The organism is Lactococcus sp. EKM203L, assembly GCF_011800585.1.
GTDB classification, from domain to species: Bacteria; Bacillota; Bacilli; order Lactobacillales; family Streptococcaceae; genus Lactococcus; species Lactococcus lactis.
Genome location: NZ_JAALEQ010000003.1, coordinates 316,553 through 374,223 on the forward strand (window position 1 = coordinate 316,553; position 57,671 = coordinate 374,223).

Annotated in this window: 58 protein-coding genes and 1 riboswitch (2 of these 59 running past the window's edge); of the genes, 5 read left to right on the forward strand and 53 right to left on the reverse strand. The window is 36.2% G+C overall.

Translation table 11 applies throughout. From position 1 onward, the window contains the following. The 13 genes from smc to metG all read right to left on the reverse strand — a co-directional run. Window positions 1-3,395, reverse strand: the 5' portion of a protein-coding gene (smc, locus tag HFD15_RS07315; protein WP_167593350.1) for a chromosome segregation protein SMC. It extends 130 nt beyond the left edge of the window; the window shows 3,395 of its 3,525 coding nt (coding positions 1-3,395); its start codon is at window positions 3,393-3,395; its stop codon lies beyond the left edge, outside the window. After that, entirely contained in the window at window positions 3,385-4,080 is a 696-nt protein-coding gene (gene rnc / locus HFD15_RS07320; protein ID WP_010905569.1) for a ribonuclease III, read from the reverse strand. Before rnc ends, smc begins: the two co-directional genes overlap by 11 nt. A gap of 172 nt (window positions 4,081-4,252) precedes the next feature. Then, entirely contained in the window at window positions 4,253-5,254 is a 1,002-nt protein-coding gene (gene argF, locus HFD15_RS07325; protein WP_058208773.1) for an ornithine carbamoyltransferase, read from the reverse strand. A 27-nt stretch (window positions 5,255-5,281) separates the two neighbouring features. Continuing rightward, the gene (argB, locus tag HFD15_RS07330; RefSeq protein ID WP_011835542.1) at window positions 5,282-6,133 is read right to left on the reverse strand and encodes an acetylglutamate kinase; all 852 of its coding nucleotides are present in this window, start codon (window positions 6,131-6,133) and stop codon (window positions 5,282-5,284) included. After that, entirely contained in the window at window positions 6,130-7,263 is a 1,134-nt protein-coding gene (locus HFD15_RS07335) for an acetylornithine transaminase (protein WP_017864331.1), read from the reverse strand. The genes argB and HFD15_RS07335 overlap by 4 nt, the downstream gene beginning before the upstream one ends. 12 nt (window positions 7,264-7,275) lie before the next feature. After that, the gene (gene argJ, locus HFD15_RS07340) at window positions 7,276-8,466 is read right to left on the reverse strand and encodes a bifunctional glutamate N-acetyltransferase/amino-acid acetyltransferase ArgJ (RefSeq protein ID WP_058208772.1); all 1,191 of its coding nucleotides are present in this window, start codon (window positions 8,464-8,466) and stop codon (window positions 7,276-7,278) included. A gap of 11 nt (window positions 8,467-8,477) precedes the next feature. Continuing rightward, window positions 8,478-9,500, reverse strand: coding sequence for an N-acetyl-gamma-glutamyl-phosphate reductase (argC, locus tag HFD15_RS07345; RefSeq protein WP_167593351.1), 1,023 nt, complete (start codon window positions 9,498-9,500; stop codon window positions 8,478-8,480). 138 nt (window positions 9,501-9,638) lie between these two features. Continuing rightward, on the reverse strand, window positions 9,639-10,271 hold the full coding sequence (locus tag HFD15_RS07350) for an NAD(P)-dependent oxidoreductase (RefSeq protein WP_167593352.1): 633 nt from the start codon (window positions 10,269-10,271) through the stop codon (window positions 9,639-9,641). A 104-nt stretch (window positions 10,272-10,375) separates the two neighbouring features. Next, the gene (locus HFD15_RS07355) at window positions 10,376-10,885 is read right to left on the reverse strand and encodes a QueT transporter family protein (RefSeq protein WP_167593353.1); all 510 of its coding nucleotides are present in this window, start codon (window positions 10,883-10,885) and stop codon (window positions 10,376-10,378) included. After that, window positions 10,883-10,988, reverse strand: a riboswitch (PreQ1 riboswitch). Its footprint overlaps the gene before it by 3 nt. A 301-nt stretch (window positions 10,989-11,289) precedes the next feature. Further along, window positions 11,290-12,021, reverse strand: coding sequence for a 3-oxoacyl-ACP reductase (locus HFD15_RS07360; protein WP_023188849.1), 732 nt, complete (start codon window positions 12,019-12,021; stop codon window positions 11,290-11,292). A gap of 16 nt (window positions 12,022-12,037) precedes the next feature. Further along, window positions 12,038-12,277: a DUF2829 domain-containing protein gene (locus HFD15_RS07365; protein WP_058208770.1), complete on the reverse strand. Its 240-nt coding sequence runs from the start codon at window positions 12,275-12,277 to the stop codon at window positions 12,038-12,040. A gap of 244 nt (window positions 12,278-12,521) precedes the next feature. Then, window positions 12,522-12,656, reverse strand: a complete 135-nt coding sequence (locus tag HFD15_RS14520; protein ID WP_255457164.1) for a hypothetical protein — start codon at window positions 12,654-12,656, stop codon at window positions 12,522-12,524. Between the two features lie 136 nt (window positions 12,657-12,792). Then, window positions 12,793-14,781 carry a methionine--tRNA ligase gene (gene metG / locus HFD15_RS07370; RefSeq protein ID WP_058208769.1) on the reverse strand — a complete coding sequence of 663 codons (1,989 nt, stop codon included), beginning with the start codon at window positions 14,779-14,781 and terminating at the stop codon, window positions 12,793-12,795. 181 nt (window positions 14,782-14,962) lie between these two features. On the opposite strand from metG, the gene HFD15_RS07375 reads away from it, so the two are divergent. The 3 genes from HFD15_RS07375 to HFD15_RS07385 all read left to right on the forward strand — a co-directional run bounded on the left by HFD15_RS07375 (window position 14,963) and on the right by HFD15_RS07385 (window position 17,304). Continuing rightward, window positions 14,963-15,820 (forward strand): exodeoxyribonuclease III, encoded by an 858-nt coding sequence (locus HFD15_RS07375; RefSeq protein WP_167593354.1) that lies wholly within the window; start codon window positions 14,963-14,965, stop codon window positions 15,818-15,820. Between the two features lie 82 nt (window positions 15,821-15,902). After that, on the forward strand, window positions 15,903-16,466 hold the full coding sequence (locus HFD15_RS07380) for a GNAT family N-acetyltransferase (RefSeq protein ID WP_050428183.1): 564 nt from the start codon (window positions 15,903-15,905) through the stop codon (window positions 16,464-16,466). A gap of 94 nt (window positions 16,467-16,560) precedes the next feature. Then, window positions 16,561-17,304 carry a DeoR/GlpR family DNA-binding transcription regulator gene (locus tag HFD15_RS07385; protein WP_017864323.1) on the forward strand — a complete coding sequence of 248 codons (744 nt, stop codon included), beginning with the start codon at window positions 16,561-16,563 and terminating at the stop codon, window positions 17,302-17,304. Window positions 17,305-17,470: 166 nt separating this feature from the next. Here HFD15_RS07385 and HFD15_RS07390 read toward each other — a convergent pair whose 3' ends face one another. The 26 genes from HFD15_RS07390 to rimP form a co-directional block, all read right to left on the reverse strand. Continuing rightward, window positions 17,471-17,821, reverse strand: coding sequence for an arsenate reductase family protein (locus tag HFD15_RS07390; RefSeq protein ID WP_003132532.1), 351 nt, complete (start codon window positions 17,819-17,821; stop codon window positions 17,471-17,473). Between the two features lie 75 nt (window positions 17,822-17,896). After that, window positions 17,897-18,151, reverse strand: a complete 255-nt coding sequence (locus HFD15_RS07395) for a metal-sensitive transcriptional regulator (RefSeq protein ID WP_011835555.1) — start codon at window positions 18,149-18,151, stop codon at window positions 17,897-17,899. A gap of 26 nt (window positions 18,152-18,177) precedes the next feature. Beyond that, window positions 18,178-19,821 (reverse strand): FAD-dependent oxidoreductase, encoded by a 1,644-nt coding sequence (locus tag HFD15_RS07400; protein WP_058208768.1) that lies wholly within the window; start codon window positions 19,819-19,821, stop codon window positions 18,178-18,180. Next, complete coding sequence (locus HFD15_RS07405; RefSeq protein WP_058208767.1) at window positions 19,818-20,126, reverse strand: rhodanese-like domain-containing protein; 309 nt, start codon at window positions 20,124-20,126, stop codon at window positions 19,818-19,820. Before HFD15_RS07405 ends, HFD15_RS07400 begins: the two co-directional genes overlap by 4 nt. 10 nt (window positions 20,127-20,136) lie before the next feature. Then, a complete protein-coding gene (locus HFD15_RS07410; RefSeq protein ID WP_058208766.1) occupies window positions 20,137-20,439 on the reverse strand; it encodes a rhodanese-like domain-containing protein in 303 nt (100 codons plus the stop codon). A 132-nt stretch (window positions 20,440-20,571) separates the two neighbouring features. After that, on the reverse strand, window positions 20,572-20,811 hold the full coding sequence (locus HFD15_RS07415) for a CsbD family protein (protein ID WP_003132523.1): 240 nt from the start codon (window positions 20,809-20,811) through the stop codon (window positions 20,572-20,574). A gap of 228 nt (window positions 20,812-21,039) precedes the next feature. Continuing rightward, the gene (gene cysK / locus HFD15_RS07420) at window positions 21,040-21,960 is read right to left on the reverse strand and encodes a cysteine synthase A (RefSeq protein ID WP_060416539.1); all 921 of its coding nucleotides are present in this window, start codon (window positions 21,958-21,960) and stop codon (window positions 21,040-21,042) included. A 214-nt stretch (window positions 21,961-22,174) separates the two neighbouring features. Beyond that, entirely contained in the window at window positions 22,175-23,317 is a 1,143-nt protein-coding gene (locus HFD15_RS07425; RefSeq protein ID WP_167593355.1) for a cystathionine gamma-synthase, read from the reverse strand. 128 nt (window positions 23,318-23,445) lie between these two features. Further along, on the reverse strand, window positions 23,446-24,240 hold the full coding sequence (accA, locus tag HFD15_RS07430) for an acetyl-CoA carboxylase carboxyl transferase subunit alpha (protein ID WP_052062153.1): 795 nt from the start codon (window positions 24,238-24,240) through the stop codon (window positions 23,446-23,448). Then, on the reverse strand, window positions 24,233-25,099 hold the full coding sequence (accD, locus tag HFD15_RS07435; protein ID WP_167593356.1) for an acetyl-CoA carboxylase, carboxyltransferase subunit beta: 867 nt from the start codon (window positions 25,097-25,099) through the stop codon (window positions 24,233-24,235). The genes accA and accD overlap by 8 nt, the downstream gene beginning before the upstream one ends. A gap of 85 nt (window positions 25,100-25,184) precedes the next feature. Beyond that, window positions 25,185-26,552, reverse strand: a complete 1,368-nt coding sequence (gene accC / locus HFD15_RS07440) for an acetyl-CoA carboxylase biotin carboxylase subunit (RefSeq protein ID WP_003132515.1) — start codon at window positions 26,550-26,552, stop codon at window positions 25,185-25,187. Window positions 26,553-26,945: 393 nt separating this feature from the next. After that, window positions 26,946-27,380, reverse strand: coding sequence for a 3-hydroxyacyl-ACP dehydratase FabZ (gene fabZ, locus HFD15_RS07445; RefSeq protein WP_003132511.1), 435 nt, complete (start codon window positions 27,378-27,380; stop codon window positions 26,946-26,948). 126 nt (window positions 27,381-27,506) lie between these two features. Beyond that, window positions 27,507-27,974, reverse strand: a complete 468-nt coding sequence (gene accB / locus HFD15_RS07450) for an acetyl-CoA carboxylase biotin carboxyl carrier protein (RefSeq protein ID WP_058203335.1) — start codon at window positions 27,972-27,974, stop codon at window positions 27,507-27,509. Between the two features lie 6 nt (window positions 27,975-27,980). After that, window positions 27,981-29,210 carry a beta-ketoacyl-ACP synthase II gene (gene fabF, locus HFD15_RS07455; protein WP_011835565.1) on the reverse strand — a complete coding sequence of 410 codons (1,230 nt, stop codon included), beginning with the start codon at window positions 29,208-29,210 and terminating at the stop codon, window positions 27,981-27,983. 40 nt (window positions 29,211-29,250) lie between these two features. After that, on the reverse strand, window positions 29,251-29,982 hold the full coding sequence (fabG, locus tag HFD15_RS07460; protein ID WP_015426088.1) for a 3-oxoacyl-[acyl-carrier-protein] reductase: 732 nt from the start codon (window positions 29,980-29,982) through the stop codon (window positions 29,251-29,253). A gap of 85 nt (window positions 29,983-30,067) precedes the next feature. Next, a complete protein-coding gene (gene fabD / locus HFD15_RS07465; protein ID WP_058208764.1) occupies window positions 30,068-30,994 on the reverse strand; it encodes an ACP S-malonyltransferase in 927 nt (308 codons plus the stop codon). Between the two features lie 279 nt (window positions 30,995-31,273). Further along, window positions 31,274-31,495 (reverse strand): acyl carrier protein, encoded by a 222-nt coding sequence (locus HFD15_RS07470; protein WP_003132501.1) that lies wholly within the window; start codon window positions 31,493-31,495, stop codon window positions 31,274-31,276. A 166-nt stretch (window positions 31,496-31,661) separates the two neighbouring features. After that, window positions 31,662-32,639: a beta-ketoacyl-ACP synthase III gene (locus HFD15_RS07475; protein WP_021722947.1), complete on the reverse strand. Its 978-nt coding sequence runs from the start codon at window positions 32,637-32,639 to the stop codon at window positions 31,662-31,664. Then, on the reverse strand, window positions 32,639-33,079 hold the full coding sequence (locus HFD15_RS07480; protein ID WP_003132498.1) for a MarR family winged helix-turn-helix transcriptional regulator: 441 nt from the start codon (window positions 33,077-33,079) through the stop codon (window positions 32,639-32,641). The genes HFD15_RS07475 and HFD15_RS07480 overlap by 1 nt, the downstream gene beginning before the upstream one ends. Before the next feature lie 417 nt (window positions 33,080-33,496). After that, window positions 33,497-34,444 carry a mannose-6-phosphate isomerase, class I gene (gene manA / locus HFD15_RS07485; protein ID WP_023188865.1) on the reverse strand — a complete coding sequence of 316 codons (948 nt, stop codon included), beginning with the start codon at window positions 34,442-34,444 and terminating at the stop codon, window positions 33,497-33,499. A 178-nt stretch (window positions 34,445-34,622) separates the two neighbouring features. Then, window positions 34,623-34,982 carry a 30S ribosome-binding factor RbfA gene (gene rbfA, locus HFD15_RS07490; RefSeq protein ID WP_003132494.1) on the reverse strand — a complete coding sequence of 120 codons (360 nt, stop codon included), beginning with the start codon at window positions 34,980-34,982 and terminating at the stop codon, window positions 34,623-34,625. A gap of 269 nt (window positions 34,983-35,251) precedes the next feature. Next, window positions 35,252-38,086 carry a translation initiation factor IF-2 gene (infB, locus tag HFD15_RS07495; protein ID WP_017864317.1) on the reverse strand — a complete coding sequence of 945 codons (2,835 nt, stop codon included), beginning with the start codon at window positions 38,084-38,086 and terminating at the stop codon, window positions 35,252-35,254. Between the two features lie 20 nt (window positions 38,087-38,106). After that, the gene (locus HFD15_RS07500; RefSeq protein WP_003132491.1) at window positions 38,107-38,412 is read right to left on the reverse strand and encodes a YlxQ-related RNA-binding protein; all 306 of its coding nucleotides are present in this window, start codon (window positions 38,410-38,412) and stop codon (window positions 38,107-38,109) included. A gap of 2 nt (window positions 38,413-38,414) precedes the next feature. Then, a complete protein-coding gene (rnpM, locus tag HFD15_RS07505) occupies window positions 38,415-38,741 on the reverse strand; it encodes an RNase P modulator RnpM (RefSeq protein ID WP_003132489.1) in 327 nt (108 codons plus the stop codon). Window positions 38,742-38,904: 163 nt separating this feature from the next. Then, window positions 38,905-40,053, reverse strand: a complete 1,149-nt coding sequence (nusA, locus tag HFD15_RS07510; protein WP_023188867.1) for a transcription termination factor NusA — start codon at window positions 40,051-40,053, stop codon at window positions 38,905-38,907. A 164-nt stretch (window positions 40,054-40,217) separates the two neighbouring features. After that, a complete protein-coding gene (rimP, locus tag HFD15_RS07515; RefSeq protein ID WP_010905551.1) occupies window positions 40,218-40,691 on the reverse strand; it encodes a ribosome maturation factor RimP in 474 nt (157 codons plus the stop codon). A 272-nt stretch (window positions 40,692-40,963) separates the two neighbouring features. On the opposite strand from rimP, the gene HFD15_RS07520 reads away from it, so the two are divergent. Continuing rightward, window positions 40,964-41,368, forward strand: a complete 405-nt coding sequence (locus HFD15_RS07520) for a CidA/LrgA family protein (RefSeq protein ID WP_012897449.1) — start codon at window positions 40,964-40,966, stop codon at window positions 41,366-41,368. A gap of 18 nt (window positions 41,369-41,386) precedes the next feature. Further along, window positions 41,387-42,085 carry an LrgB family protein gene (locus tag HFD15_RS07525; protein WP_003132485.1) on the forward strand — a complete coding sequence of 233 codons (699 nt, stop codon included), beginning with the start codon at window positions 41,387-41,389 and terminating at the stop codon, window positions 42,083-42,085. 73 nt (window positions 42,086-42,158) lie between these two features. On the opposite strand, the gene HFD15_RS07530 is transcribed toward HFD15_RS07525, so the two are convergent. The 14 genes from HFD15_RS07530 to HFD15_RS07590 form a co-directional block, all read right to left on the reverse strand. After that, window positions 42,159-42,881 (reverse strand): pilin N-terminal domain-containing protein, encoded by a 723-nt coding sequence (locus HFD15_RS07530; protein WP_167593357.1) that lies wholly within the window; start codon window positions 42,879-42,881, stop codon window positions 42,159-42,161. Then, window positions 42,868-44,163 (reverse strand): class C sortase, encoded by a 1,296-nt coding sequence (locus tag HFD15_RS07535; RefSeq protein ID WP_238785320.1) that lies wholly within the window; start codon window positions 44,161-44,163, stop codon window positions 42,868-42,870. The genes HFD15_RS07530 and HFD15_RS07535 overlap by 14 nt, the downstream gene beginning before the upstream one ends. Window positions 44,164-44,227: 64 nt before the next feature. After that, window positions 44,228-46,072, reverse strand: coding sequence for a SpaH/EbpB family LPXTG-anchored major pilin (locus tag HFD15_RS07540; RefSeq protein ID WP_058212124.1), 1,845 nt, complete (start codon window positions 46,070-46,072; stop codon window positions 44,228-44,230). A 131-nt stretch (window positions 46,073-46,203) separates the two neighbouring features. Beyond that, window positions 46,204-49,746 (reverse strand): KxYKxGKxW signal peptide domain-containing protein, encoded by a 3,543-nt coding sequence (locus tag HFD15_RS07545; RefSeq protein ID WP_058208760.1) that lies wholly within the window; start codon window positions 49,744-49,746, stop codon window positions 46,204-46,206. A 445-nt stretch (window positions 49,747-50,191) separates the two neighbouring features. Beyond that, window positions 50,192-50,416, reverse strand: coding sequence for a hypothetical protein (locus tag HFD15_RS14320; RefSeq protein ID WP_023188872.1), 225 nt, complete (start codon window positions 50,414-50,416; stop codon window positions 50,192-50,194). A 50-nt stretch (window positions 50,417-50,466) separates the two neighbouring features. Next, complete coding sequence (locus HFD15_RS07550; protein WP_235586276.1) at window positions 50,467-51,039, reverse strand: Rgg/GadR/MutR family transcriptional regulator; 573 nt, start codon at window positions 51,037-51,039, stop codon at window positions 50,467-50,469. Between the two features lie 105 nt (window positions 51,040-51,144). Beyond that, complete coding sequence (der, locus tag HFD15_RS07555) at window positions 51,145-52,455, reverse strand: ribosome biogenesis GTPase Der (RefSeq protein ID WP_003132476.1); 1,311 nt, start codon at window positions 52,453-52,455, stop codon at window positions 51,145-51,147. Between the two features lie 106 nt (window positions 52,456-52,561). Continuing rightward, entirely contained in the window at window positions 52,562-53,188 is a 627-nt protein-coding gene (locus HFD15_RS07560; RefSeq protein ID WP_033900370.1) for a pentapeptide repeat-containing protein, read from the reverse strand. Next, window positions 53,185-53,907, reverse strand: coding sequence for an NADPH-dependent oxidoreductase (locus HFD15_RS07565; protein ID WP_058208759.1), 723 nt, complete (start codon window positions 53,905-53,907; stop codon window positions 53,185-53,187). Before HFD15_RS07565 ends, HFD15_RS07560 begins: the two co-directional genes overlap by 4 nt. Continuing rightward, window positions 53,900-54,781 carry a primosomal protein DnaI gene (dnaI, locus tag HFD15_RS07570; protein ID WP_015426075.1) on the reverse strand — a complete coding sequence of 294 codons (882 nt, stop codon included), beginning with the start codon at window positions 54,779-54,781 and terminating at the stop codon, window positions 53,900-53,902. Before dnaI ends, HFD15_RS07565 begins: the two co-directional genes overlap by 8 nt. Beyond that, a complete protein-coding gene (locus HFD15_RS07575) occupies window positions 54,781-55,956 on the reverse strand; it encodes a replication initiation and membrane attachment family protein (RefSeq protein ID WP_058208758.1) in 1,176 nt (391 codons plus the stop codon). Before HFD15_RS07575 ends, dnaI begins: the two co-directional genes overlap by 1 nt. Window positions 55,957-56,008: 52 nt before the next feature. After that, window positions 56,009-56,455 carry a transcriptional regulator NrdR gene (gene nrdR, locus HFD15_RS07580; RefSeq protein WP_003132469.1) on the reverse strand — a complete coding sequence of 149 codons (447 nt, stop codon included), beginning with the start codon at window positions 56,453-56,455 and terminating at the stop codon, window positions 56,009-56,011. Between the two features lie 118 nt (window positions 56,456-56,573). Further along, window positions 56,574-57,227, reverse strand: a complete 654-nt coding sequence (gene trmB / locus HFD15_RS07585) for a tRNA (guanosine(46)-N7)-methyltransferase TrmB (RefSeq protein ID WP_003132468.1) — start codon at window positions 57,225-57,227, stop codon at window positions 56,574-56,576. A gap of 120 nt (window positions 57,228-57,347) precedes the next feature. Next, a protein-coding gene (locus HFD15_RS07590) for a phosphotransferase family protein (protein ID WP_003132467.1) crosses the window boundary here: on the reverse strand, window positions 57,348-57,671 show its end. 450 nt of this gene lie beyond the right edge of the window; 324 of the gene's 774 nt are visible here — the last part of the coding sequence; its start codon lies off the right edge, out of view — the gene reads right to left on this strand; its stop codon occupies window positions 57,348-57,350.

Below are 57,671 nucleotides of genomic sequence, written 5' to 3' on the forward strand. Positions count from 1 at the left end.
CTATTATCAAAGTGATTCATGTAATCACCAAAACGTTTAACATTGGCTTCATCAAGTGCCGCTTCAACCTCATCAAGAACCACGAAAGGTACTGTTCGTACTCTTAAGATTGCAAAAATTAAAGCTAAAGCTGTCAGCGCTTTTTCTCCACCACTCATCAAATTTAAACTTGATAATTTTTTACCTGGCGGTTGTACTTTAATTTCAACCCCAGCTTCTAAAAGGTTGTCGCTTGTTAATTCTAAATCAGCAAGCCCACCAACAAACATTTGAGCAAAGGTCGTTTTGAAACTTTCACGAATCGCATCAAAACTTGTTTTAAACCGAATTTTAACTTCATCATTCATGTCATCGATTGTACTCAATAAAAGATTTTTAGCTTCTAATAAATCATCTTTTTGACTTGAAAGGAAAGTAAAACGTTCATTGACTTCATCAAATTGAGCAATGGCATCCAAGTTAATTGGTCCTAATGCCTTGATTTGACGTTCTAGATTTTTGAGTTTTTGCTCAGCCTCCGCTAAATCATCCACTATTTTTGCAGTGGCTTGCGCCTCTTCAAAACTGATTTGATGTTCACTATTCAACGTTTCTTGAAGTGTCATCAATTGTCCTTCAATTTGTTCCAATTGCATTTCATAACGCGTTTTTTTCGTGTTAAGTTCTTGTGTTTGCTGGATAAAATCTTGATTGTGATGTTCTAAATCTTCCATTTGAGCTGCTAAATCTTCACGTTCAAATTTTAAACTAACCATTCGGACATTAATTTGACTCAAGCGTTCTTCTACTTCTGTCAGTTGTTTTGAGAAATTATTTCTTTCTGTTTCATCAAATTGGACAGGGTTTAAAAGTGCTGTCAGTTGATTTTTTTCTTCTGTCAAGGCTGACAAGTCTGTCAGTAAACGTTTTTCATCTGCTTTGGTGAATTTCAATTCACTGGCCACTTCTGATTGACGAAGTTGAGCCTGATTTAAAGCACTTGTTTTCTCTGATTGCAAGGCTTTATGCGCTTGACTATTCGTTTTAACTTCTTCAAGTTGCTTTTCAATTTCAGCTTTTCGCTCTGTAATTTTTGCAAGAACTTCTACTTTATGTTCATTTTCTTTAGTTAATTCAAGCAAATTACCTGTTGCTTCTTGATTTGTTGACAGATTAGTTAATTGTTCTAGCGCAACTTTTTGTTCTGTTAATTGTTCAATTTTCAAATTCAAAGATTGTTCAACAAAACGTTTTTCTTCCCCTTGAGTTTTCAAAAGTTCAAGTTCTTTTAGCAATTCTTGACGAGCACTTTGGGCTTTTTGAACTTCTTTTTCTGAAATTTTTAACTGCTCTTCTGATAACTTAATTTGTTTTTCTAAATTACTTATTTCAACAGAAGTAAAAGTTGTTGAATTACGTTTCCCAGCTCCCCCTGCATAAGAACCCCCAGGGTTAATCTGTGTTCCGTCAAGCGTAACAATCCGAACATTATAATTCATTGCTCGAGCGATAGCAGTTGCATTTTCTCCAGAATCAACAATCACCGTTGTTCCTAAAAGTGAGCTCATCGCCTTATGCAAACGACTTTCAAAGCTTACAAGATTGATTGCTAAATCAACAAATCCTGTCATATTTTGAATACGATTTAAACCATTAAAGTCTCGTCCTTTAATCGTTGTCAACGGTAGAAAAGTCGCCCGTCCTAATCTTTTTTCACGTAGAAAAGCAATTGCTCTTTTAGCAGCATTTTCGTCTTCTGTGACTACATTTTGGCTCCCGCCACCTAGAGCAATATCAATGGCTGTTGTATATTTAGGGTCGAAGGTCAATAAATCAGAAACAACCCCAATCACGCCACCAATTTGCGAAGCATTTTGCATCACGGCACGGACACCAGCAAATAAATTACTATGACTCTCACGGATATTTTGCAAGGAAGTCAAACAGGCCTTATGTTGGTTAAGTTCTTGCAGATAATCATACATTTTATTTTGGGCTAAACGTTCTAATTCTGCCTGTTTTTTCTCTGCTTGACTTCCTTCTTCAAATTTCGCTAAAAGGGTCTCGATTTCTTTTTTAACAGTATTTAAATTTTCCTGTGCTTCAGATAAATCTTGACTGATTTTTTCAAATTTAGTCAAATTTTCTCTGACAGACTCATCCTGTTCAGATTGCCTACGGCTCAAATCTGTAATTTCAGCTTTATTTCTAACGATTTCATTTGAGATTTGGGCTTCTTCTTCAACTAATTGAACAAATTCATCACGTAACCGTTCCATGACCACTTCTGGTGATTCAGATAAGGTCGCTAAATCTGCTGACAGCTCTGTCAGTAATTTATCTAAGTCATTTTTTTCTGTCAGTAAAAGTTCTGATTTTTTTTGAACTTCTGCCAAATTTTGTTGAGTGATTTCTAAACGACTTTTTAAGTTTTCTAAACGTTCTTCGCGTTCCGCAGCTGATTTTTCTGATGAATCTTTTTGAACATCAAATAATTCAATTTTTCTTGTTAAATCTGATTTTAGATTAGAAAAATTAAGTTGGTCAGCTTGCAATTTTTCTTGCTCGGCTTCTACTTTTTGGCGTTCTGTACGTAATTGACTGACTTGCTCATCGTAAACTTTTTTACGAGTTGATAAACTCGCTAATTCCTGTGCCACTTGCGCCAAATCAAGTTCTGTTTGATCATATTTGGCTTTTTTAGATTCCAACTGACCAACCAGTACAGAAAGTGACAAGTCTGAACGTTCTGCTTCTAGTTCTTGAAAACGGAGTGCAGTATCTCTTTGCGATTGTAAGGGCACGAGCTGACTATTTAATTCAAAAATGATATCTTCTAAACGGTCAAGATTATCTTGGGTTGAATTTAATTTTGATTCAGTTTCATTTCGTCGATTTTTGTATTTTAAAACACCTGCCGCTTCTTCAAAAATGGCACGTCTTTCTTCCGGTTTAGAATTAAAAACAGATTCAATTCGTCCTTGGGAAATAATCGATAAAGAGTCACGACCAAGCCCAGTATCTGTAAATAAATCATGAATATCACGCAAACGACATTTACGACCATTCATCAAAAATTCGGAATCGCCATTTCGATATAAACGTCGGGTAATAACAACTTCTTCATTCTCATCTTGTCCTTGCAAGTAATGATCAGAGTTGTCAAAATGAGCAATAACCTCAGCATAATTAAGAGCACGTCTTTTTTCAGTTCCAGCAAAAATAACATCGGGCATTTTCCCACCACGAAGTGCTTTAGCCGATTGCTCGCCCAAAACCCAGCGCAATGCTTCAACAATATTTGATTTCCCAGAACCATTTGGACCGACAACTGCGGTTATCCCTTTATCAAATTCAACTTTAGTCTTATCGGCAAAAGATTTGAAGCCGACAATTTCCATTTTTTTAAGATACATGGTTTTGCCCTTTTATTGCATTTTCTGCTGCTTTTTGTTCTGCAACTTTTTTAGATTTTCCAAGCCCTCGTCCGAGTTCTTTACCATTGTTAAAAACCGCGGCCACAAAGGAACGGTCATGAGCTGGCCCTTCTTCTTTCAGAATCTTGTAGCTAATCGTTGTTTCTCCACCAATTTGTAACACTTCTTGAAGTTCTGTTTTATAGTCAATCACTTTAACATAGTCATCATTTTTAACGTGAGGAATGACTACATGTTGGATAAATTTACGAACTTCATCCATTCCTTGGTCAATAAAAAGCGCACCTAAAAAAGCCTCAAAAAGGTTCTCTAGTGTTGTTTCGCGGTCACGACCGCCCATTTTTTCTTCACCATGACCTAATCGCAAGAACTCACCAAAACCGCATGAGCGTGAAAAATTAGCAAGTGATTCTGTCCGAACAATGCTTGAGCGCATTTTGGAAAGTTCTCCCTCTAATTTCTCAGGATAAGTCCGATAAAGATAATCAGAAATAACCAAAGATAGGGCAACGTCTCCCAAAAATTCCAAACGTTCATTGTTTGCAATCTTTGGGAGCCGTTCTTCATTTGTAAATGAAGAGTGTGTAAAAGCTGTTTTTAATAAATCTTCATCATTGAAGACTAATCCGTAATCATTTTTTAATTTTTTTTGAAGCTTGAGCATAAAAATCTCCTTCACTTAAAACTTCTCTTAATTTTTAGTTTTATCCCTTATTATACCAAAAAAAACCTTTTTTGTATGCCTTTCCCTGTGGAACGGGACTTTTGCGCCATAAAAAAGAGAAAAAACATTAAATCTGGGCTATTCCCCCTTAATTAACGCTTTTTCTCTTTTTTTATATTTTAGGAATAAATAAATCCCCTAAAGTAGCCGCCATGACTGCTTTTATGGTATGCATTCGATTTTCAGCTTGTTCAAAAACGACCGAATTCTTTGAATTAAAAATTTCGTCAGTAACCTCTAATTCATTAAGGTTATAATTTTCCTTAATTTCTTTCATCACTTCCGTGTTTAAATCATGAAAGCTGGGTAAACAATGCATAAAAATAAAGTTTTTATTAATAATTTTTTCAACAACTTTTTGATTAATTTGATAGGATTTCAATAATTTAATTCGCTTGGCTGTTTGAGCTTCCTCACCCATACTGACCCAAACATCAGTATAAACAATATCAGCATTTTCAAGGCCATTTAAATCTGTTCGGATACTTATTTTACTGCGACTTTTCATGGCATATTTACGTGCCAGTTTTTGTATTTCTAAAGCGGGTTGCAAGGACTCGGGCGAAATAATTGTGATATTTACGCCTAAAATTGCTCCAGTCACTAATAGAGAATTTGCCACATTATTTCGTCCATCACCAACATAAGCGAGGGTTAAATCTTGCAAATGGCCAAAATGCTCCTTGATTGTCATAAAATCTGCCAGCATCTGTGTCGGATGCCAATCATCAGTCAATCCATTCCAAACGGGTCTACCTGAATCTTTGGCGAGAATTTCCACATCACTTTGCTTAAACCCACGAAACTCAATGCCATCAAACATTGAACCCAAAACTTTCGCCGTATCTGAAATAGATTCTTTTTTGCCCAACTGAATATCATTTGGCCCTAAAAATTCAGGATGCGCTCCCAAATCTACAGCAGCTGTTGTAAAAGCTGCTCTTGTTCTTGTGGAGGTTTTTTCAAAAATAAGGGCAATATTTTTATCTAATAAATATTTATGTTGAATATGTTCTTTTTTTAACTTTTTAAGATGAATTGCAAAATCAATCAGATATAACAATTCATCTTTACTAAAATCTATTTCTTTTAAAAAACTTCTTCCTTGAAACATTCTCTCTCCTCTTATTTGCTTAAATTATCAATGATTTATCATTGTCCCTTGCCCTTTGTCAGTAAATAATTCCAATAACAAGGCGTGAGGAACACGACCGTCTAATAAAACAGCCTGACCCAATCCTTCAAACATGGCATATTTAATGGCTTCAATCTTTGGAATCATTCCGTCAGTAATTTTTTTCTCTTTGACTAACTTTTCTAGATTGGTCAGATTGATTTCATCAATAAATGACTCCTCGTCAGGAAAATTGCCATATAAGCCACGAACATCGCTTAATAAAATAAATTGTTCAGCACTCAATGCACCGGCAATTCGACTGGCTGCGGTATCAGCATTAACATTATAAATTTCACCATCAAGACCAATGCCGGCCGAAGCAATGACGGGAACAGCATCCGTTTGATTGATACGCTCAATAATTTCCGGATGAATCGCTGTAATTTCTCCAACATAGCCTAAATCTTCAGAAATAGGTTTGGCTTCTATCAATTTACCATCAATTCCTGAAACGCCAATCGCATTGCCACCTAAACGAATGATATCTTGAACCAAACTTTTATTTACTTTTCCAGCTAAAGCTGTCAGTGCTAATTGAGCTGTTTTCTTATCTGTCACGCGCAAACCTTGAACAAATTGGCTTTTTTGCTCATATTTTTCAAGTAATTCTCCAATCGCAGGTCCACCGCCATGAACCAAAACTACTTTAATTCCCACCGTTTTAAGTAATAAAATATCTTTTAGAATACTTTCTTTCACTTTTTCATCAATCATCGCATTCCCACCATATTTAATGACAACCGTTTGGTCACGATATTTCAGAAAATATTTGAGACTTTCGGTCAAAGTCTGAGCTGTGTTTTGTGAATCTCTCATAAAATTTTCTCCAATAGCTCTGCTCCTTTTTGCAGTTCTTCTTTCGTCATGACAAGCGGTGGGAGTAAGCGAATGACATCATGACCAGCTGACAAGGCTAAGAGACCATTTTCACGCAGTAAAGCAAGAACTTCTGGAACTTTTTTCTCGTCAGTTAATTGAATTCCAATCATCAATCCCAAACCTCTGATGGACTTAACCGTCGCTTTTACTGACAGATTTTCTGTCAGTAATTTTAAGAAAAAAATGCCTTTGACAGTCACTTTTTCTAAAAACTCACTGTCAATTTCTTTTAAAACTTCATTAGCCGAAGCCATGGCTAAAGGATTCCCACCAAATGTTGAGCCATGCTTTCCTGCTGAAAAATAACTGGCATATTTATTCTTAGCGAGCATCGCACCTGTAGGAATCCCATTCGCCAATGCTTTTGCCAAAGTAAAAATATCCGGCTCAAAATCAAAATGTTCAAAAGCAAATAATTTTCCAGTTCGACCAATTCCAGTTTGAACTTCATCAATAATCAGTAAAATTCCTTTTTGCTGACAAGTTTTTAGAGCTTCAACAAAATCTGGAGAAATTGGTAAAACGCCACCCTCACCCTGAATAATTTCAAAAATAATCGCGCCAATTTTTTCTTTTTCAAGGATTTGCTCAAGTGCTACCACATCATTAAAAGGACTAGCCACAAAATTTGGTAATAAAGGCGAAAATCCTGCTTGGATTTTTTCTTGCATGGTTGCACTCATAGCGCCAAAAGTACGACCATGAAAGCCATCTGTAAACGCCAAAATTTTCTGATCTTTTTTGATGAGATGAGTTAATTTTAAAGCTGCTTCATTAGCTTCAGTCCCAGAATTACAAAAAAAAGCTTTATAAGAATGATTTTGACTTAACTTTTCAGCCACATCTTCTTGCAAAGGATTTTGATAAAGATTTGAAAGATGAGACAGGCTGTCTAATTGAGCTTTCACCGCCACTTTTCCCTTTTCAAAACTATATCCTAAATTCATGACCCCAATCCCACTTGTGAAATCTAAATACTTATTTCCCCTGTCATCAAATAAATATTGATTTTCTCCTTTGATTAAGCTAAACGGTAGGCGACCATAATTTTCAAATAAATTTGTCATTTTTTCTCCTTCTTAACTTGTATATAAAGCATTAATTTCGACATATTTATAAGTCAAATCACAGCCCCAAGCCTGACCCAAGCCACTTCCAGCATTCAAGGCAGCAATAATTTCAATTTTATCTTCTTTTAATTTCTCAGAAAGAAAAGCTGCATCAAAGTCAACTGGTGTTGAATGATAAAGCACAAGTTCATCTTGGAGTTTTAATTCAATATCAGAAACTTCAAAATCAGCCACCTGACCAATTGACGAAATAATCCGCCCCCAGTTAGGGTCTGCGCCAAAAATTGCCGTTTTAACTAAACTTGAACCCACAATTTTTTTGGCAATAAATCGCGCTGCTAAATCATTTGGAGCTCCTTTGACGGTCACTTCAATCAGTTTAGTTGCACCTTCACCATCAGCGGCGATTTGTTTGGCTAAGGACTGACAAACCTTTGCCAGCATTTCTTTAAACAAAAGATAGTCTGAACTTCCTTCTAAAATTTCATTATTTTTAGCTTGGCCATTTGCCATCAACAAAACAGTATCGTTCGTTGAAGTATCTCCATCCACTGTAATCTGATTAAATGTCGTTTCAATAATTTCTGATAATGTTTTTTGTAGTAAAGCTTGAGCAATTTTTGCATCCGTCGTAATAAAAGCAAGCATGGTTGCCATATTTGGATGAATCATCCCCGATCCCTTACAAACCCCGGCCATATTCACGATTTGACCCCCAATTTCAGCTTCAAAGTTAATTGTTTTAGTTTGGGTATCTGTTGTTAAAATGGCTTTGGCAAAATATGCTGCTGTCCCTTCATTTTTGGATAACTTTGAAATCCCTGTGGCAATTTTTTCCATCGGAAGCTGTACTCCAATGACCCCTGTTGAGCAAACCGCCACTTCCTCAGCTTTGAGTTCAAATTTTTCAGCAAGCAATTTTTGTGTTTTCAAAGCATTTGCATAACCCTGCTCGCCTGTTACTGCATTGGCAACCGCCGAATTACAAATAATGGCCCGTGCTTGTCCTTTTTTGACAATTTGACGGTCAATCAATACTGGCGCTGCACAAACCTTATTGGTTGTAAAAACGCCAGCAATCGCAGCTGGAACTTGACTTAGTATTAACCCTAAATCTAAGTTTTTATATTTTAATTGTGCATGAACAGCATCTGCCAAAAATCCCTTTGGACTTGCAATTGTCCCTTTTATTTCTTTCATTTCTTCCTCTTCTAAAGACTTGGCATAAATTTCAAGCCTAAACTTTCATCGTAGCCAAATAACTGATTAAAATTTTGTACTGCTTGTCCGGCAGCCCCTTTCATAAGATTGTCAATCACCGAAACAACTGACAAAACATTTGTCACTGGATTATAAGCTAATCCAATATCGCAAAAATTGGTCCCAATCACATCTGAGAGTTGGGGCATTTGTCGTCGAATTCTGACAAAGTTTTTTGTCGCATAGACCTGTTCATAAGCATTTTTTATCGTTTCAAAATCAAAATCAGCTGCAACTTTTGCATAGCTACTAACAAAAATCCCTCGACTCACAGGAATTAAAGAAGTTGAAAATTGCAAGGCTTGAAAATTTGAATTCCAAATCTTCAATTGTTGAGCAATTTCTGGAATATGTTGATGACTATTGATTTTATACATGGACATATTATCGACAACATTCACAAAATGACTCGCGTCAGACAGACCTTTTCCGGCTCCCGAAAGTCCTGACTTGGCATCCACAATGATTGAGTCTAAATCAATCATCTCATTTTTAACTAACGGATAAAGTGCAAGTAGTGTGGCTGTTGCATAGCAACCTGGATTCGCTATATAGTTAGCTTTTGCTTGACCAATGTCTGCCAGATTATATTGAGCGCTTAATAAATATTCATTTTTTAAATTTGTATTTTTATACCATTTATTGTATATTTCTAAATCAGCTAATCGAAAATCTCCTGATAAATCAATGACAGGAAAATTATTATCAATAAAAGTTAAAGCTAATTTTTGACTAACACCCGCTGAGGTTGCAAAGAAAACCGCATCACATTCTGCCATAATTTCTTCTTCATTAAATTCACTGATAGTCAAGTCAGTCAAGCCTTCAAGTTGCGGAAAGCACTCTGATAATTTTTCTCCATAATGACTTGTTGCATATATTTTTGTTACTTCTACTTCTGGATGATAATAGAAAATTCGGAACAGTTCTAAGCCGCTATAACCTCTAATTCCGACAATTGCTACTTTTTTCATATTTACACACTTTCTATGTATTTTTATACACTATACTACTCTATTTTTTATTTGTCAAGAATTTTACGTATTATTATACTTTTTTAAACAAAAAAAGAGAAAGAATTAATTTCTTTCTCTTTGATAATTCATTAATTTTTAGTTTTCATAAATTCCGATATGCTCATGTTGATGGCTTCCATCCTCAATCATATTAAGCACAGCCTCGGCGTAATCAGCATATGAAATTCGACTTTTACCCGCTTTATTATGTTCTAAAACATCGTCGGTAATTGTATAATTATTTGTTTGTGCTCCTTCTGGGTCAAAGAATTCTGCAGGAGAGAAGAAGGTCACATTAAGTTTTGAAGCTTCATAAATCAAGCTTGCTTTTGCCATCTCTAAAAGAGTTGGATAGTAAGGTAAATCTGTTGGTGTCACATCAAGCAAGCGTTTTTCGTGACTTTCATCAAGATAGAGAGAGCTTGCTCCCCCAACAACAATTAAACGACTATCTATATTTTCAAGAAGTTTTATCATCACATGGGCTACTTTTGAATAATCTTCCTCATGACCTGCCGGTGCCCGATGCGCTAAAACGATTGCATCGAATCCTGCTAAGTCTTCAGAAGTTAATTCAAAAATATCTTTTTCAAGAATAGTAGTCACTTCAACTTTTAATCGTGCTTTATTTCTAACAATGGCAGTCACTTCATGACCGCGCCCAAATGCTTTTTGAGCGATTAAACTTCCTGCCTTACCAGAAGCAGCAATTACAGCGATTTTTTTCATAAAAAGCTCTCCAATCTCTTATTTATTTTAATTATAACAAATTAAGTAATTCTGACTTCTAAAAATGGTTCAAAAAAAAACAGCCTGAGCTGCTTTTCATTTATTTAACGACTCAAATCAACTCTTTTACCTAATTTATCCATGACAAATGCCCCGATAAATAAGCTGGCAAATTCACCTAGAGCTAATGTCCCCCAGGTCAGCAAAAATGGTGTTCCTGCGACAAATTTTAATTCAAGAGCAATGGTGAACATACTTATCGAAAAGAAAATTGCAAAAAAGAAAAATGCTTTATTTAACTGACCATTCCAAAAATAATCTTTTTTAAAGCGGTCAAACAAAAGGACACCAAGACTTAAGAATACTAAAGTTGACAAACCACCGACAATCACATCTACCCAAGTGAAAGATAAAAAGTTTGAAGTCATACAACCAATTGTCACCGCAATAATATATTTTTTATTGAAGAAGGCTGTAAAATTCAACATTTCTGACACTCGAAATTGAATAGGTCCGTAAGAAATTGCGCTCAAACCTGGTGTCATCGTTAGAATAACATACAGGGCCGCAACAATTGCGATTGTAACAATATCATAAGTTTTTGATTTTTTCAAAAGGTTCTCCTTTGGCGACAAAATTCGCCTATAATATGCTTGAGCAAAGGGATGAAGGCTCAAGGGTTAACTCACTATTGAGCAACGTTTTTATTTTAGCAGATTTTTTGCGAAATGAAAAGGATTGACAAATATTTGCTTTCATCTAATTATTATTTGGGCATTATTTTTACTAACGAAGGAATCATTCTTTGTACTCGATAGAAATTCTAACAGGAGCATCGGAATATCCTGCCAACAAAAAAGCAAAAAAATTACTGACAGAAATTTTTTCACAGAAAACAAGCAATTGAACAACTTATCAGTAAAAATCAACAAGTCTGTCAGTACTTTTGTAGTTAATACAGACTTTCCCACAATAAATAAAAGACTTACCAACATGCTGATAAGTCTTTCAATATCTTTTATTTGATTGTCCAGCCACCATCAATCGGGACAATTGCTCCTGACATATAAGAGGCTTGTGGACTTGCTAAAAAGAGGGTCAAATCAGCCACTTCGCGAGGACTAGCCCATCGTTTAGCTGGTGTCTCATCAGCTACCCATTGAGCCATCTGACCATTATTTTCAGTGAAATCAGCCGCATTCATCGGTGTATTGATGGCACCTGGAGCGATGGCTGCTACTTGAATCCCGTGTTGCGCTTCATCCAAAGCTAACTGTTTTGTCAACCCAACAATGGCATGTTTACTGGCCGTATAAGCGACGCCACCACCACCGGCAACCAAGCCAGCAACCGAAGCCATATTGATAATTACGCCTGATTTTTGAGCTTTCATTTTTGGCAAGAATGCTGAAATCATCAAATACATCGAATTGAGATTCGTTGATAAAATTCGTTGCCATTCTGCAAAGTCAGTTTCTTCCAAAGTTTTATAAGCATCCAAAACGCCCGCTGTATTGAGTAAAACATCAATACTTCCCACTTCGTCAGCCAATTTTTCAACTGATTGAGCATCGGAAACATCAAGAATTTTTACTGACAGATTTTTTGAATTAATGACAGATTCGTCAGTAAATTCTTGTAAGTCCACAGCAACAACCTCTGCGCCTTCGGCTAAAAATACTTTTGTTTGAGCCAAGCCAATACCACTGGCAGCACCTGTAATTAGCACTTTTTTCCCAGAAAATTTCATTTTGTAGCCTATCTATCTATTCAACCAAGGCCCAATCATCAGCCAAAACGTCGCAAGGCGTTGGGGCCCACATTGAAAAACCTTCACCCTCTCCCGAGACATTAATCAAGAAATAAGGGGTAACTTCCAACTTCTCACCAGATTCTAAAACAATCGAATCATAGAGTTTAACATAATTTTCGGCACCAGACCAGCCTTGTGTTCTGACTATTTTTTTCCCAGCTTTAAGTAAAGCTAATGCTTCTTCAAAAATCATTTTTTCCTCCATATTGTTTAAAACATACTGAATTTATTATAACAAAGTTCGAGAGGTTTTTGATAAATGAAAACCAGTTTTAATTATCCGATAGATTCAACTGATAATAGTCCTCAAAAAATTATACTCTATTTGTTCCCCTTAAAATTTTGTGCTATAATAAGTTCAACAAATTGCAACACGCAAAAAAACGGTCTGCGCTAACAGACCGCGTGTTCAAACTTGGTTATGGTGGGACTAATCGCTAATTGCGATTAGTTTTTTTAATTTCAAGCCAGAGCCTGACTAGATTAATTACGAAGTTCAAAACTTCAATAATCATCCCAAGTACCGCTAGCATGAAATCCTCTCCATAACCAAGGAAATACCTTGTCTTCATAGGCACCTCCTCCATCTAGAATTTGTCAGGGCGCATGAAATCAAGTGAACACTAAGAGATTTCTCTCCTGATATACTATACGTAAAAAAACGTGAAAGATAACAAATCTTTCACATTTTTTATTGTCTAATTAATTTTACCCAATCAATGAACCAGCAGGAACATCATCATCAACGGTCAAGACACGCAATTTTCCATCAAATTCGGCTGACAAAATCATTCCTTGTGAAACGTATTTTTTCATCATTTTACGTGGTTTCAAATTGGCTACGATTTGTAATTTTTTACCTACTAATTCTTGTTCATTTGGATAAAATTGTGCAATTCCTGACAAGATTTGACGTGGTTCAGAATCACCAGCATCCAATTTAAATCTCAACAATTTATCAGAACCTTCAACAGATTCCACTTCAAGAACTTCGGCAACTTTTAGTTCAATTTTTTCAAAATCATCAAATTTAATTTGTGGTAAAGTTAAATTCAATTCAACTTCTTCAGGGACCCACTCTTTTTCTGGCAATACGCCGCCAGCCATTTGTAATTGGATATAAGCAACCTCTTCTTCCACATCAAGACGTGGGAAAATAGGTTGACCTTTTGCTACTACAGGATGAGTAAATGAATAGCCAAAAGAAAGATTTTCAAGTGAAAATGATCTTTCATCCATTCCCAATTGCTCAAAGATTTTACCTGATGTTGCACGCATAAATGGTTGTAATAGTGCACCTGCAATCCGTAAATTTTCTGCCAAATGATACAAAACATTATTCAATTTTGCTTTGTCATCTTCTGATTTTGCAAGGACCCAAGGTGCTGTTTCATCAATATATTTATTTGTTCTTGAAATCAATGTCCAAACATCAGCCAAAGCTACGTTGAATTCAAATTTATCCATTGCTTTATGGAAATGACTGATTGTTTCTTCAACCACTTCTTCCAAACTTGCATCAAATTCAGTCGAAACTCCAGTTGCTTCGATTTTTCCGTCATTATATTTGTTAATCATTGACACGGTACGATTCAACAAATTCCCCAAATCATTGGCCAAATCAAAATTAATACGTCCAACAAAGTCTTCTGGAGTGAAAATTCCATCTTGTCCAAAAGAAATCGCACGCATCAAATAATAACGAACCGCATCAAGGCCATAACGTTCAATCAACATCTCAGGATAAACAACATTCCCTTTTGATTTAGACATTTTTCCGTCTTTCATCAAGAGCCATCCATGTCCGAAAATCTTTTTAGGAGCAGGTAAACCTAGAGCATGAAGCATAATTGGCCAGTAAATCGTATGGAAACGAACAATTTCTTTACCAACCATATTAATTCCAGGCCAGTATTTTTTAAAATTACTGTCATTGTCAGAATTATAGCCGAGCGCTGTAATATAGTTCAATAAAGCATCAAACCACACGTAGACCACATGCTTAGGATTAGAAGGGACAGGAATTCCCCAAGTAAAACTTGTCCGTGTCAAAGCCAAATCTTCTAGACCTGGCTTGATGAAATTATTGACCATTTCATTTTTACGAACCTCAGGTTGAATAAAATCTGGATGTTCATCATAATATTGTAAAAGCCAGTCAGCATATTTTCCCATGCGGAAGAAATAAGTTTCTTCTTCAACCCATTCCACTTCATGACCAGAAGGTGCAATGCCACCAGTAATATTTCCAGATTCATCTCGGAAAATTTCTTCAAGTTGTGTTTCAGTGAAAAACTCTTCATCAGAAACAGAATACCAACCCGCATATTTTCCCAAATAAATATCATCTTGTTCCAATAACTGTTCAAAAGCCTTCGCTACGGCTTCTTCATGATAAGTGTCTGTAGTACGGATAAATTTATCATAAGAAATATCCAATTTTTTCCATAATTCTTGAACATCAGCCGCCATTGGGTCCAAGTATTCTTTAGGAGTCATTCCCAATTCTTCGGCTTTTCGTTGAATTTTCATTCCGTGTTCATCAAGCCCTGTTAAATAAAAAGTATCAAAGCCCATCAAACGTTTGTAACGAGCAAGCACGTCGCAAGCAATAGTTGTGTAAGAACTACCAAGATGCAACTTACCTGATGGATAATAAATTGGGGTTGTAATGTAAAAAGTTTTGTTTTCTGTCATATTTTCCTCTTTCCGAGCAAATGAGGCTCGATATTTGAGAAGATTCTCATCTAAATATTATACCAAAAAACCTCTAAAATCGCATTGTCTGATTAAGTTTGTTATAATTATCATAGAAAAGTTAAGAATTCCTTTAAGTCACAGCTCTTTGGAAATTCTTTTAAAAAATAAAGGAACGATTATGAACTATAAATTTATCTCATGGAATATTGACTCACTCAATGCTGCATTGACTGGAACCTCAGAACGTGCTGCCCTTTCTCTTGCTGTTGTTAAAAATCTTGCCCAAGCACAACCAGACGTTTTAGCCATTCAAGAAACCAAACTTCCTTCTACTGGACCTAAAAAAGCTCATTTGGAAGTTTTGGAAGAACTGTTTAAAGGTTATAAAATCGTCTGGCGTTCATCAGTAGAACCTGCTCGTAAAGGATATTCTGGAACAATGATTCTTTATAAAGAAACTCTACCAGAACCAGCTATCACTTTTCCTGAAATTGATGCTCCTGAACCTATGGATGCCGAAGGTCGAATCATCACCCTTGAATTTCCTGACTTCTTTGTCACTACGGTTTATACACCAAATGCGCAAGAAGGTCTGACACGACTTGATTTACGTGGAATTTGGGATGATAACTATCGTGACTATCTCACAAGCCTTGATGCTCAAAAACCAGTCTTTGCTTGTGGAGATTTCAATACAGCCTATACAGAAATCGACTTAGCCAATCCCCGTGGTAATCACAACTCAGCTGGATTTACTGATCAAGAACGTGAAAAATTTGGTCAACTTTTAGAGGCTGGATTTACTGATACATTTCGTCAACTCCATGGTCAAGTTGAGAAATTTTATGAAGAAGGACGTAGTATTTATACTTGGTTTGCCCAACGTGCAAAAACTTCAAAACTAAATAATTCAGGTTGGAGAATTGACTACTGGCTGGTTTCCAATCGTCTTGCCCAAGCAGTTAAAGTTTCTGAACCCCTTGATTCTGGTGAACGTTTAGACCACGTACCCATTCTCTTAGAATTTGAACTCTAAAATAAAAGAACCTTAAAGGTTCTTTTTTATTGTCAATAAAACAAATAGAGACTATAATTGAGTAAAAATAGTTGAGGAGAACATGTTTATGGTTAATAAAAATTTAGTTTTAGCAGAGCATCAGACCTTAGAAACTGAACGCTTGATACTTAGAAAATTACAACTTGAGGATGCCCAAGAAATGTTTAACTATGCTTCTAATCCTGAAGTTGCTCGTTTTACTAGCTTTGAACCACATGATTCCATAGAAACAACTAAAGCCACAATTGCCAAGTTTTTTCTGCCTAACAGCCTCTATCATTGGGGGATTGTTGAAAAAACTTCAGGTCAGCTCATTGGTGAAATTTTTCTTAATCCTATCAATGAAAAAACAGTCGAACTGGGTTGGATTTTAAATCAAGACCATTGGGGAAAAGGGATTATGCCAGAAGCTGCTGAATGTCTTTTGGCGCTTTCTTTCGATAAATTAGAAGTTAAAGTTATTCAAGCTAAACATTTTACAGAAAATGCAAAGTCTGGACGGGTCATGGAGAAGTTAGGAATGAAACACTTAGGAAAGGTTTATTCTTACTTTCCTAAGTTTGAAAATCCTCTTCTTACAGACTATTGGGCAATTACTAGAGATGAGTATGACTTACTTCATTGACTTACGAACGAAAGGTTTTCTAATAAAAAGGTTTATTTTTTTAGATTTTTGTGGTAGTCTTAAAATATAAAAAAAGATGACGAAAGGCTACTAAATGTCCCGTTCTGACGAAATCATTCGCATTGTGAGTGATTATAAAAAAATTGAAGTCAATCAACTTTCACAACTCCTTAATGTTTCAAACGTAACGATTAGAAAAGACCTTGATAAACTTGAAGAGAAAGGAATTATTAATCGCCAGCACGGTTTTGCTTTGATTAATAATACAGATGATATCAATTTTCGTTTAGCTAAAAACTATGATTTAAAGCGAAAAATTGCTGTCAAAGCTGCTGAAAATATTCTTGATGGGGATACAGTAATGATTGAATCTGGTTCTACTTGCGCTTTGCTTGCCGAAGAGTTAGCCTTTAATCGAAAAAATGTCACTATCATCACTAACTCTGTTTTTATTGCCAATTATATTCGTAAATCCGACTCGGTAAAGGTAATTTTATTAGGAGGAGAATATCAAAATAATTCACAGGTCAACGTTGGACCTCTGATAAAAAAGGTGGTTGATGAATTTTACGTTGATAAATTATTTATCGGTATTGATGGTTTTGACCCCGTCCGCGGTTTTAGAAGTAATGATCTCGCTCGTAGTGAAGCCATTCATGTCATGGCTGCTGCGGCTAAGGAAGTGATTATTTTAACTGATGCTTCTAAATTCAACCAAAATGGAACTGTCACCTGTTTTTCATTCCCTGAAATTTCCCAAGTTTTTACTGACAAGTCAATCAATGCAGAAAGTCAAAAAATTCTCGATTTGAAAAAAATAAAGGTTACTACTATCTAATTAAAAATGGACAATGTCCATTTTTTTATTGACAGATTTTCTAAAATATGATATATTTTCTTCATAAGAAAGAATTATACTTTCGTTTGAAAGTTTTGCTTTTTTTGGAATCTCCTAAGATTTAAATATTATTACATAAAAAAATGAGTCTAACCAACTCATTTTTTTATATTTTTTCATAAGATGATTCTTTAAAACCAATCTGTTGAACTTGACCATTTTTCACTAGTAATGGACGTTTGATAAGCATTCCATTTGACGAAAGAAGTTCTGCCATTTCTTTTTCAGATAATGTTGCTAACTTATCTTTAAGATTTAAGTCACGATAAACTAAACCACTTGTATTGAAAAACTTTTTGATGGGAAAATCTGCTTCTTTAAACCATTTCTCAAAGTTTTTTTGACTCGGTGGGGTTTCCTTCAAATCAATCGCTTGATAATCTATTCCAAGTTCATCTAACTTTGCTTTAGCTTTTCTACAAGTTGAACACTTTGGATACCAATAAAAATCGTACATCTTATCCTCCTTATGCTTTAATTTTATTATAGCATATTAAAAAGGGATTTTTTGGTCCAATTTTCTATGAAAAATCTATTTTTTAATGATTAATTTTATAGCTTGTTCGAGTTTTTCTTCCTTGTCAGTCACTTCTTTATCCAGTAAAAGTTCTTTGAGATTCTCAGCTACGATTAGACCAATCAGGCTATCTAAGCTAGAGCGAACAGCAGTTAATTGAGTCACAACATCAATACATTCCTCTCCAGATTCCATCATCTTAAGTATTCCTGTGAGTTGTCCTGTCGCTCGTTTCAAGCGATTTTCCATTTTTTTGTCATATTTTTTCATCAGTCATCCTTTTCTTGTTTCGCTCCCTAATCAAGTAATTCCTTGGTAACTTTGCTGTATAATCCAAAGGCACCATCCAAATTTTTCACTTTGTAGCCCTCTTGTTTTAGAATACGTTCTGCATTGTAAGAGCGAAGTCCTGACTGGCAGCTAACAATATATTCAGTCTTTTTATCGAGTTCATTTAGCCGCTCACGTAAGTCATCAAGCGGAATATTTTGAGAATTTTTAAATTTCCCTTTTGCCAACTCATTTGGATTTCTCACATCAAGTAAGACTTTCCCTTTTGCTAATTCAGCCGCAAGTTCATGCCACTGAATATTTTCTGATTGCCCCAAGAGAAGGTTTATTGCGGCATAGCCAGCCATATTTACTGGGTCTTTGGCTGAACCAAAAGGAGGGGCATAGGTCAATTCCAATTCTGGTAAATCAAAAACGGTTAGTTTTGCTTTGATAGCCGTAGATAAAATATCAATTCTTTTATCTACTCCTTCTTTACCAATTGCTTGCGCACCAAATATTTGTCCACTTTCTGGTTCAAAAATTAATTTCAAAACAATTGAAGTCGCATCTGGATAATATCCCGCGTGATTATTTGCCGTGACATGAACAATTTTATGATTAATCTTTAAACCTCTAAGCTGAAACTCAGAAAGGCCTGTACTTGCCACTTGCAAATCAAAAACACGGACAATGGCCGTTCCAAGTGAACCGCGATTTTTAATTGGTAATCCACTAATGATATCAGCTACCTGACGCCCTTGACGATTAGCTGGAGAAGCCAATGAAATTAAAGCATCCTGCCCTAATTGATTTTTGACAACAATAACATCGCCTACTGCGTAAATATCCTTAACCGATGTTTCATAATGTTCGTCAACAAGAATTGCATTTCTTAGTCCTAATTTGATGCCCGCACTTTTAGCTAGACTCGTTTCTGGCTGAATTCCCACAGAAAGAATCGTTAAATCCGATTGCAGACTTTCACCATTATCTAACAAAATTTCGTCATTTTTAAATTCGACAGCTCCTCTATTTGTCATTACTGAAAGATTATTTTTAATTAATTCTTCATTGACAAAAGCTGCCATTTCGCGATCAATGGTTGGTAAAACATGTGGTGCTTTTTCGACGATTGTGACACTTAACCCTCGTTTAGCAAGATTTTCAGCCATTTCTAAGCCGATAAAACCAGCACCAATAATTGTTGCACTTTTAGGAGCTTTGGCTTTCAAATAGGTCATTATTTTATCCACATCAGGAATATTTCGTAAGCTAAAAACATTTGTCGCTTGGTTCAAACCTTTGATTTGTGGAATTAAGGGTTTAGCCCCTGGTGAAAGAATCAATTTATCATAGCTTTCAACATAGCTTTCGCCGTTTGAAACTACAGTCACTTTCTTTCCTTCACTATCAATCGCAATAACTTCAGAATTTTCGCGCACCTCTAGGTTAAAACGGTTTTTTAGAGCTTTAGCAGATTGAACAATTAACTTTTCTCGCTCTGCAATTTCTCCCCCCACATAGTAAGGTAAGCCACAATTGGCAAACGAAACGTAAGGGCCTTTTTCAAAAACGATGATTTCTGCATTTTCGTTAAGACGTCGCAAACGGGTTGCAGCTGACATTCCACCCGCAACTCCGCCAACAATTAATATTTTTTCTGTCATTTTTTAATTTTTCCTCTCCAAGCTCGTATTCCTCCATTTACGTTTGTCACATCATAATTAGCTTTGTTTAATATTTTGTAGGCTTTTTTTGACCGCATTCCCGACTGACAAATTAATAAATACTTTTTGTTTTTGGCTAGAACATGTTCTCTCAATTTACTTAAAGGGATATTTCGAGCGCCTTTTATATGTTCATTTTGAAATTCATGAGCTTCTCTTACATCAATTAATTGTGTTCCTTTTTTTAATTCAGTACTTACTTCTGCTGGACTGATACTTTTTATTTTCTTAAAAAATTCAAACATTGTTCTCTCTCTAAAGTCTGTCAGTAAATTCTAAGGGGCCATTCCAAGCAATGGTACCGCCTGAAATATTTATAGTATCAATTCCTTTTGTCGAAAGATACTGACAGGCCCTAGCTGAACGAGCACCTGACTGACAGATAAGATAAGTTCCGTCAGTAATTTTTGCATATCTTTCTTCTAGTTGACTCAATGGAATATTTTTGGCATTAGGAACATGACCACTGTTATACTCAAAATCTTCTCTTACATCTACAATTACTGGATTTTCACTTTCTGTCAGTAATTCTAATTCACTTATGTCAATTGTTTGCATTTTTCACCTCTTGATTATTTGATTTATAATAATTATATACCCCCAAGGGTATATAAGTCAAGTTTAATATTTCCAAATGAAAAAACCTAAGTTTTAAATCACTTAGGTTTTGCTTAATTTTGAGAAATTCAATTATTTCTCGTTTTTATGTTTGACAGAGTCAACCGTATCATTAAATTTTTCTGCAACATCTTCAGCTAGGTCAGAAGCTTTGTCTTTGATATTTTCCAAGCCTTCTTTAGCTTTTCCCATAAGTCCTTCTGTTTTACCTTTAGCTTCTAGTTTTTCATCACCAGTTACTTTACCTGTGGTTTCTTTAACTTTTCCACTTACTTTATCTTTTGTTGCATCAAGTTTGTCATTTAAAGCCATTTTAAATCCTCCTAGTAATTGCGATTTTTTCTTTTATTATCATGAAAGTTTCATAATAATTTGTTAGAAAAACTAAATCAGTTAAATTTGTCAATCATTGACTGACAACCAATAATTTACGATTTCCCCTCCTTTAATCTTCTTAATCTATTCTCATTCTAACATCCGTAGCTCAAAAAGTACAGAAAACTGCTCATAAGACAAAAAAAACTTGGAAAATTCCAAGTTTTAATAATCATAGAGTTCTGTTGAAAGATAGCGCTCACCATTGTCAGCACAAAGTGCGAGAACTTTTTGACCTTTGCCAAGTTTTTTTGCCAATTCATAAGCTGCCCAAATTGCTGCGCCAGAAGATATACCTACTAAAAATCCTTCGCTTTTGCCTATTTTTCGTGCGGTCTCTAAAGCCTCATCACTTGTTACATCAATTACACCATCATAAGCTTTCGTATCTAAATTTGGTGACATAAATGGAATACCAATTCCTTGAATGCGGTGTGGACCACTCTCACCTCCTGTTAAAATTGGTGATTCTGCCGGTTCGACAACAAAAGTTTTGATTTTAGAATTTTGACTTTTAAGATAGTGAGAAACGCCAGAAATTGTACCCCCAGTGCCTGCACAAGCAACAAATGCGTCCAGGCCATTTTCACCAAATGCTTCAATTATTTCTGGACCAGTCGTTAATTCATGGGCTTTTAAATTAGCTGGATTTTCAAATTGCATTGGCATAAACCAACCATTTTCTTCAACTAATTTTTGACCTAAATCAATGGCAGCTTTGATGCCATCAGCTGCTGGAGTCAAAATCAATTCTGCTCCATAAGCTTGAATAAGCTGACGACGCTCTTTTGAGTAACTATCAGGCATGATAATAACCACATTATAGCCTAAAGCTGCACCAGCCATGGCAAGTCCAATTCCTGTGTTCCCAGAGGTAGGTTCAACAATCGTTCCTCCCTTTTTTAAGCGACCATCTGCTTCGGCTTGCCGAAGCATTTGTAAAGCAATCCGGTCTTTAACTGAACCTCCAGGATTAAAATATTCAAGTTTTAAATAAATTTCTGCTCCATTTTCTGGACCATTTTTTAGTTTGATAATTGGACTATTTCCAACTAATTCAGTAATATTTTCAACAATTTTTACCATAATTAATTCCTAAATTACTGACAGCTTTGTGTCAGTTCAAGTCAACCAAATGAGCGCTTGAGGCGGGAGATAGATGAATTGTATGCACTTCTGTCAGTAAATTACTTTCAATTTCTACTGTCTAATTTTTCTGTCAGTTCAACAGGACCAATGTGAGCTGTTAAAGCGAGGGAGAAAGGAGTCGTAAGATTTGCTTACAAGTCTGTCAGTAAAATTATTTTTTTTCAAGTGCTTCTTTGATATCTGTCAGTAAATCTTCAATTGCTTCAACCCCTACTGATAGACGAATTAGGCCATCCTTAATCCCAATTTCTTCACGAAGTTCTTTTGGAATAGAAGCATGAGTCATCACTGCTGGCACTTCAATTAAAGATTCAACGCCACCTAGTGATTCAGCCAACGTAAAATAGCTCAAGTTTTCAACAAAATCTTTGACGGCATTTTCATCCGTTAATTCAAATGAAATCATCCCTCCAAAGGCAGACATTTGTTTTTTAGCAATTTCAGGCCCCGGATGGCTATTAAGACCTGGATAATAAACTTTTGAGACGGCTTTAGAAGTTTCTAAAAACTCAGCAATTTTTTGAGCATTTGCCGAATGAGCCTCCATCCGAAGCGCAAGTGTTTTAATACCTCTTTGCACTAACCAGCTGTCTTGTGGTCCAAGAACCGCCCCAATTGAATTTTGTAAAAAGCCAATTTCGCTGGCGAGTTCTTTTGAATTGGTTGTAACTAGTCCTGCCACTACATCTGAATGTCCACCTAAATATTTCGTTGCGGAATGCAAAACAATATCAGCTCCTAAAGCAATTGGTTGTTGTAAATACGGTGTCGCAAAGGTATTATCCACCAGTGTTAAGGCATCATGAGCTTTAGCAATTGCTGAAATTTCCTTAATGTCCAAAACTTTTAATAAAGGATTTGAAGGAGTTTCAAAATAAATAGCTTTCGTTTCTTCTTTAAAAGCCGCTTTCAAGTCATCAAGATTACTCAAATCAACTAAATCATAAATAATCCCTGTCTTTGTCAGCACTTTATCCATCAAACGGAAAGTTCCACCATAAACATCATCAGCTAAAATGATATGATCTCCTGCAGAAAATAGCGAAAGAACCGCATGAATTCCAGCAAGTCCTGAACTAAATGCAAATCCTTGAACACCACCTTCTAAATCTGCAATTAATTCTTCCAAAGCATGACGCGTTGGATTTCCAGAACGTGAATATTCGTATTCTTTAGGTTGTCCAAGTCCGTTTTGTTTATAAGTTGACGTTTGATAAATCGGAACAGATACTGCTCCTGTTGTCTTGTCTGTTGAAATACCACCATGAATTACTTTCGTTTTTATACTTGTCATTGGCCCTTTTCTTTCTATTTTCAATCTAATATAAAGATATCACGAAAGTGTGCCCAGTGCTATAAGATTTTTTTATAGCAGAATTAACTTTTTTTATGTATAAAAAAACGAAGGACATCCTTCGTTTTTTAATATTTTCTAAATCTTTCGTAGCGTTGTTCTGCCAATTCTATTTCTGTCAGTAATGACAATTCACCAAGTGATTCTGTCAGTTGTCTCTTGAGGTTATCAATCAGATTTTCCTCAGAAATAATAGCATCAACAAGACCCATTTCTAAAAGATGTGGCGCTGTAATTTTCATCAATTCAGCCGCTTCATCACGACGTGAACCATCTTTCCAGAGAATCGTCGCAAAACCTTCTGGAGAAAGTACTGAATAAACAGCATTTTCTAAAATATATACTTTATTGGCAAGTGCAAGAGCTAATGCTCCTCCTGAACCACCTTCACCTGTGATGAAAGCAATAATTGGAACTTTAAGGTCAGACATTTCCAAAAGGTTTCTAGCAATTGCTTCACCTTGTCCACGTTCTTCTGCTTCAATTCCTGGATAAGCACCAGCTGTATTGATAAACGTAATGACTGGACGACCAAACTTTTCAGCTTGCTTCATCAGTCTTAACGCTTTACGATAGCCATTCGGACTTGGTTGTCCAAAGTTAGTAGCTAAATTTTCAGCAAGGTTACGTCCTTTTTGAATTCCAATAACGGTCACAGCTTGATTATTGAAGCGAGCAATTCCACCGACGATCGCTTCGTCATCTGTTAACTGACGGTCGCCGTGTAATTCAAAGAAATCAGTGAAAACTTTGTCAATAATATCTCTTGCCGAAATTCTGTCAGCCGCTCGTGCTTCATTAATAATGTCAGCAATATTTTTTTGTGAAACTTCACCTGTCAGTGAATCAATTGTTTCAGACATTTTCCACCTCCGTATGAAGTTCTAAAAGAAGTGCCAATTTTTGACGTAATTCAGTCCGCTTAACAATTGCATCAACAAAACCGTGATTCAAAAGAAATTCAGCTTTTTGGAAATCATCAGGTAAAGTTTGACGGACGGTTTGTTCGATGACACGACGTCCAGCAAAACCAATTAAAGATTGGGGTTCAGCTAAAATAATATCTCCCAGACTGGCGAATGAAGCTGTCACTCCTCCAGTTGTTGGGTCAGTTAAAACTGTAATATAAAAAAGTCCTGCTTTTGAATGACGTTTCACAGCAGCCGAAGTTTTGGCCATTTGCATCAATGACATAATTCCTTCTTGCATTCTTGCACCACCTGATGCCGTAAAAACAATAATCGGCAATTTTTCGGTAGTTGCATATTCAAATAAGCGTGTCAATTTTTCACCAACAACAGTTCCCATTGAAGCCATGATAAAAGTCGAATCCATAATTGCCAAAGCCGTTTTTTGCCCTTTAATTGTGGCCGTCCCAGTCATAACTGCCTCATCAAGACCAGTCCGTGCTTTTGTTGCCGCCAATTTTTCAGGATAACCTGGAAAATCCAAGGGATTTTTGCTTTCGATTCCAGTGAACATTTCAACAAAAGAATCTTTGTCAGCAACAATTGCTAACCGTTCTTTGGCTGTAATTCGGAAATTGTAATCACAATTAGGACAAACTTTATTTTTTCCTAAATCTTTTTGATAAATCGTATGTTTACAAGCAGGACATTTGGCAAAAAGTTCATCAGGAACTTCTGGCTGCTCGGCTTGCTTTTCAATAATGGAACGATTTGGATTAATTTTAATGTATTTTTTCTTTTGGAAAAGAGCCATCTTTGCATCCTTTTCTCATTTTTTTATAAATTTTACTGACAGATGAATTGTAAGCCATCTGACAATTCCGTCACTAATCTATTGATTAATCTTCTTTTTGATATTCTGGTAAGAAAACATTTCCTAAGAAGCTTGTATCATAATCTCCTGCCACAACATGTGGGTCAGAAATTAATTCTAGTTGGAAATCAACATTTGTAATGACCCCTTCAACGTCAAATTCAAGAAGGGCGCGTTGCATTTTCATCAGTGCTTCAAAACGATTTTCACCATGAACAATGACTTTAGCAATCATACTATCATAATATGGCGGAATGCTGTAACCACTGTACATAGCGCTATCAACCCGCAAACCAACTCCACCACTTGGCAAGAAAAGATTAGTAATTTTTCCTGGACTTGGTGCAAAATTAAATTTAGGATTTTCCGCATTAATTCGACATTCAATCGCATGTCCACTAAAAGTCACATCTTCTTGCTTGACAGACAATTCATTGCCATTGGCTACACGAATCTGTTCTTTTACAATATCAACACCTGATACAAACTCTGTGACCGGATGTTCAACTTGAACACGTGTGTTCATTTCCATGAAATAAAACTTACCAGAAGATTCATCAAGTAAGAACTCAATGGTTCCCGCATTTTCATAAGAAACATGCTGAGCAGCTTTAACAGCCGCAGCTGTTATTTCATTTCGTAAAGTGTGTCCAATTGCAACTGACGGAGATTCTTCAAGAACTTTTTGATTATTTCTTTGCAATGAACAATCACGTTCACCAAGATGAATCACATTTCCTTGACTATCTCCTAAGATTTGAACCTCAATATGACGCGCTGGGAAAATCATTCGTTCGATGAACATGGCTCCATTACCAAAAGCTGCTTGTGCTTCCGCTTGTGCTGCCTCAAATGCTGGAACAAGTTCCTCAACATTATTAACCTTACGAATTCCTTTACCACCACCACCAGCTGATGCTTTAAGCATGATTGGATAGCCAATTTCTTCAGCAATTTTTACTGCTTCATCAGTGGTATGAACTTCGCCCTCAGAACCCGGTGTTACAGGAACACCAGCTTTAATCATTTCTGCACGAGCATTGATTTTATCACCCATCATATCCATAACTTTTGCTGACGGACCGATAAATTTAATATTCATTTCTTCACAAAGACGAGCAAATTTTGAATTCTCAGAAAGGAATCCAAAACCTGGGTGAATCGCTTGTGCGCCTGTTGCCACAGCAGCTGACAGAATATTATTCATATTAAGATAAGACTCAGTACTTCTAGCTGGGCCCACACAAATTGCTTCGTCAGCTAAATGAACATGTAAAGCATCGCGGTCTGCAGTTGAATAAATGGCAACTGTACCCACTCCTAATTCACGAGCTGCACGAATAATTCTTACAGCAATTTCGCCACGATTGGCAATCAAAATTTTATTAAACATAGATGTTCTCCATATGGGAAAATACCCCGAGCTTTTGCTCAATGGGTGTTTTGAAAGGAATGATAAAAAAGAAAGTTATTCCCAACAAAACAATTTTTTGATAAATAAAAATAAGTCCGAATTAACCATAAGTAAAAAAACTTATGGTTAAAATAAATTTTTGTTTCTTAATCATAAAAAATATGATTATTTTTAAATGAAGATGAGCTATTTACCTAAGGCAGGACACAACCTGACATCTTCGATATCAGGTCACCTTGACCGTCTTTAATCCATACTCGCTACATCGCTAAAGCGATTAGTCGTAATGGTTATAAGCCTATCTCCACTTCGTTTCGCTGTCCGTTTTCTCTACTTGCTAAAGCAAGTGATAAAAAGGCAAGTACTAAAGCACTAACGCCCTAAGGCAAAAGTCAAAGTTCCTTTAGCCGCCAATTTTCCATCAACAGTTGCTTCTGCTTCAACAACCGCAATTGGACCACGACGTTTGATAAATTTAGCATGTAAGACCAATTGATCTCCGGGAGTGACTTGTTTTTTGTACTTAACATTGTCCATTCCCGCATAAAAAACAAGTTTTCCTTTGTTTTCAGGTTTAGATAATTCTAAAACACCAGCCGCTTGTGCGAGAGCTTCCATAATCAAAACCCCTGGCATTACTGGATATTGTGGAAAATGTCCTTGGAAAAATTCTTCATTAATCGTCACATTTTTAATTGCTGTAATTTCATCCTCAGCAATATCAATCACACGATCGACTAATAGAAATGGATAACGATGAGGCAAAGCCTCCATAATTTCAGTTACATTAATGTTTACTTCAGTCATTTATTCTCACTTTTCTTTTAGAGATTCACTGACAGAACTTGTCAGTAAATTCTCTGGCACCTAAACCAGAGCTGTCAGTAACTTTTACATCAAAGATAAACTGACTGAGCTTTGTCAGTAATTTTTTTATTTGATTCTCATCAAATCTTGACCAAATTCAACGACATCTTCTCCAGAAACCATAATTTCCGTGATGACTCCATCTTTTGGTGCAGGAATTTCATTCATTACTTTCATTGCTTCAATAATAAGCAAAGTTTGACCTTTTTTAACTGAATCACCAACTTTGGCAAATTCAGCCTTATCTGGTGAAGGTTTAAGATAGGCTACACCCACTAATGGAGAAGTAACTGCTTCACCCTCAGCTTCAACAGCCGCTTCACTTGCTACGGGCGCTTCTGTACTTTCTGCAACTGGCGTTGCTTTTTGAGCTGTAAATGCAGGTGCAGTAGGTGCAGCACTTTGAGCTCCAACAAGGGCTTGACCTTCATTTTTAGAAAATGATAATTCACCATCAGCATTTTTCCAAGAAAATTCACGTAAAGTAGAACCATTGAATTGGTTCATCAAATCTTTTACTTCTGAAATGTTCATTTTTATTTACTCTCCAGTCCATTTCTTGAATGCCAATACAGCATTGTGTCCACCGAAACCAAAGTCTTGCGACAATGCAAGATTAATATCAGCAGGTTTACCTTCACCAAGAACAACATTAATTGTCATTCCTTCATCAAGTTCAGTTGTTCCAGCATTTACTGGTGCATATTGATTCAAAAGTGCTTGAACAGTTGCCACTGCTTCAATTGCACCTGTTGCACCAAGTGCATGACCGTGCAATGCTTTTGTAGATGAAACATAAGCTTTATCGCCAATTACATTGTGAATTGCTTTGCTTTCAGTTTCTTCATTGGCATGTGTTGAAGTTCCGTGTGCATTAACGTAATCAACATCAGCTGGACTTGCACCAGCTTCTTCCAAAGCCAATTTAATCGCATTTTCAGCACCCACTCCTGAAGGAGTTGTCATATGGAAAGCATCATTTGTATTTCCGTATCCAACAATCTCAGCCAAGATATTAGCGCCACGAGCTTGTGCATGTTCAAGGCTTTCCAAAATCAATACACCAGAACCTTCACCCATTACAAATCCAGAACGATTTTTATCAAATGGAATACATGCTTTTTCAGGGTCAGTTTCTTTAGTCAAAGCAGTCAAGTTAGCAAAACCTGCAATTCCAAGTTCACAAATAGCCGCTTCAGCACCACCAGCAATCATTGCATCAGCATAACCATGTTTAATTTCACGGAAAGCTGAACCAATTGAATTAGCACCAGCCGCACAAGCCGTTACTTCAGCACGCGAAACCCCACGAGCACCTGTACGTAAAGCAACGTTACCAGTTGCCATATTAGCAATAGCAAGTGGAACGTAGAGTGGTGCTACCCCTTTACGAGGGCCTTTAGCGACAATGGCTTGTGAATTTTTTTGTGATTGTTCAAGTCCACCAATCCCAGAAGCCATGATACAGCCCAAACGGTCAAAATTAGTATTTTCTTCTGTAATACCAGACATTTCCATGGCATCAAGTGCTGCATAAACCGCATAAAGTGAGAAAGTATCCATGCGTCGTGCATCTTTTTTCTGGAAATATTTATCAAATGGAAATTCTTTTACTTCTGCTGCAACAGAAATCCCTGTTGCTTCAGCATCAAAGTGAGTGATTGGACCAATTCCAGTTTTACCAGCTTTAAGATTGTTCCAAAATTCTTCTGGGCTATTTCCAATTGCACTAACTACACCATAACCAGTGATAACAACTCTATTTGTCATATTTTTATCCTCTTAATTTTAAAATTTATCAATGAATAATTTACATTGAAACTCCACCATCAATGGTAAGTACTTGTCCAGTCATATATTCTTGTTCAGCCAAGAATTGAGTTGCTGTTGCAATTTCTTCAGGCATTCCAAAACGTTTCATTGGAATTTGCCCCTTCATTGCATCTTTAACTTTATCAGAAAGAACTTCAGTCATATCTGATTCAATAAATCCTGGAGCCACAGCATTGACACGAACATTTCGTGCCGCAACTTCTCTAGCAATTGATTTTGTCAAACCAATAAGTCCTGCTTTTGAAGCGGCATAATTTGCTTGCCCAGCATTTCCCATAAGTCCAACAACTGATGAGATATTAATAATTGCTCCAGAACGAGCTCTGGTCATCGGTTTCAATACAGCCTGTGTCATATTGAAAGCCCCAGTCAAGTTGATTTTAAGAACAGACTCAAAATCTTCTTCTGACATTTTCAAAGATAATCCATCACGAGTAATCCCTGCATTGTTTACCAAAATATCTACCGAACCAAGAGTTTCAATCGCTTCTGCAACCATTCGTTTTGCATCTTCTGATTTTGAAATATCACCAGAAATACCAACTGCTTTAACACCATAGGCTGTAAATTCAGCTAATAATTCTTCTGAAATTGCTGAACGACCATTAATAATTAGATTAGAACCCGCTTTAGCAAATTGAAGCGCAATTGCTTTACCAATTCCACGTGTTGAACCAGTCACAAAGACATTTTTATTTTTAATTTCCATTATTTAAGATATGAGCCTGCCTAAGAAGTTTTAGCACTTTAGTACTAAGATTTCAAAAGGACAAACTCAATTCCTTTCTTCAATTTTACTGATTAATCAAAGCTTCAAATGAAGCTAAATTTTCAACATTAGCAATTTCTGCATTTTTATCAATTTTTTTAATGAAACCTGAAAGTACTCTCCCAGGACCAACTTCAATAAAGCGAGTCGCCCCTAGTTTTTGCATTGTTTCAACAGATTCATAAAAACGAACTGGTTCCATGACTTGACGCGTCAAAAGTCCTTTGACTTCATCATTTTCCATTACTTTAGCACTCGTATTTGAGATTAATGGTAATTCAAAAGGTCTAAGATCAATTTTATCAAGTTCCAAAGCCAATTTTTCAGATGCTGGTTTTAAAATTGCTGTATGGAAAGGTCCTGAAACTTTTAATTCAATAAGTTTACGAACTCCGGCTTCTTTTAGCAACTCAACAGCATAATCAACCGCCTCAACTTCACCACCAATAACAATTTGTGCGGGCGTGTTATAATTTGCTGGGCTCACAATACCGCCTTTAAATTCGGCCGCTTTCTGGCAAATTTCTTCAATCAAGGCTGGGTCTGTGTTCATTACAGCGACCATTTTACCAGAACCAGTCGGTGCAGCTTCTGTCATATATTGACCACGTTTAGCTACAAGCTTAACTGCTTCTTGAAAATCAATGATTCCTGATGCTACCAAGGCAGAATATTCACCAAGACTAAGACCAGCAACAAGGTCAGGTTTAATCCCATTCTCACTTAACAAACGTAAAATAGCAACAGAGGTTGTTAAAATTGCAGGTTGAGTGTACTTTGTTTCATTTAGTTTTTCTTCATCATTATCAATCAAAGCTCGCAAATCATATCCTAAAGCTTGACTTGCTTCATCAAAAGTTGCTTTAACTGTTTCATATTGGTCATATAAGTCACGTGCCATTCCAAGCTTTTGTGCCCCTTGACCTGAGAATAAAAATGCTGTTTTAGTCATAATATATAGTAATCAACCTTTTGAATCAATGATTCAAAATCAGTCAATTAGAATTCCTCGTATTTTCTTTTATAAAGTTAATTATTAGTATTGTAAAATGTTTTTTATCTTAAAAAAAATGACATTCTTCAATATGAAAATTATAGGACAAGCTCAGTATATCATTACTGAGCCCCCTATACTAGAATTCTATTTTGAAAATAGAACTAGTCCAACGAAAAGAAGGGGCGAAATTCGCAAAAGAATCAACTCCTTTGCTCGCTTCACCCCCATCCCGAATTATTTGTTGTTTTCTACGTATTTAACGAGGTCAGCAACTGTTTTCATATCTGCTTCTGTATCAACTTCAACGTCGAATTCGTCTTCGATGTCATTGATGATTTGGAAAAGGTCAAGTGAATCAGCGTCGAGCTCTTCAAATGAAGTTTCGAGTGTTACTTCTTCTTTTTCTTTACCGAGTTCGTCAACGATAATATCTTGTACTTTTTCAAATACTGCCATAATTTTTTCTCCTTTAATTGAGTGAAAATATTTATATTATATCCGCAAAGCGGTTTATAACCATTAGTTAGTGAAGATTTTTTAAAATCTTTTTGTGAGTCAAAGTTAGCTGATAATGTTTTCTTATATAGACAACTTAAGAAAAACTTGCTAAACTTTGAAGCTCTTATAAATTAATAATTGCTGTACCCCAAGTGAGGCCACCGCCAAATCCTGTCAAGACGACTTTTGTTTGACCGTCCAAACTAAATATACCATTTTTTACGGATTCTGACAACAATATAGGGATACTTGCTGCCGATGTGTTACCATATTCTTGCATATTTTGAAGGAACTTTTGGCGCGTCACACCAAGCTTTTTAGCCATTTTATCAAGGATTCTTGAATTCGCTTGATGAAGGAGATAATAATCTACTTCTTCAGCAGACAAATTAGCTTTTTCTAAAGTTGCCTGGATATTTTTAGGAACATCACGTACGGCAAAATCAAAAATTGCTCGCCCTTCCATACTCAAGTTTGAACTTTCGTATGAAACAGAGGCAAATGGAGTTTGGATGTCAGCATAACTAGAAAGTAAACTGTTCCCACGACTTCCATCTGTTTGCATTTTTTCAGCAAGAATCAGAGGTTGACTCGCGCCAGCTTCAATAAGCACACCAGCAGCTCCATCTCCGAAAAGAACAGCAGTTGATCGGTCTGACCAATCAATTACTTTTGAAAAGACTTCTGCGCCAATGACAAGCCCTCGTTGATATGCTCCTGAGGAAATTAATTTTTCCGCTGTTGATAGAGCAAAGACAAAGCCTGAACAAGCCGCAGTCAAATCGTAAGCAAAAGCATTAACTGCTCCTACTTGAGCTTGAACCCGTGCCGCGGTTGAAGGCATCAATGAGTCCGGAGTTACTGTAGCAACAATGATGAAGTCAATCGTTTCTGGGCTTAAGTTTGAATCGCTAATCAACTGCTTAGCAACTTTAGCTGCTAAGTCTGAGGTGTTCTCTCCAGTTGAAATATGGCGATTTTTAATTCCTGTCCGACTGTAAATCCATTCATCATTAGTATCCATTATTTTGGACAAGTCATCATTAGATACCACATTTTCAGGCACATAGTGTGCCACTTGCGTAATTTTCGCAAAAGTCATTATTTCATATTCTCCAAAGAATCGTGTAAGGTTGCAAGTTCACCAGCCAATTTATTTTCAGTAGTTCCATAAACGCTATCAAATAGATTATCTGTAATCGTATGGAAAAATTCACGGTGAGTTGCACAAAGCTCATCACCCTTCGATGTCAGTATAATGTGAGTCACTCGTCTGTCCGCTGTAGAACGCTTGCGTTCAATATATCCCTTATCTTCTAATCGATTGAGGGTAATTGTAATTGTTGACAAGGCCAATTTTTGATTTTTGGCAATATCTGTCGCACGACAAGTTCCTAGCGTATGAACCAGTGTCAAAATTTGTAATTCTTTTACTGTTACATCTGAATAAGCTGAGTCCTTTAAAAATTGCTCCTCTAATATCATAAAATCATGAAAGAGTTGAATCAGCCATTCATTCACCTTATCAAAATCTGTTTTCATCTGTCATCCTCTTCATTATTTAGATGTGAGTCCGACTTTAGACATTACGAAAAAAAAGAAATTGAAATCAATAAAACCCCCTTATGAAATTTTATTATTACATTTAGATAGGGGATAAACTGATGCAAAAAAACATCATCAACTTACCCCCTGATTTATTATTCTATTTTTTCTTTCTCGCAAGATGAACTCAATTTGTTTTTATATTGCAAATGGTTTTCTGTATCAAATTATATTATTTTTTAGAATGATTTGCAAGTAATAATTTTTAGAAAACGTCATCATTGCTCAATTTTTATAAAAAATATTAGTTTCTGTCAGTAAAATTTGCCTTCCCAAACTACTGACAGAAATAATTTCAACAAAAAAAGTTACTGACAGAAAATTTAAAGTTTTCATCAGTAACTTTTGAATACATTAGGCAGGATTGCTGGCAATAATTTCTAATTGACCAGACAAATTCCATTTTTCAATGTTGCTTGGTAAGATGAAATGAGCTCCTTTTTCAACTGGATATTCATTTCCATCAACTATTAATTTTCCTTGACCATCAAGTACAGAAACTAAAGTGTAATCTACAACTTTGGTAAATTCATGGTCACCATGAATTTGCCATTTATAAACATCAAAGAAATCTGATTTCACAAGAGTTGTAATTTCTGCATCAGCAAATTTTTCAGTTTTAACTTGATTTTCAGGAACTTTGTCGCCCGGAATATTCAATACATCAATTGATTGTTGAATATGTAATTCACGTAGATTTCCTTGGTCATCTTTACGGTCGAAATCATAAACACGGTAAGTTGTATCAGAAGATTGTTGTGTTTCAAGAATAACAATTCCAGCACCGATTGCGTGCATTGTTCCTGACGGAACATGGAAGAAATCTCCTGTTTTCACTTTTACCTTACGTAACAAATGATCCCAATCACCAGATTTAATCATTTCTGCTAATTCTTCACGTGATTTAGCATTATGTCCATAGATAATTTCAGCACCTGGTTCAGCTGAAATAATGTACCAACATTCAGTTTTTCCAAGTTCACCTTCATGTTTTTGTCCATATTCATCATCTGGATGAACTTGCACAGAAAGCCAGTCATTGGCATCTAAAATTTTAGTTAGTAAGGGAAAAACTTCTTTTTTACTATCACCAAACAATTCGCGGTGACTTGCGTATAATTGGTCAAGTTTTTGACCTTTAAATTCGCCATTAGCAATTGTTGACACACCATGTGGATGAGCAGAAATAGCCCAATATTCACCAACTTTGTCTGATGGCAAATCATAGCCAAACTCTTTCAAATGGTCGCCGCCCCAGATTTTTTCTTGCAAAACTGAGTTCAAAAACAATGGTTCTTTCATAATTTCCTCCAAATGAGCAGATTTTATTCGCTTTCATTTCACAATGTCTATTATATCACAAAATTTATCTAGAACAGTTCTGTCAGTATTTTTATGACAAAAAAAGTTACTGACAGAACTGTCAGAATGTATTCAACCTAAAGAATACACTCAATTTTTTCGTCAGTAACTTTTTTAATTAATATTCTGATTTATTGTTAAGCCCACGAAGAAGCTCATCAATTTTTGAACCATATTCAACAGATTCATCTTTTGCAAAAGTTAAATCTGGAATTTTGAAAATGGTCATGCGTTTTGCCAATTCACTTTTGAAAAGTCCGGTTGCTTTTTTCAAAGCAGTTGCGGCTTTTTCATTATCAGAGGCAAGATTTGACAAGAGGCTATAATAAACAGTCGCTTGACTCAAATCACCAGTCAATTGAACATCAGTGATATTTACATCTTGAACACGTGGATCACGTACTTTATTTCGTAAAATATCATTGATTTCGCGTTGAATTTCTACAGCGACACGGTCGCTACGAAAAGAATTTCCCATTTTCTCCTCCTATTTTTTCGTTTAAAAATGAGTAAAAGCTCCCAGAAACAATAAACTTAAATAAAATTCATCATTTTTAACCAGTCACCCTCACCTTTTATTTAACTGAGTTCACCTTCTTAGAAGTCAGTGAAAATAGACAAAATAGAATCTACACTACGCGTATAACCATATTTCTCTATCTACGCTGTCCATTCTCGCTAAACTGCTAAAGCAGTTAGTCGAAGTAGCAATTATCATAACTTCTGGACAGTCGAGCTCACACCTTATTATTTACGTTCGATTTCAACCATTTTGTAAACTTCAAATGTATCGTCAATTTCAACATCGTTGAAGTCTTCAACCATCAAACCACCTTCTTGAGCATTTCCGACTTCTTTAACGTCATCTTTGAAATGTTTAAGACTGGCAATAGCTCCATCATGAATCACGACACCTTCACGAATGACACGGACAGAAGCATCACGGGCAACTTTACCACGAATAACCATAAATCCGGCAATTGTACCAACTTTAGAAACGTTGAATGTTTCGCGAACAATTGCTTCACCAATGATTTCTTCTTTGAACTCAGGATCAAGCATTCCACGCATCGCTGTTTCAACTTCTTCAATTACTTTATAAATGATGCTGTGCAAACGAATATCAACTTCTTCTTGAGCCGCTTGTTCACGTGCAAGACCAGTTGGACGAACATTGAATCCAATGATAATCGCATTTGATGCTGCTGCAAGTGAAATATCAGACTCTGAAATTGCCCCAACAGCTGAATGGACGATATCTACTTTCACACCTTCAACTTCAATTTTTTGAAGTGAAGCAGCAAGCGCTTCTGCAGAACCTTGAACATCCGCTTTGATGATAATGTTAACAGATTTAGTTTGACCTTCTTTAAGAGTATCAAAGAGATTGTCCAAGTTAACACGGCGTGTATTTTGACGTTTGATCAATTGAGCACGTTTAGCACGTTCTTCCCCAGCCGCACGAGCTGCTTTTTCATCTTCAAATACTGCGAAGTGATCACCAGCTTGTGGTACGTCAGAAAGACCAGTTAATTCAATTGGAGTTGACGGACCAGCTTCTTTAATACGACGTCCGAGGTCATTTGTCATTGTACGAACACGACCATATGTGTTCCCGACAACAATTGGATCTTGAACATGAAGTGTTCCTTGTTGTACCAAGAGAGTTGCAATTGCCCCTTTACCTTGGTCAAGACGGGCTTCAACAACAGTACCAATGGCACGAACAGTTGGGTCCGCCTTAAGTTCTTGCACTTCTGCCACAAGAAGAACTGTATCTAACAATTCATCAAGATTTTGGTTAAATTTAGCCGAAATTTCAACGAATTCTGAACCATTTTCTGGATCCCAAGCGACTGGGAACACACCATGTTCAGTCAATTCTTGTGTTACACGTTGTGGATTGGCACCTGGTTTGTCAATTTTGTTGATTGCAACAATAATTGGCACACCAGCAGCTTTAGAGTGATTGATTGCTTCAATTGTTTGTGGCATTACACCATCATCAGCAGCAACTACAAGGATTGTAATATCTGTGACAGAAGCACCACGAGCACGCATAGAAGTGAAGGCTTCGTGACCTGGTGTATCAAGGAAAGTAATTTTCTTACCATTTGCTTTGATTTGGTAAGCCCCAATATGTTGAGTGATACCACCTGCTTCACCCTCAGTCACACGAGATTCACGGAAACGGTCAAGCAAAGTTGTTTTACCATGGTCAACGTGTCCCATAATTGTAACAACAGCTGGGCGTTCAACCATGTTTTCTTCTTTAAGATAACCATCTTCAACAAACAAACGTTCAATATCTGATTTATCTTCTTCAACTTTTTTGACTGGTGTTACACCATAATCCATGAGAATCAACTCAATTGTATCTTCATCAAGTGATTGGTTTTGATTGACCATTGTTCCCATCATGAAGAGTTTTTTGATAATTTCAGCTGGTTCGCGTTTGATTGATTTAGCAATATCTTGAACATTCATTCCTACTTCATATTCAAGACTTTCTGGTAATTCATGGAATTTACGTTGAGTTGCTGGAACACTTGAAGATTGGTTGTTTTGGTGACGACCACGACCACCTTTTTGATTCCAGTTTGAATTACGCGCATTACGAACTTGATTACGATTATCATTTACGCGAAGTGGACCACCTTTACGGTTACCATCTTTTGTATTATCGCGGTTATTATCAGATTTTTTACGGTCACGGTCACGACGGTTTGTTTTACCAGAAGTAGCTGGTGTAAACGAATCTGTTGCTGGTGCACTACCTGATGAAGCGAATTTGTCACGTTTTTGACCTTGATTTTGTCCTTGACCAGATGAACGGTTCTTATCATAATGGTTTCCACCTTGACCATTCCCATTTTGGTTAGGACGGCGATTATCATTACGATTATTTCGGTCATTACGATTTTTGTCGAATTTTTTCTTTTCAGGACGAGCTGCCGCTTGTTCTTTTTTGATATCTTCGGCACGTTTAATAACTTTGATTTGAATTCTTGGTTTTTGAGTCAATGATTTTTTCTTTTCTTCAGTAACAACTGGTTCTTTTTTATCAGCAACATTTTCTGGTTTTACTTCAGCTTTTGACGTTGCTGTGTTATCTTTTGTTTCTACTTTTTCAACTTTTGGCTCAGATTTAGCTTCAACTTTTGGTTCAGCTTTTTTAACTGGTTCACTAGCTTTAGGTTTTTCTGTAACAACAGGATGTTCAGTTGATGCAATTTCTACTTTTGCTGCTTTTTCAGCTTCTTCTTTAGCTTTAATTCTTGCTAAAATTGCTGGGTCCTCAACAACTGCCTTTCCAGCAAATGTGCGTGGATGGTCTTCCTTGTTTTTCTTTGCTGACTCAGCAGCTTTTGGTTGACTTTTTTTAACAGGTTTTTCAGCAACTTTAGCAGTTTGGTCAGTGCCTGTTTTTGCACTTTGAATGATTTTTTCTGCTTGTTCTGCTGTTACAGAACTTGAATGTGATTTCACTTCAAAACCGAGAGTTTGTGCTGCCGAAACAAGTTCAGCATTTGTTAATCCAGTTTCCTTAGCAATTTGGTTTATACGTTTTTTATCAGACAATCTTTGTCCTCCTTATATCATCAATTGTTCATGAGGCTCTCCATTTTCTTTGCAAATCCATCGTCCACAAGTGCAATAACCTTGCGATTTTGTCCTATGGCGTGCGATAATTCTATTTCTGTAAAGAGTGTTGAGACAGCAATCTCATAATAATTTGATTTATCAGTAATTCTTTTACTCAAATTTGCTGCGGCATCATTGGCAAGAAAAACTAATGTAGCTTTACTGCTTTGAATTGATTTAATCACCAATTCTTCACCACTAATAATTTTTCCAGCTCGTTTTGCAATTCCTAGTAAATTTGAAATTTGTTGTTTTTTATCCATCTTTAGTCGTAGTCCGGCGCTAAATCAGCGGAATAGGTTGCAGATTCAAGTTCTCGTCGAGCAACAAGGTGTTCAACATAAGTGATTAACTCATCATAGAACTCATCAGCAATTTTAGTTTGAAAAGCTCGGTCAAAAACACGTTTTTTCTTAGCTTCTCTTGCTTCTTTATTCAAAATAGCAATATAAGCTCCGCGTCCATGTGCTTTACCAGAAGGGTCAATTGAAATTTCTCCCTCTTTATTATAAGCAATCCGTAACAAATCCTTTTTGGGAAATTGTTCATTCGAGACTAAAGATTTTCTCATTGGAGTTTTTTTCTGTTTCATCGAAAATCCTCAAAATTTCTGTTGAAAAATGACTGACAGCCAATTTCTTGACCACTAGAATATCAGCCATTTTACTGACAGACCTATAAAAAGAAATTTTCAGCACCTTTATGCTTTTTCTAAAATATTATTTTCTGTCAGTAAATTTTCAAGCTTTTAAAATTTATTCTTCACTTTCGCTAACTTCAGGTGTTTCAACAACTTCTTCAACTACAAGAGTTTCGTCAACTTTAGTTGTTGGAATTTCTTCCCCATCTTCACCCACGAATTCATAATCATCCAGATTGAATTCATCAGCCGCTTTAATATCAATTTTACTGTTTGTAACATGTGCAGCAAGACGAACATTTTGACCACGTTTACCAATGGCAAGTGACAATTGGTCGCGCGCAACAACTGCTAAACTTGAACCGTCAGCAGTAATCAAAACTTGTTCAATACGAGCAGGTTTTAAAGCATTGGCAACAAGTGTCGCTTTATCTTCTGACCATTCAATGATATCCATTTTTTCACCCGCAAGTTCGCGAATGATTCCTTGGATACGTGAACCTTTAGCCCCAACCATTGTACCAATTGCATCAACATTTTCATCATGACTTTGAACGATGACTTTAGCACGGTCACCAGCATCACGAGCAATTGATTTGATTTCAACAGTTCCATCAAAAACTTCAGGAATTTCTTTTTCAAACATACGTTTGAGCATATCAGGCGCAGTACGTGAAATGAAGACACGAGTTCCTTTTGGAGTCAAGACAACATCAGTAACATAAACTTTTACACGGTCTCCCACATGGAAGTTTTCTTGTGGAATTTGGTCTTTCTTAGTCAAAAGAGCATCAACACGGCCAAGATTTACATAAACGGCACGAGCATCAACTTTTTCAACTGTTCCTTGGATGATTTCATCTTTGTAACGGCTATATTCGTTATAAATAATTGTGCGTTCTTCTTCACGCATTTTTTGCATGATAACTTGTTTAGCAGCTCCAGCAGCAGTACGAGCAAAATCTTTTGGTTTTTCTTCAAACATAATTTTGTCGCCAATTTCATAGTGAGGATTTAATTCATGCGCATCCTCAAGTGAAATTTCAAGACGACTATCGAAAACTTCATCCACGACTTCACGAGTCGAATAAACATTGAAGTTTCCTTTCTTTTCATCAAAGATAACTTTAACATTTTGTGCTTGACCATATTGACGCTTGTAAGCTGCTGTGATAGCTTGCTCAATCGCTTCAATAACAATCTCAGATTTGATTCCTTTTTGCTCTTCTAACATTGCAAAGGCGTTCAGCATTTCTTTGCTCATTTTTTTCTCTCTTTCTTTTTATAAGAAAATTTCATTTTTAATATAAGCTAAGTTCGACTACCTTGAATCAAGGAAGTTTTACATTTTCGCCTAACTCAAGGAAATCGAACTCAGCTTCTAATTATTGACTCTCTTTAGAAAAATCAATAAATCCTGTCATATCTTTAAAATTTAACCATCGTTTGTGCTTTTGCAACAGCAGATAAAGGAATTTCAATATTTTTATGACGGGTCTTATCCAAGACATCTACCACTAAAGTTTCTCCATCAAAGCTTACCAAATCACCAGTAATTTCTTTTTCATTATTGATTTTTTGATAAAGTTTAACGAAAATATACTCACCAACTGCACCCGCAAAATGCTCAGCTTTACGCAAAGGACGTTCAGCTCCTGGACTTGCAACCTCTAGTAGATAACCTTCTGTTGGAAACGGGTCTGGACTAATGGTATCAAGCAAAGGTGAAATGATTTCACTCAACTCAGCCGTCTCATCAATTTCGATTCCGCCTTCTTTATCCACCAGAATTGAAAGCATCATATCTCCACCAAATTTTTCCCATTCAACCGCAAACAGTTCAAAAGGTTGAGGAATATGAGGTCTAATGAAATCTTCTACAATTTTAACAACATCATTCATAGGCAATTCTCCTTTCATAAAATACAAAGTTAAAGTCAACTTCTATTTTAAAAACACAAGAGAAGGAGCGCCCTTACGAACGCTCCTTTCTAATAGTTTATTTATATTTATTATAACACGTTTCAAGTAAAAGTCAAGCACACATTTTATATTTTTTATTAAGCCATTTTCATTAGTCTAAAGCCAGTTTATCCTTGAAAAAGCCTATCTCGAAGAGTACAATAAAAATTGTTGTAAAAATTATCCGTAATTAACTTAGGGAGTTAACAAATATGAAAATTTACCTGCAATTATTAATCATTTTTGGCTTTTCTTTTATTGGAAATGTCATTTCAAACGTCTTTCGTTTACCAGTTCCAGGCTCTATTCTAGGAATGATACTACTTTTCCTCGCATTACAATTCAAAATTCTTGAATTTCGTCATGTTGATGAAGCCGGCAGCTTTCTTATCAATAATATGACCATTTTGTTTTTGCCAGCCGGTGTTGGAATTATGGCCAAATGGAATTTGATTAGCCACTTTTGGGCACAAATCCTCTTGATTGTTGTTGGAGCACTCATTATAAATATGCTCATCTTAGGAAAATTAGTTGAATGGATTAAAGTTAAATTTGAAGGCGATTATGTCGCTTTAAAACCAGATACTACCGTCACTTCTTCCACTGAAGACCAATAATTTGGAGCATATAAAATCATGAATATTATCACTACCGACCCTCTCTTTGGCTTTGTCCTTACCGTTCTTGTCTTTATGATTGGAGTACGAATTAATGAAAACTTTCGTAAGCCTTGGACAAACCCACTTCTTTTTGCGACTGTCGTAATAATCCTAATTCTCTCACTAGCTCATATCCCTTATAAAAACTATTATATCGGGGGTTCAATTATCAATGACCTTATTGGACCTAGTACCGTTGCTCTTGGAATTCCTCTCTATAAAACTTTCCACTTGATGAAACATCACGCGCGCTCAATTGTTAGCTCAATTGCTATTGCTGCTCTAGTCAACTGTATTTTTACCGCCCTTTGTGCTAAGTTTTTCAGCCTTAGTAAACTCGCTTCTCTTTCAATTTTCCCTAAATCAGTAACCACTGCAATGGCTATGGGAATTTCAGATAAAATGCATGGTGTTGAACAAATTACCGTTGTTGTCGTTGTTGCTACAGGAATCCTCACAAGCGTGCTGGGCGGCCCTCTCTTAAAACTCTTTAGAATTACTGACCCAGTTGCTCAAGGGATTGCCCTCGGAGGAACTGGACATGCTGTCGGAACCGGAACAGCGATTGAACTTGGAAAAACCCAAGGTGCAATGGCAGCTCTTAGTATCGGAGTGACTGGTATTATGTATGTGATATTTGCTCCAATCATTGCCAAAATCATTCTTGGCTATTAAAAACTCCTATATAAATAAATAAGGTTGAACATTTAATTGTCCAACCTTATTTATTTAGCTAAATTTAATCATTTTATTTAACTTCTTCTTTTTTTCTGCGTTTTTTTAAGCAGATAATAATCAGAAATAAGACAAAACCATAAGAAGTTAATAAAAGAGAACTAGCTACACCAGTTTTTGGTAATAATCCAAAAACTTTTTTTGATGAATCATCCTTACTTTTAGGAGCTTTAGGAACTTCAATTGGTTTAGGAGCAGGCTTAGGTTTGTTTAGAGGTCCGGTTTTTTCCTTATCAACACTAGATTTAGGATAAATATAAACTTCATTTAATCCTGAAACTGGAGCCTTGATTACCAAAGGTAAAGCTGCTTTCAGCAAACCTTTCTGAGGGTTAGTTTGTTCTTCAATCAAATAATAACCATCAGACACAGATAAACTAGCTACTCCATTAGAGTCAGTCGCCAAATCAGCAACCTCTTTTAAAACTGTATAACTTGATGGCGGTGGATTTATTGCCTTAAGTTCTGAACCATCCCCAGTAGGTGAAATTTCATAAACTAAATAATGAATTCCAGAAAGAACTGACAGTTCGTTTCCTAAATTATCCAAGGGAAGGTTATTAATCTGTAGTCCATCATTTGTCGTCTGATTCTCACTAAATCCTGTCGCTCCAGGGCTTAGCCCATATTTTACAATAATTAAGCGACTATCAGCAAAAGCTTTTTGACTGACAAGTCCCAAAAACAAAAGCAAAGTGACTATTAAGAACCCCATTAACTTGCTACTTTTTGTCAATTATCCCTCCCCCTTTCTTTAATTTATTAATATTCAAGCATTTAATATACTTTATATATCCCAATGCTTCTTCTGTTTTCAAAACATACTGCATTATTTTCTTATCACTAGTAAAAGCAGGCCCTAAGACAAGCGCATGTTTTTCATCCCCATAACCTTGTTTCTCATTAATATAATTTTGCCAGTTTTCCGTTTTATCTTTAAATATCCAGCGGGACAACTTTTTAATTCTTTTTAATCGATAAACATTTAAGAAAAGCTCTTCTGAGTTCAGCTTTTCTTTTTGAGCAAATTCATCTAACCACTGAAACACTAGTTTCTTAGAATCAGTTAAATAAAAACCTTCACCAAAATCTCCTACCAATTGTCCATCAGAAAGAACAGGTTTTTCAATTTTTCTAGCAGCAACATGATATAAGTTCCGCTTTCTCCCAAAAAGTAACCATAAAAGATAGACTAATCCAAGAAACATTAAGAAAGCAGACCCAAACATCACCCAAAAATTATAACCAAACTGATTGCGTTGAATATCTTCTTGTGGCGTAACCTTTGATAATGCTGTTCTTTCACCAGTAACTAGTAATCTTTTGTTATTAATACCTGTTGGATAACAAGTGACTAAAGTCACCAAATCTCGTCCTTTTTCAATACTCAAAGATGAAACTTGATTGGGAGCAACGATGCGAATATCATTAATCTTGTACTTTAGAGTGAGATTCAAAACATGAAGATAAAAGATATCACCATTTTTGAGTTTATCTAGATTAGTAAATAAAGTATCATTCACTCGCCCAGAATGAGCAGGTAAGACAGCATGACTATTGATTCCTCCAATTGGCAAAGAGGATTGAGGCACATGTCCAACCTTTAGTCCCAAAATTTTTTCAGAATCTCCATGATAGATTGGAATATCATTGACTTTAATCTGAGGAATCGTGATGAAACCCATCATTCCCATAGTATCAATTTTTAAGACATTGTTATAGTTAGGAATTGGCTTATTCCAAGCAATATGCTGACTTGCATCATAGATATATTCATTGTAAAGTTGCGCGTTATAAAGCTGTGCTTGACTAAGCAATTCCTTTACTTTAGCACTTCCTATATTTGAAAGATTTTCATCGTATTTCTGAACAGATTTGATATTTTGCTGTCCTGCCAAATAGTTAACAACAATCGGGTAGAACAACAATCCAATAGCAATTATCCCAAGAATAATACTCAGTAAATTTCGGAAACTGAAGCCCTTTTTACGGGAGGTTTTTGATTTTTTCTTTGCCATCATCCCCTCCTAATCTACAACATCAATTTGGCTAGTTTACCACTTCCATTAAAGATAAAGTTTTTTATTTCACAACTTCTTCTTCGTTATCTTTACGACGTTTAATAGCAAAAGCAATCACCCCTGAAACAGTTGCAATAGCAATGATTCCCGCTAAACCTTGTCCACCTGTAAATGGTAATGCAAATGGTTTATTATTGGTAATTGTAGTATCAGTAGCAGCTGGTGCTGTGCTTGCGGTGACGGCACCAGTCAGGTTAGCTGCTGTAGTAACACTAGGAAGTTGATAACCTGTTGGAGCGGCAACTTCGACAAGATAGTAATTCGTTGTGTTACTGCCATCTGTGTTATTATCAACCAAGTTCAAGCCGTTAAAGGTTGCAATCCCATCTTTACCCGTAGTGAATGTGACTGGTGCAGTTGCACTTGTATTTGCATTTCCTGAAGTATCCCCAGTGACAAAAGCCGCTTTACTTGAAGTTAGATTTGTTACTGTTCCACCTGAGGCTGAGTTATTAAAATAAGCTGCATTCGCTTCAACAAAATCTTGGGCATCCTCTTTATTATCAGCACGTACAACGGTAAAAGTTGCTCCTGCCAAAGCTGCATTAGTTGAAGCATCTGTTTTAGTCATTTCAAGACCACCCACATTAAGTGTTGATTTAACTGCAGTCGTCGTTGAAAGATCTGCTCCATAAGCGTTAGTGATTGTCGTAGTGGCTGAATCTGTCGCACTACCAATGGCGCTTTTAACCGTTGATGGAATGATAATATTCAAAGCACCATCTGCGTTGCCAAGCAAGCTTGCTGCGTGTTGTTGACCAGCCGTTGTCAAAGTAACCACGATTTTTCCATTGCCATCGTTTGTGATTGTATAGTCAGTTGTCGGAGTCAAAGTACCCACTTTTGTTCCACTTCCATTTGTAACATTTACAATCACCGTACTTACTGTTACTGTTGAGCTGTTGACCAGATTATTAGGCAATTGGTCGGTAACAATATATGTACCTGTGCCCCCTGTAGTCCCGTTTCCGTTGTTTGTTTGTGAAGAATCAAAAACTGTATTCACATTCCAATTCACAGTATTTCCAGCTGCCGCAGTTGTCGTATTTTGATTATCAGACCCATTTGTCCATGTTCCATTAGCCAGATTTTCATTTCCGGCATTGTTGTCCGTATTTGTGAGCGTTTGGTCAGAATTTCCCGTCGCATTTGGATTAGCAATTTGATTTGGTGTTTGACCATTGAAATTATCATCCGCATTTGTTGTCGCACTCGTTCCTAAACCTGCTGAACTTGACATATCTAGTTTTGGATAAACGTTAACAATACCCGCTTGGCTGTCTTCGTGGCTGACTTGGACGATAAAATCTCCAACAGTTGTAATCCCGTTGACTGTTGTCACTTGATGAAACAGATAATAACCATCGGTCAAGCCAGTGAAATCAGCAAGACCAGATGCATCTGTAGTGACTGGAGCTACAGAAGTTGTATCTGTAAATGAAGGATCAGTCACACCAGTCGGAACACCCGTCCCTACATATTTTGTTGCTGAAAAAGTCACATTTGCCATTGTGCTTGGAGTTGAACCTTCAAGAGTTGTTTGTTGGCTACCGTCGTTTTTGGTGCTTCCAGTATTTCCTGCTTGTCCTCCTGTTTGATTATTAGCAATCCCACTATCATTAACAGGATTGCCATCGGAATCTACAAGTCCGTTATTTTGCGTAGTATTTTGATTCCCAGCTGCTGATTGAGCATAGATAGCCACTTCGCCATTTGAGACTTGGTCCGCTACATTAGTTGTTTTCGCATTGACAGTTGCAAGTCCACTAAATCCTGCAAGAGTACTCAAAGCAAGTAAGCTAACGCTTGCCAAAGCAAAGTTTTTATTAAGTGAGTTAAGTTTCATTTGTTTATCTCCATTTTTATTTGATTGAGTTATGAGTAATTAAGTTAAAAATATACTCAAGCTTTTGGAACGGTCTTTTATTTTATGTGAAATAGGGATTTCTTAACTAGAATTTCCTCTTATTTTTTTTATCATTCGTTTGTCCCCTTTCGCTGTGCTTGTGCTAAATGAGTCCGATTTTTTGTATGGAATATTTTTGCGTAAGGACGAGTGTGTCGAGAAGTTAGGTAAATATTTGATCGTTTATTATCATTTTTTCCTAAAATCTCCTTGTTAATAACTTCAAGATCTATTTCTGCTTTACGTCGTTGACTAAAGTAGAATCCAAGTGCCCCAAAAGCCGCCAATCCTATCATCAAATATAGGAATTGATTACCAGCTCCACCTGCAAAAGGAAGTACAAAATTAGTAACTGTCAACTCTGTTGTTGATTTAACATAGTCGCTTGTGGTCGCTTGGCCAGAATTTATAAAATCGCCAACTGTATGTCCACCTGAAGCTGTAGTTGTTTGCCAATTTGTATAATCAACTAAACCTTGGGCAGTTAAAGCATAATAATTTTCTATATAGGCTCCTTCTTGAAGTTTATTTGTCGGTAGGGTGATATCAGAATTATTTATCCAAAGTATGTTCCCCGAGCTATCAGTGATAAGAACACCAATTGCATCTCCGTTAACTATTGGATTTGTTCCAATATTTTCTACTGAGCTTCCATCAGCATTACTGGCCCCTACTAGATCAGAAGATGGATTGTAAGAAGCGGCGCGTGGAATGATATGATGATTATTTGTTGTAATTGCTGTTGCATCTTGCACTTCTAGAGTAGTCTGACTTGTTACTGTATCATTTGCCAAACTTGTCGCATCTAATGTTTGCAAAAACTGTGATACTGTCCCACCAGAATGACTAGAAAGCCAGTTAGTATAGGCTTGAACACCAAGGTAATTGAGAGCATAGTAATTCTCGGTATAAGTTCCAATTGAAAGTTGCAGTGAATTTGTTGCATCACCCCAATAGTCTGTTTGTCCTCCAGTGATATTTACAATCGCGTTATAGCCATTGATTACATAACTTAAGCCATCATCGTCCGCACCATCTATATCGGTACTTGATGTAATTTCACTACTTGGAATATAATTTGTTGCAGGATTAACATGCTGACCTGAAGTGGAATTGCTTGTAATTGTAGTCTGGTCAACTGTCATCAACAAATGAACCAATTGTGTTCTATTACTCTTTGTCCCAGCTAAAACATAAGGATGAGCAGCTAATAAATCAGAAAAGGTTTTATAAGTTGTTGTTGGAGCTGAATTTGTGGCTGTAGTTGTTGTCCCCTCTTGATACTGATAGCCGGTAACGATATATTTAATACCTGTTGCACCATCAGTATATGTGACATTATCTGTTGTACTCAAAGTATTACCAGTAAGAGAATTCATATTATCAATGACTTGACTCTGATAATTAGTTGTTGTTGAACCTCCCAAAATTGAACCTACAGTTGGAGTAAAACCTCCTTGTGCAACATTTAGAGGATCATTATCAGGATTAGGGTCAATCGAAATAAACCAGGTTACATTTACAGTGTTAGGTGCCAATTGAATATAATACTGGTTACCAGTAGGTGCATAGACTTGTCCACTTGGCCAAGCGGCATTTGTTCCATTAGTTGTTGAGCTACTAATTAATGTACCTGATGCAGATGTTCCGGCATAAATAGCTGAGATGTAATAACCTGAAGGAATTTGTGGGCTAGTATTATATCCTGTCGGTGTAGTAACACTTCCTCCTGTTGTTCCAGTTGAAGTTAAAATTGCGGGAATTGCCGGAGTATTTAATGCTGTACTAGTGTATCCATAGGTGTAAGTTGCGGTTTGTGATACTGCAGTCAAAGTAACTGTATAAGTATTCAGGGTACTTGTAGCACCAACAGTCGGATTTTGGCTTGTAAAAGCAGCTAGGGTCGCTGCCGTTGTAGCACCGGAAACTGTTGTTGTCCCATTTGATATTTGCGTAATGTTGTAGCCTGTAGGAACAGCATTTGAAAGAGCTGTTGCATAGCTAGATAACAAAGTGGTGTTTGAAAAAGGGTTGTCGGTTACAACTGATGCGTCTGTTATACCAGTTGCTCCGTAAGCAATCTGATTTGGGAGATTTGCAAGGGTTGTTCCACTTGCCTTCGCCCAGTTGAATAAAACAGTTTGCTGACTTGGTGTATAGCTTACATTTAAGGCATTGGGGTTGGTTGTTCCTACAATAAAGTTAGAAACAGTTGTGGCTGAAGTATTCGTTGTGGATGCTGGGTTTGCTGCAAGAACTGTCGTTGTTGTTGCAGAATTAGCTTGATAACCTGTTGGAGCTGCTGGAACAACGTAGGTATAAGTATTATTATCTGGGCTTGTTGAACTTGGAGCAGTTAAAGCCGCACCAATCGTATCATTGACATTTGCCGTAATTGAACTTTGTGCCATAGATGGAATCGGCTGCCCTGTAACTTTATTGAGATAGTTTATAGGCACAGGTTCTGTTCCTTTTGAGCCAGTAATCGTTGCTCCATTTAAAGAAACAGAAAGATTACCATAATTCCCCCCTGTCCCGCCAACAAAACCAACTGTTAATGAATTTTGTAGATTAGTATGAGTTGTTAAGGTATAACCACCCGTTCCTCCATTGACAGCACTTGCTCCAATTAATGCGCCATTACTTGTTGTTTGAGCAATCAAATTAAATGTTAAAGTCCCTGAAGTATAGCCTGTGCTTGCAGTATTTGTTGCATCAGGAGTCCAAGTGACTGTAATAGGTTCTTGTACGGACGATGTAATAGGAGAGGCGACACCTAATGCATAGCTTGTGTCGGTTGCAAAGGTGTAGGCTGTCCCATTTTGAGTGTTGGTCACGGGACTATAGGGAGCAGCACTACCTAATGAAGGATAATTAGCAGCTTGTAAAGTTCCACTACTATCCGTATTGCGAATTGCCATTACAACTCCTGGACCATCTGTCCAACCATTTACAGTTGCAGATCCGTCAATTCCTGTCAACGAACCGGTTGAGACGTTGGATAAGTTAGAATAAAGATCGCGGCCGAGGAAAACTGTGTTAGGCAGACCTCTAATTCCAAGCCCATCATTTGTCGCCTGAGAAGATTGAGCATTTGCTGCTAACTGTGCCTTTGATGCCCCTGTTAAAATAACCCCGATGGCATCTCCTGATTTTGTGAAATCAGTCAGAGAACTTCCTGAATCAACTTTAATTGTTGACTTCAAGGTAAAACCTGTTGTTGCTGAAATAGCTGAAACTGATCCATTAAATATTCCTAAACCAACACTATTAGCTGTTGATGAAACAAGATTAATCCAATTACTTGCTACAACTGCTTTACCATATAAAGCATAGTTTGAAGAATTAGCAAATTCAGTTCCAGAGTAGGTATGTCCTCCTGTGTCATAACTTGTATTTCCTGGAACAAGTGTTCCGGATGAAACAGATGCTGCTTGCGCTTTCTCTGTTTTAGGTTGGAAAGCTAGGTTTCCAATAGGCAGTAGAGTTGAAGCTGTGAGAGTCAAAACGGTGGCACCATATAGCCATTTTTTCCCTGATTTCCAAGTACGAAAGCGAGTTGTTTTTACTTCATGACTGGTTGTATAACCTTTTTGATGCTTAGAACGATACATGCTTTATACCTCACTTTCTAGTTATTCATCTCTTACTGAGTAGAATTTCTTTTTTTACTGAGAAAACATCTCATTTCTTTTTGTCTTGACCTCATTTTAACATTGCATTTTTATTTCATCAAGTAAAACGAGAGCAAGCTTTTTAATGTAATTAAAAATTTTCTTGCAATGTAATATTGTTTTTTTTAGAACTAAATTTAAATTATCCTCTGACTCTTTGTAAAACAATGGCTTTTAAACCGCGTATTCTATAGACTTTAAAAATAAAATAAAAACCGTTCATTTAAAAGAACGGTTTTTATATGTCTTTTTCGCAAGTAATCTTTTCGTAATATTACTTTAACTATATTTTTTTAGATAATTATTTTTTATAAGTACATTATGATTTTAGTGCTATTATTATTTGTATTAAATTTTTGCTTTAATAAATATTTAAATAAAAAGTTCATTTTTCAGAACGATTTTCTCTCAGTATTCTTTTATCATACTGTAGCTTTAAGGTTTTTCGAAAATCTTCTGCTCCTATTTTTTTTAGAAACTTTAGTGTTTCCTGAAGCTGCATTTTCCCCTGTTTTTTATCCGTATAATAATAACAATAAAAAGATTCAGCAAAATTTATAATGACATGACTCATCACATCACCAGGCATAAAAAATTGTTTGGAAATCATCAGAATTTCTTGAGCCTTTTCCTTTTTTTCGCTATCAATAAATTTAAAAATTATTTTATAAAAAAACGATAGATCAGTACACGATAATAGAGATTATTTTCATAGTAGGCTTTATCATAGCGGAGGTCCTCTATGATATTATTAATTATGGAATTGTCGAGCTTATCTCCTATATTTGCCAGAATAGAAAGCTCGAAAAATCCCCAAAATTGAACTCCTTTTAGATAAAATTCTATTTCGTTAAGCTCCTCAATAGTCAACCGTCGGTATAGTCCTCTTGCAGAAAATGCGATTAACTTTTGCTCGTTTGAGCCCTCTTTATTGATTTCGTATATATATTGAAGTTGTTTAATATTTCTTTGATAATAAGCATGCTCAATTTCATCAAAAATCGAAATATAATTATCCTGCTCGCCATTATTAATCATTAAACTATAGTCTAATGGAGAAACATTCATTTTTTGAAGTGCAAAATCAAGTCGGTCAAAAGAGAGCATGCTTTTACCATTTTCAAAATTTGAGAGGGTTGACTTTGCAATCCCCAGTTCTTCAAAGGCTGAAAGCGAAAACCCATGTTGAATTCTAAGGTCATGGAAGGCTTTCCCGTATTTAAAATATACCATTTAATCTTCTTTCAATTAAATTAATTTTTTTAATAGTATATTTCAAATTTAAAATTTTTTCAATTATTTTGCATAAAAAAACACTGATAAAATCAGTGAATTTTTTTATTTACGTTTACGTGCAATCAAATGAACTGGTGTTCCTTCAAAAACAAAGGCTTTACGGATTTGATTTTCAAGGAAACGAAGATATGAGAAGTGCATGAGTTCTTCTTCATTGACAAAAACAACAAAAGTTGGTGGTTTAATCGCTACTTGTGTTGCATAGAAAATCTTCAAACGTTTTCCTTTGTCCGTCGGAGTTGGATTAATCGCTACAGCATCCATAATGACATCATTCAAAACAGAACTTGAAATACGTAAGTTTTGTGCATGATGAATTTCTTTAATCATATCTGGGAGTTTATTCAGACGTTGTCCTGTCTTAGCAGATACATAAACGATTGGTGCATAATCAAGGAATTTGAACTTTGTCCGAATTTCTAATTCAAAGTTTTTCATTGTATCGTTATCTTTCTCAAGAGTATCCCATTTATTGACAACAATCAAAATTCCTTTACCAGCTTCGTGAGCAAATCCAGCGATACGCATATCATATTCGCGAATTCCTTCCTCAGCGTTAATCACCATCAAAACGATATCTGAACGGTCAATGGCACGCATGGCACGCATGACTGAGTATTTTTCAGTATTTTCGTAAATTTTTCCTGATTTACGCATTCCGGCGGTATCAATCATGACAAATTCTTGGTCTTCAGAATCGACAAAGTGTGTGTCAATCGCATCACGAGTTGTTCCTGCAATTGGACTTGCAATTACGCGGTCTTCGCCAAGAATAGCATTAATAAGAGATGATTTCCCAACGTTTGGGCGGCCAATCAAGCTGAACTTGATGACATTCTCATTTTCTTCTTCAATTTCATTAGGAAGATTTTGAACGATTGCATCAAGGACATCCCCTGTCCCAATCCCGTGAACGGCTGAAACAGGATAAGGATCGCCAAGTCCAAGTGAGTAGAAATCAAAGATTTCCATTCGACGTTCTGGGTTATCGACTTTATTGACAACAAGAATAACTGGTTTGTCTGTACGATAAAGAATATTAGCAACGGCTTCATCGGCATCTGTAATACCTGTTTCTCCGTCAACAACAGCGATGATAACATCTGCTTCGGTCATGGCAATTTCAGCTTGCGCACGAATTTCAGTCATGAAAGGTTCGTCTGAAAGTTCAATCCCACCTGTATCGATGATATTGAATTTACGGGTTAACCATTCTCCTGTGGCATAGATACGGTCACGAGTTACACCTGGAATGTCTTCGACAATTGAGATGCGTTCTCCTGCAATACGGTTGAATATCGTTGATTTTCCGACATTTGGACGGCCAACGATGGCTACTGTAGGTAAGCTCATATTTTTATTTCTTTCTTTGTTTACTTATTGGATAAAAAATTATAATAGTGAAGGAGGTTGTAATCCATAGACTATATAATTTTAGGCTTGGGTTTCGAGGTTCATTTTAGATAATTTCAATGCCAAACAGGCTAGTAAAAAATGGGGCTTGACTAAGACTTATCTTCATATTTTTAGCGAGTTGAGGTGTAACTTCCATGCGTTCAAATTGATTCGTAGAAAAATCAATTCCTGCAAGTGCTGTTTCCCAAAAATTTGCTGCTTCTAATTGATTTTTTAAAAGCTCCACATTCTTAAAATTACAGGCAGTAAAGAAGGTTTCTCTAGCTTCATTTTCTAAAAAGCGGACTGACTTTAAGGTAGAACCTGAAAAATTTGCATAAGTCATTAGATTTTCTGTAAACTGAAGGTCTTGTAAGTGACTTTCAGTAAAATCAGTTCCTAGCAATTTGCAGGATTTAAAGATTGAGCGATAAATGCCAATTTTATTGAAGTTTAAATTGGAAAAATCACATTTTTCAAAAAGGCAATCTGTAAATTCACTGATCGTATTGTCAGTAAATTCAAAGGTTGTGTTTTTGAAAGAACAGCCTGAAAAAATAGTTCTTTGATTGATTGTCAAAGTTTTATCTATAAATTCTGCTTGATAAATTTCTCCATCAATAAAATCTTGACTTGTGGCTACTTGATAGGTGGCTGGAAGTTTCGGTTCTAAGATTTTCTTTAATTTCACAGTAATTTTTTCGCCTTTAAATTTTCTGTTGAAGCTGAAATTTCTGGTTGGCCCCACTGGTCAACAATCCGTTCAGACCATTTGTTTAAGCGTCTATTTCCAGCATATTCTTCTTGAACTTGGTCATATTTTTCAATGGTTTCAGACGTTTGCTCAACATATTTTTCTTTAAAAGCTGTTGCTTCCAAAGGAAGACGTGGTTTTACTTTGTTCAAACGTGCGGCTTTACCGAGTGCAATGCCAAAAATAGGATAAGTATAATCTGGCAAGTTCAAGACTTTAGAAATTTCTGAGGATTGGTCTCGAATTAAGCCAACCATCACCCCGTTGTAGCCTAAAGATTCCGCTGCAAGAAGCGCATTTTGCCCAGCTGTTGCGGCATCAACTGATGTAATCAATAAGCTTTCAATTCCTTGCGGTTGGAAATTGCCTTGATGCAATTCGACTGCCTTTTGAGCACGATTTAAATCGCCAACAAAAACTAAATATGTTGCACAATTTTTGATTGATTTTTGTGGTTGAAATTCATAAATCGCATCTTTTTGAGCTTGTGATTCTACAACAATCACAGAATATGATTGGAAATTTTTCCATGTTGATGCCATTTGAGCAGCTTTTAAGATTTTTTCCAAATCTTTAGGCTCAATTGCTTCTTCTGTAAAATTTCTGACCGAAGTGTGATTCATCATTAAATCAATCGTTTCATTTGTTTCAGTCATGACGTCTATTCGTCCCCTCTAATCGCATTTCTTCTGCCAAATATTTCACGCGTTCCATAACACGTTTTGCTGGCCAAATTTCATCAGCTCGCTTGGTTTCGGCTAAATGCTGCTCTAATTCTTCCATTCTTAAATTTGAAGTGAAGAAAGTCGGGAGATTTTCTTGCATGCGATGTTGTAAAATGACTTGTAAAATACTGTCACGAACCCAAGCGTTGTTTTGCTCTGCCCCAATATCATCCAAAACTAAAACTTGGCTGGCTTTTATTTCATTGACCCAGACTTTGGCATTGTCAAAATCTAAATCAGAAATGAAAGTGGGATAATGAAGTAAAGTTGTTGAAATTCCTTTTTTGGCTAATTCGTTTGCCATTGCCGCAAGCATGAAAGATTTCCCAACACCAAAATCTCCATAAAGATAAAGTCCTTTTTTCTTGGGAAAATTAGTAATAAAATCAACTAGGGCTTGGTATGGTTTGATTCTTTGAACATCATCAAGGGCAATATCTGCCAAAGTGACTTGTTTTAAATCTTTTGGAAGTCCAATAATATTCACACGTCGCAAAAGGTTTTGAGCTGCTTGTTGCTGCGCCAATTCATTTGTCGTTTGATATGAAACATCAGCATAGCCGTGATTCATGATTAAAACAGGTTCATAACCATCAGCTGCCCGTTTTTCACCTTTTTCAAATTTTTCATGCTCACGAACGTATTCATAAAACTTGGAGTAAGAGCGTTGAATTTCGTCAGAAGTCATTTGATGTTGGGCAATAAAAGCTTGCACATCAGCATTTTTTAATACTTCTGCGACTAATTTTTCAAAATTTTCACGGATGTCTTGACGTTTTCCTAAGATGTCTCCGATAGATTCCATTAATTTTGCTCTCCTTTCAGTTTTTTGAGAGAGTCAAGCCTTATTTTCTCAAGTTTTGCAAGTTCTTCTTGGCTTGTCTTATTTTCATAATCTGGATTTGACCATTTTGGTGCTTCTTTTTTGATTTTCATTGGTCGTTTTTCAGCTCCAGTTTTTGCTTTAGCAGCAGCTAATTCTTCTCGTTCCAAAATTCGTTTTACCGCTGTTTCAGCTGTAAATACTTCATTTCTCATCCAGTCGTTGGCTAATGCATTTACAAAATTTGGATTTAACGACGCATTTTTTTGCTGTACTAAAACATAGTGAATCAAAATATTTTGGACTTCTGCTGGCAAATTTTGGCGACTTAAATTAGTTAAAAGCTTATGTTCTTCCGAACTGACAAAGCCTCCAGCTTGCGCTTTTATCTGTCGGATGAAATTATCTGGTTCATGAGATTTACTGATGACAATCAAATCGGCAAATGCTTTAGGAAAAGCTGAAAGTGCTGGTTGCGGTTGGCTAGCTCCTGAAAGACTTCTCATCAAATTATTCATGTTCAAAGTTTTATCAGCATTGGCTGTTTTTTCTGCTTGCTTGAATAATTCGTACCAATTCAGTTCAAATTTTTCTGCTAGTGAATAGAGCGTTAAGGAGTCTTGATTTTCATTGTTTAAATGATAGCCTTGACGTTCCATAATACTTTTAAAGGCCCCCATATCAAAACGTTCATTTGTATTTGAAGGGTTTTGTTGAGCTTGTGAGTCAAAACTAACTTTATAAACTTCATGAAATTTCTTGGAAACTTCTCTTCCTTTTGGTTCCATTCTTTTAGCTAAAGCAGCTACTCGGTTTTCACCAATTCTTGAAATCAAAAGTTGTCTATAAAAATCATCTGCAAGGAAATTTTCAAAATTTAGCGGACTTTTTACTTCAAAATAAAGACTGGTATGATCATCATAAACACGAACTAATGATAAGCCAGATAATTTATCTAATGCTTCAATAAAAGGATTGAGGCCGAGATTTAGATATTCCAAAAAGTGAGAAATTCTTCCAGTAGAGAAGCTTAGCATTAACTGATAAAGCGCAAAGGCATCCGTGCCAATGATTGGTAAATAGAGCAGACGAAAAGCCTCAGCGTCAAAGCTGGTCTTTCCTCGATTAAGCATTGTAAATGAATCTCCCGCTCTCATTTTTTTCCTCACTTTTTAATGTTCCTTATTCAGTCACTTTTTACTGACGGATTTATTTTTTGGTAATATTTTTAAGGAGCTCTTCTAATTCACTGACATCTTTGAATGAACGATAGACGCTGGCAAATCTGATATAGGTGATATCATCCAATTCAGCTAATTCTTGCATCACAAATTCACCAATAACATCTGATTCAACTTCATTACTGTCTAGTTGACGAATTTTTCTTTCAACATTTGCAACTGTTGTTTCAATATCTTCACTTGATACTGGGCGTTTGTATGCTGAACGAACTAAACCACGAACAATTTTTTCACGATTAAAGGGTTCACGTTTGTCATCTTTTTTGATGACTAAAAGGGGCATTTCTTCGATACGTTCAAAGGTTGTGAAGCGAAAACCACATGATTCACAAACACGACGACGGCGAATAGCATCTTCGGCTTGTCTTGAATCAACAACTTTTGATTCTTCAGAAGAACACTTTGGACATCTCATTTTATTCTCCTTAATAGATAATAAATTCTTATTAATTTTACTGACAGAAAATTGGTTTAGACTTTCTTATTCTGTCAGTAATTTTTTTCATTAGTTTTAATGACAGAAAGCAACTTATTTACTTCTTAGGCAAAAATTTTGCTTCTAATCTATAAATTACTTGACCTTTTTGTGAGAATTTTTGCTCATACTCGGTCATTACATTTTGAGGCGCAAATTCTTCGTCTTGGTGTAAATCTAACCAAACTTTTTTAAGTTCCATGCCATAGTTAGCTAAAGAAACTAAAGAATATTCAAACAATCCACGATTGTCAGTTTTGAAATGAATTTCACCTTCAGGACGTAAAATCTTTTCATAAGTTGCAAGAAAAGATTTATAAGTCAAACGACGTTTTTCATGACGTCCTTTTGGCCAAGGGTCAGAAAAGTTCAAATAGACTTGGTCAATTTCACCATCAGCAAAATATTCACTCAAAGCAGCTCCATCAACAAGCATCATTTGTACGTTTGGCAAATCTGCTTCAATTGCTTTATCTAAAGCATAAGATAAAACTGATAATTGCATATCAATTGCAATGTAATTTATTTCTGGATGAAGAGCTGCCATTCCTGTGATGAAAGCTCCTTTTCCACAACCCACTTCAATATGAATCGGATGATCATTTCCAAAACGTTCTGACCAACGTCCTTTAAAGTCCGCTGGATTTTCAACTACGATATGTGCGTTTTCAGCAAGCATTTCGCCTGCCCCTTTACGATTTCTGACGCGCATTTTTACCTCAATTTTTTAATTTTTGATAGAAAATCAGCAAAAGTGATCTTCTATTTCTTTATTTTTATTATTCAATTATAAGCCAAAAAATAGGAAGGTCCAAACCCTAGCCTATTTTTACTAAAATAATTCACAAAATTTACGAAGTCCCAAGATTTCTTGATTCACTTCTTTCATTTTTCCTCTAGAAAGATATTCAGAGATTTGGCGAAGAAAAGAAAGTTTTCCATACCAAGCCACTTTATCCATAATATCTGAACGAGGTCTAACACCAGATGTCATCAACCACAAAGACCAGTTATTTGGTTTAATATAATGTGATAAAACATGTGCCATATCAACCATTGAATCTGATAAAAAGACGGTATCCCAATCTACTAAATAAATTTTTCCTGAATTATCATCTACTAACCAATTTTTATGATTGACATCGCCATGAACGAC

Coding starts and splice junctions, on each gene's coding strand:
- trmB (WP_003132468.1), bottom strand. CDS start 57,227: ATGCGCGTCAGAAATCGTAAAGGGGCAGGCGAAATGCTTGCTGAAAAC.
- HFD15_RS07390 (WP_003132532.1), bottom strand. CDS start 17,821: ATGTACGATTTTTATTGGTATCCAAAGTGTTCAACTTGTAGAAAAGCT.
- HFD15_RS07525 (WP_003132485.1), top strand. CDS start 41,387: ATGAATATTATCACTACCGACCCTCTCTTTGGCTTTGTCCTTACCGTT.
- HFD15_RS07410 (WP_058208766.1), bottom strand. CDS start 20,439: ATGCAAACAATTGACATAAGTGAATTAGAATTACTGACAGAAAGTGAA.
- HFD15_RS07415 (WP_003132523.1), bottom strand. CDS start 20,811: ATGGCTTTAAATGACAAACTTGATGCAACAAAAGATAAAGTAAGTGGA.
- HFD15_RS07520 (WP_012897449.1), top strand. CDS start 40,964: ATGAAAATTTACCTGCAATTATTAATCATTTTTGGCTTTTCTTTTATT.
- argC (WP_167593351.1), bottom strand. CDS start 9,500: ATGAAAAAAGTAGCAATTGTCGGAATTAGAGGTTATAGCGGCTTAGAA.
- rnpM (WP_003132489.1), bottom strand. CDS start 38,741: ATGAAACAGAAAAAAACTCCAATGAGAAAATCTTTAGTCTCGAATGAA.
- manA (WP_023188865.1), bottom strand. CDS start 34,444: ATGAAAGAACCATTGTTTTTGAACTCAGTTTTGCAAGAAAAAATCTGG.
- argB (WP_011835542.1), bottom strand. CDS start 6,133: ATGAGAGATTCACAAAACACAGCTCAGACTTTGACCGAAAGTCTCAAA.
- rbfA (WP_003132494.1), bottom strand. CDS start 34,982: ATGGGAAATTCTTTTCGTAGCGACCGTGTCGCTGTAGAAATTCAACGC.
- HFD15_RS07470 (WP_003132501.1), bottom strand. CDS start 31,495: ATGGCAGTATTTGAAAAAGTACAAGATATTATCGTTGACGAACTCGGT.
- fabF (WP_011835565.1), bottom strand. CDS start 29,210: ATGACAAATAGAGTTGTTATCACTGGTTATGGTGTAGTTAGTGCAATT.
- HFD15_RS07380 (WP_050428183.1), top strand. CDS start 15,903: ATGTTTATGGTTAATAAAAATTTAGTTTTAGCAGAGCATCAGACCTTA.
- HFD15_RS14320 (WP_023188872.1), bottom strand. CDS start 50,416: ATGATTTCCAAACAATTTTTTATGCCTGGTGATGTGATGAGTCATGTC.
- HFD15_RS07575 (WP_058208758.1), bottom strand. CDS start 55,956: ATGAGAGCGGGAGATTCATTTACAATGCTTAATCGAGGAAAGACCAGC.
- HFD15_RS07565 (WP_058208759.1), bottom strand. CDS start 53,907: ATGACTGAAACAAATGAAACGATTGATTTAATGATGAATCACACTTCG.
- HFD15_RS07540 (WP_058212124.1), bottom strand. CDS start 46,072: ATGAAACTTAACTCACTTAATAAAAACTTTGCTTTGGCAAGCGTTAGC.
- accD (WP_167593356.1), bottom strand. CDS start 25,099: ATGGCTCTTTTCCAAAAGAAAAAATACATTAAAATTAATCCAAATCGT.
- HFD15_RS07425 (WP_167593355.1), bottom strand. CDS start 23,317: ATGACAAGTATAAAAACGAAAGTAATTCATGGTGGTATTTCAACAGAC.
- HFD15_RS07405 (WP_058208767.1), bottom strand. CDS start 20,126: ATGTTTGAATTTTTTAAGAAAATAAAAAGTATCAGTCCAGCAGAAGTA.
- HFD15_RS07545 (WP_058208760.1), bottom strand. CDS start 49,746: ATGTATCGTTCTAAGCATCAAAAAGGTTATACAACCAGTCATGAAGTA.
- argJ (WP_058208772.1), bottom strand. CDS start 8,466: ATGAAAGAAATAAAAGGGACAATTGCAAGTCCAAAGGGATTTTTGGCA.
- accB (WP_058203335.1), bottom strand. CDS start 27,974: ATGAACATTTCAGAAGTAAAAGATTTGATGAACCAATTCAATGGTTCT.
- argF (WP_058208773.1), bottom strand. CDS start 5,254: ATGTTTCAAGGAAGAAGTTTTTTAAAAGAAATAGATTTTAGTAAAGAT.
- cysK (WP_060416539.1), bottom strand. CDS start 21,960: ATGGTAAAAATTGTTGAAAATATTACTGAATTAGTTGGAAATAGTCCA.
- HFD15_RS07335 (WP_017864331.1), bottom strand. CDS start 7,263: ATGACAAATTTATTTGAAAATTATGGTCGCCTACCGTTTAGCTTAATC.
- HFD15_RS07360 (WP_023188849.1), bottom strand. CDS start 12,021: ATGAAATTTTCTGGGAAAAAAGTGCTAATTACAGGTGCTGCCAGTGGT.
- HFD15_RS07395 (WP_011835555.1), bottom strand. CDS start 18,151: ATGAAAAAATATGACAAAAAAATGGAAAATCGCTTGAAACGAGCGACA.
- fabZ (WP_003132511.1), bottom strand. CDS start 27,380: ATGACTGAAGTAAACATTAATGTAACTGAAATTATGGAGGCTTTGCCT.
- HFD15_RS07480 (WP_003132498.1), bottom strand. CDS start 33,079: ATGAAAACAGATTTTGATAAGGTGAATGAATGGCTGATTCAACTCTTT.
- rimP (WP_010905551.1), bottom strand. CDS start 40,691: ATGAATGATGTTGTTAAAATTGTAGAAGATTTCATTAGACCTCATATT.
- HFD15_RS07385 (WP_017864323.1), top strand. CDS start 16,561: ATGTCCCGTTCTGACGAAATCATTCGCATTGTGAGTGATTATAAAAAA.
- nrdR (WP_003132469.1), bottom strand. CDS start 56,455: ATGAGATGTCCAAAGTGTTCTTCTGAAGAATCAAAAGTTGTTGATTCA.
- HFD15_RS07375 (WP_167593354.1), top strand. CDS start 14,963: ATGAACTATAAATTTATCTCATGGAATATTGACTCACTCAATGCTGCA.
- HFD15_RS07400 (WP_058208768.1), bottom strand. CDS start 19,821: ATGACAGAAAAAATATTAATTGTTGGCGGAGTTGCGGGTGGAATGTCA.
- accA (WP_052062153.1), bottom strand. CDS start 24,240: ATGTCTGAAACAATTGATTCACTGACAGGTGAAGTTTCACAAAAAAAT.
- nusA (WP_023188867.1), bottom strand. CDS start 40,053: ATGAGCAAAGAAATGCTGAACGCCTTTGCAATGTTAGAAGAGCAAAAA.
- HFD15_RS07475 (WP_021722947.1), bottom strand. CDS start 32,639: ATGACTTTTGCGAAAATTACGCAAGTGGCACACTATGTGCCTGAAAAT.
- dnaI (WP_015426075.1), bottom strand. CDS start 54,781: ATGGAATCTATCGGAGACATCTTAGGAAAACGTCAAGACATCCGTGAA.
- rnc (WP_010905569.1), bottom strand. CDS start 4,080: ATGCTCAAGCTTCAAAAAAAATTAAAAAATGATTACGGATTAGTCTTC.
- accC (WP_003132515.1), bottom strand. CDS start 26,552: ATGTTTAATAAAATTTTGATTGCCAATCGTGGCGAAATTGCTGTAAGA.
- HFD15_RS14520 (WP_255457164.1), bottom strand. CDS start 12,656: ATGAAGACAAGGTATTTCCTTGGTTATGGAGAGGATTTCATGCTAGCG.
- metG (WP_058208769.1), bottom strand. CDS start 14,781: ATGACAGAAAACAAAACTTTTTACATTACAACCCCAATTTATTATCCA.
- fabD (WP_058208764.1), bottom strand. CDS start 30,994: ATGACTAAAACAGCATTTTTATTCTCAGGTCAAGGGGCACAAAAGCTT.
- HFD15_RS07500 (WP_003132491.1), bottom strand. CDS start 38,412: ATGGATAAAAAACAACAAATTTCAAATTTACTAGGAATTGCAAAACGA.
- fabG (WP_015426088.1), bottom strand. CDS start 29,982: ATGGAAATTAAAAATAAAAATGTCTTTGTGACTGGTTCAACACGTGGA.
- HFD15_RS07550 (WP_235586276.1), bottom strand. CDS start 51,039: ATGGTATATTTTAAATACGGGAAAGCCTTCCATGACCTTAGAATTCAA.
- der (WP_003132476.1), bottom strand. CDS start 52,455: ATGAGCTTACCTACAGTAGCCATCGTTGGCCGTCCAAATGTCGGAAAA.
- HFD15_RS07365 (WP_058208770.1), bottom strand. CDS start 12,277: ATGATTTTTGAAGAAGCATTAGCTTTACTTAAAGCTGGGAAAAAAATA.
- HFD15_RS07535 (WP_238785320.1), bottom strand. CDS start 44,163: ATGGCAAAGAAAAAATCAAAAACCTCCCGTAAAAAGGGCTTCAGTTTC.
- HFD15_RS07350 (WP_167593352.1), bottom strand. CDS start 10,271: ATGAAAAAAATCGCTGTAATTGCTGCTTCTGGTAAGGCAGGAAGTTTA.